The sequence below is a fragment of the Bacillus sp. SRL543 genome, from assembly GCF_984799205.1.
In genome coordinates this window covers 3346635-3403292 of the sequence record NZ_OZ481794.1, presented here as the reverse complement: position 1 = coordinate 3403292, position 56658 = coordinate 3346635, and the positions used below count along the sequence as shown (strand labels likewise).

General features: G+C 47.6%; 60 protein-coding genes, 1 other RNA gene and 2 riboswitches (2 of these 63 running past the window's edge). Of the genes, 50 read left to right on the top strand and 11 right to left on the bottom strand.

Features of this window, described 5'->3' with window-relative positions; translation table 11 throughout:
• The 8 genes in view from comGB to AC4E8B_RS17430 are tightly spaced (at most 38 nt apart) and all read left to right on the top strand, a layout consistent with a single transcriptional unit that may run on beyond the window.
• Positions 1-219, top strand: the 3' portion of a protein-coding gene (gene comGB / locus AC4E8B_RS17465; RefSeq protein ID WP_490214594.1) for a competence type IV pilus assembly protein ComGB. It extends 813 nt beyond the left edge of the window; only the last 219 of its 1032 coding nucleotides appear in the window; the start codon falls outside the window, past its left edge; its stop codon occupies positions 217-219.
• A gap of 13 nt (positions 220-232) precedes the next feature.
• On the top strand, positions 233-544 hold the full coding sequence (gene comGC / locus AC4E8B_RS17460) for a competence type IV pilus major pilin ComGC (protein WP_490214593.1): 312 nt from the start codon (positions 233-235) through the stop codon (positions 542-544).
• Positions 537-974: a competence type IV pilus minor pilin ComGD gene (gene comGD, locus AC4E8B_RS17455; RefSeq protein ID WP_490214592.1), complete on the top strand. Its 438-nt coding sequence runs from the start codon at positions 537-539 to the stop codon at positions 972-974. The genes comGC and comGD overlap by 8 nt, the downstream gene beginning before the upstream one ends.
• The gene (locus AC4E8B_RS17450; RefSeq protein ID WP_490214591.1) at positions 961-1281 is read left to right on the top strand and encodes a phosphatase; all 321 of its coding nucleotides are present in this window, start codon (positions 961-963) and stop codon (positions 1279-1281) included. The genes comGD and AC4E8B_RS17450 overlap by 14 nt, the downstream gene beginning before the upstream one ends.
• A complete protein-coding gene (comGF, locus tag AC4E8B_RS17445; protein WP_490214590.1) occupies positions 1226-1708 on the top strand; it encodes a competence type IV pilus minor pilin ComGF in 483 nt (160 codons plus the stop codon). Before AC4E8B_RS17450 ends, comGF begins: the two co-directional genes overlap by 56 nt.
• Complete coding sequence (comGG, locus tag AC4E8B_RS17440) at positions 1695-2084, top strand: competence type IV pilus minor pilin ComGG (RefSeq protein WP_490219764.1); 390 nt, start codon at positions 1695-1697, stop codon at positions 2082-2084. Before comGF ends, comGG begins: the two co-directional genes overlap by 14 nt.
• 15 nt (positions 2085-2099) lie before the next feature.
• Positions 2100-2600, top strand: coding sequence for a shikimate kinase (locus AC4E8B_RS17435; protein ID WP_490214589.1), 501 nt, complete (start codon positions 2100-2102; stop codon positions 2598-2600).
• Between the two features lie 38 nt (positions 2601-2638).
• Positions 2639-2833 (top strand): YqzE family protein, encoded by a 195-nt coding sequence (locus AC4E8B_RS17430; protein WP_490214588.1) that lies wholly within the window; start codon positions 2639-2641, stop codon positions 2831-2833.
• Between the two features lie 286 nt (positions 2834-3119).
• On the opposite strand, the gene AC4E8B_RS17425 is transcribed toward AC4E8B_RS17430, so the two are convergent.
• Together AC4E8B_RS17425 and AC4E8B_RS17420 are read right to left on the bottom strand one after the other, a co-directional pair.
• Entirely contained in the window at positions 3120-3914 is a 795-nt protein-coding gene (locus AC4E8B_RS17425; protein WP_490214587.1) for a YqhG family protein, read from the bottom strand.
• A complete protein-coding gene (locus AC4E8B_RS17420) occupies positions 3892-5580 on the bottom strand; it encodes a DEAD/DEAH box helicase (RefSeq protein ID WP_490214586.1) in 1689 nt (562 codons plus the stop codon). Before AC4E8B_RS17420 ends, AC4E8B_RS17425 begins: the two co-directional genes overlap by 23 nt.
• 249 nt (positions 5581-5829) lie before the next feature.
• Positions 5830-5917: riboswitch (glycine riboswitch) on the top strand.
• 3 nt (positions 5918-5920) lie between these two features.
• A riboswitch (glycine riboswitch) is annotated at positions 5921-5998 on the top strand.
• 117 nt (positions 5999-6115) lie between these two features.
• Here AC4E8B_RS17420 and gcvT point away from each other — a divergent pair.
• From gcvT to gcvPB, 3 genes are read left to right on the top strand one after another with little or no spacing between them, the layout of a single operon-like run.
• Positions 6116-7222 (top strand): glycine cleavage system aminomethyltransferase GcvT, encoded by a 1107-nt coding sequence (gene gcvT / locus AC4E8B_RS17415; protein ID WP_490214585.1) that lies wholly within the window; start codon positions 6116-6118, stop codon positions 7220-7222.
• A 14-nt stretch (positions 7223-7236) separates the two neighbouring features.
• The gene (gcvPA, locus tag AC4E8B_RS17410; RefSeq protein WP_490214584.1) at positions 7237-8583 is read left to right on the top strand and encodes an aminomethyl-transferring glycine dehydrogenase subunit GcvPA; all 1347 of its coding nucleotides are present in this window, start codon (positions 7237-7239) and stop codon (positions 8581-8583) included.
• Entirely contained in the window at positions 8576-10039 is a 1464-nt protein-coding gene (gene gcvPB / locus AC4E8B_RS17405) for an aminomethyl-transferring glycine dehydrogenase subunit GcvPB (RefSeq protein ID WP_490214583.1), read from the top strand. Before gcvPA ends, gcvPB begins: the two co-directional genes overlap by 8 nt.
• Before the next feature lie 224 nt (positions 10040-10263).
• Here gcvPB and AC4E8B_RS17400 read toward each other — a convergent pair whose 3' ends face one another.
• A complete protein-coding gene (locus tag AC4E8B_RS17400) occupies positions 10264-10647 on the bottom strand; it encodes a rhodanese-like domain-containing protein (protein WP_022544180.1) in 384 nt (127 codons plus the stop codon).
• Positions 10648-10887: 240 nt separating this feature from the next.
• On the opposite strand from AC4E8B_RS17400, the gene AC4E8B_RS17395 reads away from it, so the two are divergent.
• The 4 genes from AC4E8B_RS17395 to AC4E8B_RS17380 all read left to right on the top strand — a co-directional run bounded on the left by AC4E8B_RS17395 (position 10888) and on the right by AC4E8B_RS17380 (position 16783).
• Complete coding sequence (locus AC4E8B_RS17395; RefSeq protein ID WP_490214582.1) at positions 10888-11724, top strand: lipoate--protein ligase family protein; 837 nt, start codon at positions 10888-10890, stop codon at positions 11722-11724.
• 356 nt (positions 11725-12080) lie between these two features.
• Positions 12081-14630, top strand: coding sequence for a vitamin B12-dependent ribonucleotide reductase (locus AC4E8B_RS17390; RefSeq protein WP_490214581.1), 2550 nt, complete (start codon positions 12081-12083; stop codon positions 14628-14630).
• A gap of 139 nt (positions 14631-14769) precedes the next feature.
• A complete protein-coding gene (splB, locus tag AC4E8B_RS17385) occupies positions 14770-15795 on the top strand; it encodes a spore photoproduct lyase (protein ID WP_490214580.1) in 1026 nt (341 codons plus the stop codon).
• 100 nt (positions 15796-15895) lie between these two features.
• On the top strand, positions 15896-16783 hold the full coding sequence (locus tag AC4E8B_RS17380; RefSeq protein ID WP_490214579.1) for a patatin-like phospholipase family protein: 888 nt from the start codon (positions 15896-15898) through the stop codon (positions 16781-16783).
• Positions 16784-16874: 91 nt separating this feature from the next.
• Here the strand turns inward: AC4E8B_RS17380 and AC4E8B_RS17375 are convergent, their stop codons facing one another.
• Together AC4E8B_RS17375 and AC4E8B_RS17370 are read right to left on the bottom strand one after the other, a co-directional pair.
• Positions 16875-17255, bottom strand: a complete 381-nt coding sequence (locus AC4E8B_RS17375) for an SA1362 family protein (RefSeq protein WP_490214578.1) — start codon at positions 17253-17255, stop codon at positions 16875-16877.
• A 47-nt stretch (positions 17256-17302) separates the two neighbouring features.
• The gene (locus AC4E8B_RS17370) at positions 17303-18247 is read right to left on the bottom strand and encodes a DUF1385 domain-containing protein (RefSeq protein WP_490214577.1); all 945 of its coding nucleotides are present in this window, start codon (positions 18245-18247) and stop codon (positions 17303-17305) included.
• 248 nt (positions 18248-18495) lie between these two features.
• On the opposite strand from AC4E8B_RS17370, the gene AC4E8B_RS17365 reads away from it, so the two are divergent.
• The 4 genes from AC4E8B_RS17365 (at position 18496) to efp (ending at position 21175) form a co-directional block, all read left to right on the top strand.
• Positions 18496-19011, top strand: coding sequence for a YqhR family membrane protein (locus AC4E8B_RS17365; protein ID WP_490214576.1), 516 nt, complete (start codon positions 18496-18498; stop codon positions 19009-19011).
• Positions 19012-19089: 78 nt separating this feature from the next.
• The gene (aroQ, locus tag AC4E8B_RS17360; protein WP_490214575.1) at positions 19090-19530 is read left to right on the top strand and encodes a type II 3-dehydroquinate dehydratase; all 441 of its coding nucleotides are present in this window, start codon (positions 19090-19092) and stop codon (positions 19528-19530) included.
• Between the two features lies 1 nt (position 19531).
• A complete protein-coding gene (locus AC4E8B_RS17355; protein WP_490214574.1) occupies positions 19532-20593 on the top strand; it encodes a M24 family metallopeptidase in 1062 nt (353 codons plus the stop codon).
• A 24-nt stretch (positions 20594-20617) separates the two neighbouring features.
• Positions 20618-21175, top strand: coding sequence for an elongation factor P (efp, locus tag AC4E8B_RS17350; protein ID WP_148974553.1), 558 nt, complete (start codon positions 20618-20620; stop codon positions 21173-21175).
• A gap of 62 nt (positions 21176-21237) precedes the next feature.
• Here the strand turns inward: efp and AC4E8B_RS17345 are convergent, their stop codons facing one another.
• Complete coding sequence (locus AC4E8B_RS17345; protein ID WP_490214573.1) at positions 21238-21399, bottom strand: hypothetical protein; 162 nt, start codon at positions 21397-21399, stop codon at positions 21238-21240.
• Positions 21400-21524: 125 nt separating this feature from the next.
• Between AC4E8B_RS17345 and ssrS the strand changes: the two genes are divergently transcribed.
• A non-coding RNA gene (gene ssrS, locus AC4E8B_RS17340) (6S RNA) lies at positions 21525-21707 on the top strand.
• A 41-nt stretch (positions 21708-21748) separates the two neighbouring features.
• Here the strand turns inward: ssrS and AC4E8B_RS17335 are convergent.
• Positions 21749-22411 (bottom strand): SIMPL domain-containing protein, encoded by a 663-nt coding sequence (locus AC4E8B_RS17335; protein WP_490214572.1) that lies wholly within the window; start codon positions 22409-22411, stop codon positions 21749-21751.
• A gap of 69 nt (positions 22412-22480) precedes the next feature.
• Complete coding sequence (locus tag AC4E8B_RS17330) at positions 22481-23242, bottom strand: hypothetical protein (RefSeq protein WP_490214571.1); 762 nt, start codon at positions 23240-23242, stop codon at positions 22481-22483.
• A 148-nt stretch (positions 23243-23390) separates the two neighbouring features.
• Here AC4E8B_RS17330 and spoIIIAA point away from each other — a divergent pair, with 148 nt between their 5' ends.
• From spoIIIAA to AC4E8B_RS17290, 8 genes are read left to right on the top strand one after another with little or no spacing between them, the layout of a single operon-like run.
• Positions 23391-24320, top strand: a complete 930-nt coding sequence (spoIIIAA, locus tag AC4E8B_RS17325) for a stage III sporulation protein AA (protein ID WP_490214570.1) — start codon at positions 23391-23393, stop codon at positions 24318-24320.
• Complete coding sequence (gene spoIIIAB / locus AC4E8B_RS17320; RefSeq protein WP_490214569.1) at positions 24317-24832, top strand: stage III sporulation protein SpoIIIAB; 516 nt, start codon at positions 24317-24319, stop codon at positions 24830-24832. The genes spoIIIAA and spoIIIAB overlap by 4 nt, the downstream gene beginning before the upstream one ends.
• A 58-nt stretch (positions 24833-24890) precedes the next feature.
• A complete protein-coding gene (spoIIIAC, locus tag AC4E8B_RS17315; protein WP_009794945.1) occupies positions 24891-25097 on the top strand; it encodes a stage III sporulation protein AC in 207 nt (68 codons plus the stop codon).
• A gap of 14 nt (positions 25098-25111) precedes the next feature.
• The gene (gene spoIIIAD / locus AC4E8B_RS17310) at positions 25112-25501 is read left to right on the top strand and encodes a stage III sporulation protein AD (protein ID WP_490219761.1); all 390 of its coding nucleotides are present in this window, start codon (positions 25112-25114) and stop codon (positions 25499-25501) included.
• Between the two features lie 38 nt (positions 25502-25539).
• Positions 25540-26739 carry a stage III sporulation protein AE gene (spoIIIAE, locus tag AC4E8B_RS17305; protein ID WP_490214568.1) on the top strand — a complete coding sequence of 400 codons (1200 nt, stop codon included), beginning with the start codon at positions 25540-25542 and terminating at the stop codon, positions 26737-26739.
• 10 nt (positions 26740-26749) lie between these two features.
• Entirely contained in the window at positions 26750-27370 is a 621-nt protein-coding gene (gene spoIIIAF / locus AC4E8B_RS17300; protein WP_490214567.1) for a stage III sporulation protein AF, read from the top strand.
• Positions 27370-28035: a stage III sporulation protein AG gene (gene spoIIIAG, locus AC4E8B_RS17295; protein WP_490214566.1), complete on the top strand. Its 666-nt coding sequence runs from the start codon at positions 27370-27372 to the stop codon at positions 28033-28035. The genes spoIIIAF and spoIIIAG overlap by 1 nt, the downstream gene beginning before the upstream one ends.
• Position 28036: 1 nt before the next feature.
• Positions 28037-28600, top strand: a complete 564-nt coding sequence (locus AC4E8B_RS17290) for a SpoIIIAH-like family protein (RefSeq protein ID WP_490214565.1) — start codon at positions 28037-28039, stop codon at positions 28598-28600.
• 437 nt (positions 28601-29037) lie between these two features.
• Here the strand turns inward: AC4E8B_RS17290 and AC4E8B_RS17285 are convergent, their stop codons facing one another.
• The gene (locus tag AC4E8B_RS17285) at positions 29038-29637 is read right to left on the bottom strand and encodes a methyl-accepting chemotaxis protein (RefSeq protein WP_490219759.1); all 600 of its coding nucleotides are present in this window, start codon (positions 29635-29637) and stop codon (positions 29038-29040) included.
• Positions 29638-30744: 1107 nt separating this feature from the next.
• Here AC4E8B_RS17285 and accB point away from each other — a divergent pair.
• From accB to AC4E8B_RS17215, 14 genes are all read left to right on the top strand, one after another.
• Positions 30745-31236, top strand: a complete 492-nt coding sequence (gene accB, locus AC4E8B_RS17280; protein ID WP_490214564.1) for an acetyl-CoA carboxylase biotin carboxyl carrier protein — start codon at positions 30745-30747, stop codon at positions 31234-31236.
• 12 nt (positions 31237-31248) lie between these two features.
• Positions 31249-32607: an acetyl-CoA carboxylase biotin carboxylase subunit gene (gene accC, locus AC4E8B_RS17275; protein ID WP_490214563.1), complete on the top strand. Its 1359-nt coding sequence runs from the start codon at positions 31249-31251 to the stop codon at positions 32605-32607.
• 14 nt (positions 32608-32621) lie between these two features.
• Entirely contained in the window at positions 32622-33026 is a 405-nt protein-coding gene (locus AC4E8B_RS17270) for an Asp23/Gls24 family envelope stress response protein (RefSeq protein WP_490214562.1), read from the top strand.
• 218 nt (positions 33027-33244) lie between these two features.
• A complete protein-coding gene (nusB, locus tag AC4E8B_RS17265) occupies positions 33245-33637 on the top strand; it encodes a transcription antitermination factor NusB (protein ID WP_490214561.1) in 393 nt (130 codons plus the stop codon).
• Between the two features lie 201 nt (positions 33638-33838).
• Positions 33839-35179 carry an exodeoxyribonuclease VII large subunit gene (gene xseA, locus AC4E8B_RS17260; RefSeq protein ID WP_490214560.1) on the top strand — a complete coding sequence of 447 codons (1341 nt, stop codon included), beginning with the start codon at positions 33839-33841 and terminating at the stop codon, positions 35177-35179.
• 5 nt (positions 35180-35184) lie between these two features.
• Entirely contained in the window at positions 35185-35418 is a 234-nt protein-coding gene (locus AC4E8B_RS17255; protein WP_490214559.1) for an exodeoxyribonuclease VII small subunit, read from the top strand.
• Positions 35418-36314, top strand: a complete 897-nt coding sequence (locus AC4E8B_RS17250; protein WP_490214558.1) for a polyprenyl synthetase family protein — start codon at positions 35418-35420, stop codon at positions 36312-36314. Before AC4E8B_RS17255 ends, AC4E8B_RS17250 begins: the two co-directional genes overlap by 1 nt.
• A gap of 303 nt (positions 36315-36617) precedes the next feature.
• Complete coding sequence (gene dxs / locus AC4E8B_RS17245; RefSeq protein WP_490214557.1) at positions 36618-38510, top strand: 1-deoxy-D-xylulose-5-phosphate synthase; 1893 nt, start codon at positions 36618-36620, stop codon at positions 38508-38510.
• Positions 38511-38513: 3 nt separating this feature from the next.
• Positions 38514-39359 carry a TlyA family RNA methyltransferase gene (locus tag AC4E8B_RS17240; protein WP_490214556.1) on the top strand — a complete coding sequence of 282 codons (846 nt, stop codon included), beginning with the start codon at positions 38514-38516 and terminating at the stop codon, positions 39357-39359.
• 156 nt (positions 39360-39515) lie between these two features.
• Positions 39516-39965, top strand: coding sequence for a transcriptional regulator AhrC/ArgR (gene ahrC, locus AC4E8B_RS17235; protein WP_009794964.1), 450 nt, complete (start codon positions 39516-39518; stop codon positions 39963-39965).
• 16 nt (positions 39966-39981) lie between these two features.
• Positions 39982-41673 (top strand): DNA repair protein RecN, encoded by a 1692-nt coding sequence (gene recN / locus AC4E8B_RS17230; RefSeq protein WP_490214555.1) that lies wholly within the window; start codon positions 39982-39984, stop codon positions 41671-41673.
• A 112-nt stretch (positions 41674-41785) separates the two neighbouring features.
• A complete protein-coding gene (gene spoIVB / locus AC4E8B_RS17225) occupies positions 41786-43081 on the top strand; it encodes a SpoIVB peptidase (RefSeq protein ID WP_490214554.1) in 1296 nt (431 codons plus the stop codon).
• A gap of 268 nt (positions 43082-43349) precedes the next feature.
• Positions 43350-44141: a sporulation transcription factor Spo0A gene (spo0A, locus tag AC4E8B_RS17220; RefSeq protein WP_490214553.1), complete on the top strand. Its 792-nt coding sequence runs from the start codon at positions 43350-43352 to the stop codon at positions 44139-44141.
• Between the two features lie 234 nt (positions 44142-44375).
• Complete coding sequence (locus AC4E8B_RS17215) at positions 44376-45950, top strand: flagellar assembly protein A (protein WP_490214552.1); 1575 nt, start codon at positions 44376-44378, stop codon at positions 45948-45950.
• A 6-nt stretch (positions 45951-45956) separates the two neighbouring features.
• Here the strand turns inward: AC4E8B_RS17215 and AC4E8B_RS17210 are convergent, their stop codons facing one another.
• The gene (locus AC4E8B_RS17210; protein ID WP_490214551.1) at positions 45957-46091 is read right to left on the bottom strand and encodes a YycC family protein; all 135 of its coding nucleotides are present in this window, start codon (positions 46089-46091) and stop codon (positions 45957-45959) included.
• A gap of 164 nt (positions 46092-46255) precedes the next feature.
• Positions 46256-46516, bottom strand: a complete 261-nt coding sequence (locus tag AC4E8B_RS17205; protein ID WP_490214550.1) for a DUF2627 domain-containing protein — start codon at positions 46514-46516, stop codon at positions 46256-46258.
• A gap of 146 nt (positions 46517-46662) precedes the next feature.
• Here AC4E8B_RS17205 and AC4E8B_RS17200 point away from each other — a divergent pair, with 146 nt between their 5' ends.
• The 8 genes from AC4E8B_RS17200 to AC4E8B_RS17165 form a co-directional block, all read left to right on the top strand.
• Positions 46663-48741, top strand: coding sequence for a sigma 54-interacting transcriptional regulator (locus tag AC4E8B_RS17200; RefSeq protein WP_490219757.1), 2079 nt, complete (start codon positions 46663-46665; stop codon positions 48739-48741).
• 135 nt (positions 48742-48876) lie between these two features.
• Entirely contained in the window at positions 48877-49779 is a 903-nt protein-coding gene (yqiS, locus tag AC4E8B_RS17195; RefSeq protein ID WP_490214549.1) for a phosphate butyryltransferase, read from the top strand.
• Between the two features lie 28 nt (positions 49780-49807).
• Positions 49808-50902, top strand: coding sequence for a branched-chain amino acid dehydrogenase (gene bcd / locus AC4E8B_RS17190; protein ID WP_490214548.1), 1095 nt, complete (start codon positions 49808-49810; stop codon positions 50900-50902).
• Positions 50903-51034: 132 nt separating this feature from the next.
• On the top strand, positions 51035-52141 hold the full coding sequence (gene buk / locus AC4E8B_RS17185; RefSeq protein ID WP_490214547.1) for a butyrate kinase: 1107 nt from the start codon (positions 51035-51037) through the stop codon (positions 52139-52141).
• Positions 52142-52152: 11 nt separating this feature from the next.
• Positions 52153-53574, top strand: a complete 1422-nt coding sequence (lpdA, locus tag AC4E8B_RS17180) for a dihydrolipoyl dehydrogenase (RefSeq protein ID WP_490214546.1) — start codon at positions 52153-52155, stop codon at positions 53572-53574.
• A 232-nt stretch (positions 53575-53806) separates the two neighbouring features.
• Complete coding sequence (locus AC4E8B_RS17175) at positions 53807-54802, top strand: thiamine pyrophosphate-dependent dehydrogenase E1 component subunit alpha (protein ID WP_490214545.1); 996 nt, start codon at positions 53807-53809, stop codon at positions 54800-54802.
• Positions 54803-54814: 12 nt separating this feature from the next.
• On the top strand, positions 54815-55798 hold the full coding sequence (locus tag AC4E8B_RS17170; protein WP_009794978.1) for an alpha-ketoacid dehydrogenase subunit beta: 984 nt from the start codon (positions 54815-54817) through the stop codon (positions 55796-55798).
• A gap of 383 nt (positions 55799-56181) precedes the next feature.
• Positions 56182-56658 carry the 5' portion of a dihydrolipoamide acetyltransferase family protein gene (locus tag AC4E8B_RS17165; protein ID WP_490214544.1) on the top strand. 828 nt of this gene lie beyond the right edge of the window, so only the first 477 of its 1305 coding nucleotides appear in the window; its start codon is at positions 56182-56184; its stop codon lies beyond the right edge, outside the window.

Genomic DNA, 56658 nt, shown 5'->3' with positions numbered 1-56658 from the left:
GAAGATCTTTCACGGATCATCCGCCATGGCGAGAGAAACGGCAAGCTTGGGCAGGAACTGAGGTTTTACAGCATCCACTGCATGGAGGCTTTCGAGCGGAAGATCCATGCCGGCCTCAAAATCATCCAGCCAGTATTATTCTCCATCATCGGCGCACTTGTGATCTCCATGTACCTGGCCGTGATGCTGCCAATGTTTCATCTATTAAATGGATTATAAAGGAGAGGAACCAATGAAAAACGAAAAAGGGTTTACCCTTATAGAAATGATGATTGTCCTGCTTGTCATCTCTGTGCTGCTCATCATTACCGTGCCGAATATCACCAAGCATAATTCGAAAATCAACAGCAAAGGCTGCGAAGCATTCATCAAGATGGTCCAGGCCCAGGTCCAGTCTTATGAGATAGAGCATAAGAAATATCCGTCCGGAATAGAGGAGCTTGTAAGCGATGGGTATTTAAAAGAGGGCGAAACATCCTGTCCGAATGGCAGCAGTATTTCTATCAGTACAGATGGGGAGGTCACCCGGCTGAATAATGGCTAAAGGGGAACGGGGATTCACACTAGTTGAAACGCTGCTTGTTTTCTCCATATTTCTTCTGATCTCTTCTTTGGCTGCTGTATATATCAGCCCTCAGGCAAGCCGGCTTGAAAGCAGGCTGTTCTTGTCGGAGCTTCAATCAGATCTCTTTTTCGCACAGCAATATGCCATTTCCCGCCAGGAGGCGGTCTCCTTTTATTTTTTTCCGGATGAAAACCGATATATGGCAATCCCGCCGAATTCTGCTGCCATTATTGACAGGCGCTACGCGGAGGATATCACCATTTACGAAGACACCATGAAATTGTCCTTCCGCTTTCTCCCCAGCGGAAATTTGAGCAGTTTTGGGTCGATGTATGCCGATGCAGGAGGGAGCACATACAGGATCACGTTTTTAATAGGGAAAGGAAGGTTTTATATTGTTAAAGAATGAAGGCTTCTTTCTTGCGGAGCTTATCCTCAGCCTGTCTGCCTGGCTTGTTTCAGCCTGTGTGCTTTTTCCGCTGTTCTTGCATGCGTCTGGCCAGGCAGAGGAACAAAGAAAAAGCTCTGAAGCAGTTCAGGTCTTATATGAATACCTGCAGATGAAATCTGCAGGACATGCTCCTGCTATGCTGTACCATGATAGCTATCCCGTGGAGGAGATGAAACTGGATGGCCTGGCCGTGGAGGTTTGTGTTCACTATGAAAAAAACGACAAGCAAAAAGAAAAAATCTGTGACCTGTTTTTTACGGAATGAAGGCTTTACGCTCGCCGAGATGCTGTTCAGCTTTAGCATCTTCATCATTATCGCTTCACTGCTCCCCCTTTCGCTCAGATACCTGGATGATGGGGAAGCAGCAGAAAAGAGGCTGCAGAGATTGGAATGGGAAATCTTTTCTGCACAGCTGAAAAAAGAAGTTCATATGAGCGGGAATATTAGTGTAAATGAAGGGCGTTTGACGCTCGCGGGCAGCGGCGAGTCTGTCAGCTTTGAAAAATACGGCAGCAATCTCAGGAGGAGGGTGGACGGAAAAGGGCATGAAGTGGTTTTGCAGAACATACAGGCGGCCTCTTTTTCCTTTCAGGGCAAGAGCCTGCTTGTAGAAGCCAAAAGCCGGCAAGGACAGGATTTCCATGCTGTGATTGTGCCATTTATCGAGGGTGATCAAAATGCTCCGGAATGAAAGGGGCTTTGCTTTTCCTGTGTCGCTCAGTGTCCTGCTGGCTTCGTCCCTGTTCCTTCTTATCCTGCTTGGCCAGAATGTAACGGAAGCCGGGATGCTGAAAGAAAAAGAACTGATCCTCAAACAGGATTATTATCTGCTCTCCTCTGTTAAAAGGCTGGAGAGGAAGCTTCAGGATAGCGGGGAGGAAGAAATCCTTAAGCCAGGCAGCTTTATATTTAAAGAAGGAACGGCAACTTATACGATTACAGAGCTTGCTGGATCGCTCTTCCAGATTTCCTTTACACTGGCCATAGAAAAGCAAAGGCCGATTGTTTCGTATGCGTTTTATGACAGAGACCGCGGAAAAATGATAAAATGGACAGAAAAAAAGTGAACGGAGATTCGCCTGATGAACACAATCTACTTAATCGGCTTTATGGGAGCGGGAAAGACCACTGTCGGCAGAGCGCTGTCCTCTGCCCTTGGGAAGCCTGTTTTTGATATGGATGAAGAAATAGAAAAGGAAGCAGGTATAAGCATCAAGGAGATGTTTGCCCAGAAAGGCGAGGATTATTTCCGGAAGCTGGAGACGCAAATGCTGGAGCGTTTGTCGGCGAGTGATAGTATCGTCACTACAGGAGGCGGTGTCGTTTTAAGGGAGGAAAACCGCGAGCTTCTAAAAAACACCGGAACTGTCCTGTTCCTGCATGCTTCTCCTGTGGAAACGATTAAAAGGCTTGCCGCCGATACGGCACGTCCGCTGCTAGAAGGCAGCTTAGAACAGAAAGTAAAAGTTCTCTATCAATCGAGGCTTCCATTGTATAAGCAAGCCGCCGACCATATCATTGAAACTGATGGCAGGTCAATCGGTTCCATCGCTGCAGAAGCGGAGCTCTGTTTGAAAAGCTGATGTCCGGGACATACTTTGACTAAAGAGAGGTGTGTCCGATGAAGACCAATGATTATGTGAAATATGTAACCCAGACTTTCGTGAAGTATATGGACCAGCCGAAGGATGAGCGGAAAAAACAGAAGGAAAGCCGCAGGGATGAAAAAGAGCCGTTCCTATTTAAGTGGTTCGGGATCATTCCATATGCACTGCTGGCTGGAATGAAAAAAGGAAAATCGGCAAAACGGCAATAGAAAAAGCGCTGTGAAGGCTTGCCTGAAATAGCAGGAAAGCATGCTCAGGCCGCCGGTGGGTGAGCAATGAATTGCCGGAACTAAAAGAAGAGAAGTGCGGGCCAGGCCTGCGCTTCTCTTTTTTTCGGGAGATAAAGAAATACTGGAAACTATCCAGGGGTGATGATAAGGAAGTAAAGCCTTAAGATACTCCCTTATCTTGTACCAGCATATGAAATAGCAAGAGAAGGGGAGCGGCGAATACCGGACAAGCAGTGAAAATGTGTGAAAGCCATGCCGGTTCTGCCTAAACGGCCGCATCCGTCAGATAGAAAAGCCCGCCGTTTACAATAGAAACATTGACTTTTGGCTCATATTGATCCTGCAGGGCAGCTTTTTCATTTTCATATGTCTCGTTCGGCTCTTCGATATCTTCATAAAAATGTTCAAGCAGATCAAGATCCTTTTTCCACCGCTCCCTTGCTTCGTCAGCCCATCCGTGTTCCTCTGAATCAATCTGGGCCTTCAGGAAGCCTTCAATCCTGCTGATGCCGCTCTTGGGCATGATCAGGGGAGACAATGTGAACGAATAGTCCGGGATCTTCGGCGTAAGCTGCAGCTGGAGCAGGCGGTCATGGAAATCTTCGACCATTTGGCCGTTGAGCAGCTGCAGTCCGATTGATTTGAATACATCTCTTTTTCTGTCGCATTGATAAGAAATTTTCACATTCATGCAAAGCCATGGCCTTAAAGGCGTCTGCCTGCCCGGAGGGGAAGCATGCTGTTCGTACAGCCGGATGTAGCCTGCCAGGCTTCGTGCCGACTGAAAAATCTGATGCAGCCGTGGTGAGCCGAAATGGATCGTTTCACCCTTTAAATCAGGAGGGGCAAGCTGCCGGTTAGTAATGAACGTCAGCTTCATCGGGTTCGGGATGCCGCCGGTCTTCTCAAGATAATGCCAGTAGAAGGGGCGGTTCATCAGCTCTTTATCAAGCTCAATTGTCAGCTGGACCGTCATATAGCCAGGCCCTTCCTCAGTGATATCACAGCCGTTTGCGGTAAAATAGCGTGCCAGGAATTTACGGATTTCCTGCTGCTGCATGTGCGCCGCCCTCCTTCATTTCTTCAGCAAGCTGTATCATGCCATTCAAGTTCTCCATCTTAATTCTCATCTCTCCCTCTGAAGCCGATCTTCCGAAAATATCTGTCAGATGGTCCTCGATGCTTCCGAAGTCAAGCTTTGCGAGGATATCATCAAGCTCCCCGATGACTTTTTCAAACAGATGAATCTTCTCATACAGCAATTTGAGGATATGTTCTTCAACAGTATCTTTGACTGCGAAATTATAAATCATCACATCTTTTTCCTGGCCCAAACGGTGGATCCTTCCGATTCTCTGTTCAAGGCGCATCGGATTCCATGGCAGGTCATAATTGATAATATGGCTGCAGAATTGAAGGTTGATCCCTTCACCGCCGGCCTCTGTGGCAATCAGGACCTGGACATTGTTCTTGAAAAGCTCTCTCATCCAATCCTTCTTCCCCCTCTTGAAGCCGCCCCTGAAAGGGACCGAACTGATGCCGTGCTGCTTCAGGAACCACTGGAGGTAAAGCTGGGTCGCCCTGTATTCTGTGAAAATGATGACTTTGTCATCGATGCGTTTGATAATCTCGAGTGCTTTTTCCGCTTTGGAATTTCTCTGTACCTTCTCCACCTTGCTGACCAGGAACTGAATCTGTTCCTGAAACATATCAGAAGGGGCTTCCTGGCGGGCCACCATATTGCGGAGCGTATAAAAGACTGCCTCCCGGCTGCTGCAGGCCTCGCGCTGCAGGGTCATGACGGAGAACTGGCTTGAATTGACCCAATCTCCTTCCCCCCTCAATTCTGTGACAGACTCGTACAGATCTCTTTCTTCCTTGGAAAATTCAATCGGCATGGTCTCTACATGGCGTTTGGTCCATTCAATTCCGGTATCTGCCCGCCTGTTCCGGATCATCACTTTATTGACTAGTTCTTTCAGGTGGGCATTGTCATCAAGCGAGCGTGAATCTTTCTTATATTTTTCATAAAAAGCTGTTTCATTTCCCAGATGGCCCGGCTTCAATAAAGAAACGAGATTGAAAATCTCGCTTATCCTGTTCTGGATGGGAGTAGCCGTAAGGAGCAGGCAGAATTTCTTTTTCAGGCTTTGGACAAATTCATAGTTTTTCGTTTTGCTGTTTTTAAGCTTATGTGCTTCATCAATGATGATCAAATCATAATCAAGGGAGAAAATGATATCTCGGTGCGGATTCCTTTTGGCTGTATCTATGGAAGAGACTACCACATCGCACTGCTCCCACACATAAGCCTTGCGCTGGGCAACTGCAGGTATGTAGAATTTTGTGTTCAGCTCGATTTCCCACTGGGTGACAAGGGAGGCCGGAACCAGGATAAGGACTTTTTTCACGAGACCCCTAATCATATATTCTTTTAAAATCAGCCCCGCTTCAATCGTTTTTCCGAGCCCGACCTCATCCGCCAGGATTGCCTTTCCGTTCATATTTTCAACCACCTGCCTGGCTACTTCCAGCTGGTGGGGCAGCGGCGTCAGGTCCGGCAGGTGCCCTGGAGCCTGGAGGCCATGGAATTCGGGGATGATGGTATGCTGCTCGACCTCTGCTGCAAGTCTGTAAAGCTCCCAATTCCCCCACGGGCCGTCATTGGATATCCTTGAGAGAAACTCGGTTTGCCATGTAGAATCAAAATCGATCTGGACCGGCATGGAAAAACAGCTCCTTTGCTTGTAGTTAAGCCCCTCCGGGCGATGCCCCTGGGGAGTTTTGCTGGTAAAAAGAAGCGTCTCAAATTATATATTGCCCAATCTGAAATAGGATGGTAGGATGATAATAGCTTTGAATGTTTCGAAATTTGTCATTAAACAAATTTTGGCTCCAAACGGCCTTTTGCAGCATGAAAGCTGCAGATTCTTCATTGAATAGTATGGCCATTTTGGAAAAAATTATAAATGCGGATGAGAATAAGGGGAGAGACTGTGTATACAGCGCCGAAGGAGCAAGCATTCATGTGAATCTCTCAGGCAAAAGAACCCTTGTTGGACGCGGCTCTGGAGAGTGCTTCGTTTAGGAAGCCACCAAAGGGGAAAACCGGTAAAAGGTAAACTTTCAGGTGCCAGGACAGAGACCCTCGTTAGGAACGGGGGATTGCTCTGTCCTTTTTTCGTGCCCAAAACCTTCAGGCTCTCAGGCCTTATGGTTAGCAATCTTGTATTTATTATTTGGATCAAGGGGGACAAGTGAATGTCGCAGCTAAAACGTACACCATTATATGAGGAATACCGGAAGCTTGGAGCAAAAACCATCGATTTTGGCGGCTGGGATCTGCCAGTGCAGTTCACAGGCATCAAAGATGAGCATGAAGCGGTCAGAACAAAAGCAGGTCTGTTCGATGTATCCCATATGGGCGAGATAGAAGTGAAGGGGCAAGCCAGCCTGGATTTCCTGCAAAAAATGATGACCAATGATATCTCCAAGCTGAAAAGCGGCGGTGCCCAGTATACCGCAATGTGCTATGAAAGCGGCGGGACTGTTGATGATTTGCTTGTGTATAAATTTGAGGACGACCATTACCTCCTGGTTGTCAATGCGGCAAATATAGAAAAAGATTATCAGTGGCTTGAAGATCATCTGATCGAGGGCGCTGACATCAGGAATCTTTCCGAGCAGACTGCCCAGCTTGCCTTGCAGGGACCTGCAGCTGAAGGAGTTCTCCAGAAGCTGGCAGGCGAAAAAGATCTATGCGAAATAGGCTTTTTCAAGTTCAGCAGTGAAGTGGATCTGAAAGGAAAGAAAGCGCTCGTTTCCCGCACCGGCTATACAGGCGAGGATGGATTTGAGATCTACTGCCATTCGGATGATGCTCCGAGCCTCTGGAATGATATCCTTGAAGCCGGTAAAGAAGAAGGTGTGCTGCCTTGCGGGCTTGGCTGCCGTGACACCCTGAGGTTTGAAGCAAACCTTGCACTGTATGGGCAGGAGCTGTCGCCTGACATTACCCCCCTTGAAGCCGGAATCGGTTTTGCTGTAAAGATTAATAAAGAAGCAGATTTCATCGGCAAGCCTGTCCTTAAGCAGCAAAAGGAAAACGGTGTGCCGAGAAAGCTGGTCGGAATTGAAATGATTGACAGGGGAATCCCGCGCCACGGCTATCCGGTGCTGGCGAATGGAGAGCAGATCGGCGAAGTGACGACAGGCACACAGTCACCGACCCTGAAGAAGAACATCGGCCTTGCCCTGATCAAGACCCAATATGCGGAGCTTGGCAATGAGGTAGAAATTGAAATCCGCGGCAAACGGCTGAAGGCAGCTGTAGCTGCCACACCTTTTTATAAAAGAGATAAGAAGTGACGGAGGGGAAAAACATGACGCATCGCTATCTGCCAATGACCGAAACTGACAAAAAAGAAATGCTTGAGAAAATCGGGGCAAGCTCGATCGATGAACTGTTCAGTGATATACCTGAAGCTGTCAGGTTTAAGGGAGAGTATAATATCAAACCGGCAAAGCCGGAAACGGCATTATTGAAGGAGCTTACTAAGCTTGCAGCGAAGAATGCCGACCTCAGGTCCAATTCTTCGTTCCTTGGAGCCGGCGTCTATGATCATTATATGCCGGTGATTGTAGACCACGTCATTTCCCGCTCTGAATTCTATACGGCCTATACGCCGTATCAGCCGGAGATTTCCCAAGGTGAGCTGCAGGCCATCTTTGAATTCCAGACAATGATCTGCGAGCTGACAGGAATGGATGTGGCCAACTCTTCCATGTATGACGGCGGGACAGCGCTCGCTGAGGCAGCTATGCTGTCGGCCGGCCAGACGCGCCGCAAGAAGATCCTGATCTCTGAGGCTGTGCATCCGGAATCGAAGGATGTTGTCCGGAGCTATGCCAAGGGGCAATATATCGAGGTTGTCGAAATCCCGCATAATGACGGCATCACAGACATGGATGCATTGAAGGAACAGATGGACAGCGATACAGCTGCAGTCATTGTTCAATACCCTAACTTCTTCGGGCGCATAGAGCCGCTTAAAGAGCTGGAGGAAGTCATCCATGCCCATAAGTCCATGTTCGTTGTATCAAGCAATCCGCTTTCACTGGGCGCATTGACGCCTCCAGGCAGGTTTGGCGCTGATATTGTGGCAGGGGATGCTCAGCCGTTTGGAATCCCGACAGCATTCGGGGGACCTCATTGCGGTTATTTTGCGGTCACCACCAAACTGATGAGAAAAGTGCCGGGCCGCCTTGTCGGGCAGACGGTTGATGAAGAAGGGCGCCGCGGCTTCGTTCTTACCCTTCAGGCAAGGGAACAGCATATCCGCCGTGATAAAGCGACTTCCAATATCTGCTCTAACCAGGCACTGAACGCTCTTGCTGCATCTGTCGCCATGACAGCCCTCGGCAAGAAGGGCGTCAGGGAAATCGCTGTCCAGAATATGCAGAAAGCACGCTATGCCATGGATCAGTTCAAGAAGGCCGGATTTGCGCTCGCTTTTGAGGGCCCGATCTTTAATGAATTTGTCGTAAAGCTGAATGCACCAGTCAAGGAGGTCAATAAGAGCCTGCTGGATAAAGAAATCATCGGCGGCTATGATCTTGGCAGAAGCTATCCTTCACTGGAAAACCATATGCTGGTTGCCGTGACAGAGCTTCGCACGAAAGAAGAAATCGATACTTTTGTTAAAGAATTGGGGGATTACCATGCATAATCAAGACCAGCCGCTGATTTTTGAAATAAGCAAGCAGGGCCGCACAGGCTACAGCCTTCCGGATCTGGATGTACCTGAAGTGGATTTGTCTGAATTGCTGCCTGAAGGATATCTTCGTGAAGAAGAGCCTGAGCTTCCTGAAGTATCGGAACTGGACATCATGAGGCATTATACCGCCCTGTCCAAAAGAAACCATGGTGTGGATTCAGGCTTTTATCCGCTGGGATCCTGCACGATGAAATACAATCCGAAGATCAATGAAAATGTGGCACGCTTCAACGGCTTTGCCCATATCCATCCGCTGCAGGAAGAAAGCTCTGTCCAGGGTGCATTGGAGCTGATGTATGATCTGCAGGAGCACTTGATTGAAATTACCGGAATGGACGAAGTAACGCTGCAGCCTGCAGCAGGTGCGCATGGGGAATGGACTGGCTTAATGATGATCAGGGCCTTCCACGAAGCGAACGGGGATGCCGGCAGGACCAAGGTTATCGTCCCTGATTCAGCGCATGGAACCAATCCTGCCTCTGCAACAGTAGCCGGCTTTGAAACCGTGACGGTAAAATCAAACGAATATGGCCTTGTGGATCTTGAAGATCTGCGCCGTGTAGTCGGATCGGATACGGCTGCCCTGATGCTGACGAACCCGAATACACTTGGCCTGTTTGAAGAAAACATCCTTGAGATGGCCGAGATTGTCCATGGGGCGGGCGGAAAGCTTTATTATGACGGCGCCAACCTGAATGCTGTCCTTTCCAAAGCGCGCCCTGGAGATATGGGATTCGATGTTGTCCATCTGAATCTCCATAAAACATTCACAGGGCCTCACGGAGGGGGAGGGCCCGGCTCAGGTCCGGTTGGTGTCAAGAAAGACCTGATACCATATCTCCCTAAACCGATCGTTGCTAAGCGCGGCGGGGAATTTGTACTTGATTATGACCGCCCGCAATCAATTGGAAGGGTCAAACCGTATTATGGAAACTTCGGCATCAATGTGCGCGCCTATACTTATATCCGCACAATGGGGCCGGACGGCTTGAAGAATGTAACAGAATTCGCTGTCCTGAATGCGAATTATATGATGAGGCGCCTTGCGGAATATTATGATCTTCCATTCGACAGGCACTGCAAGCATGAGTTTGTCCTCAGCGGCAAGCGCCAGAAAAAGCTTGGCGTCAGGACACTTGATATTGCGAAGCGCCTGCTCGACTTCGGCTATCATCCGCCAACCATCTACTTCCCGCTGAATGTAGAAGAGTGCATCATGATCGAGCCGACTGAAACCGAGTCAAAAGAAACGCTGGACAGCTTCATTGAAGCCATGATCCAGATTGCCAAGGAAGCGGAGGAAAATCCGGAAATCGTGCAGGAAGCGCCGCATACAACGGTCATTGGCCGCCTGGATGAGACACTGGCTGCAAGAAAACCGGTCCTCAGGTACAAGAAAGAAGCATAGTTCTGTTTTGTATTTAGGGGCGAAACACAGCATTGGCGCTGTGCTTCGCCTTTTTTCTTTGGGCTTAGTCTGTTACGTGCTGATTTTGGGTTCGTTTGTTTCACGCACCCTCTTTTGAGGATTGGAATGCACCGTTTCAAAATGCTGAATGCGATTACAAGAAAAAAGGGTCCTGCCTTAGGCTGGACCCTTTTTTGCTCATGTATAGAAGGGAAGTGCTTCCCTTATTTCTTCGCTTTGATTTTGCCTGACCATTTTTTGAAGCCGCCCTGCAGCTGGTGGAGGTCTTTATAGCCCCTTCGGTATAAGAACTGGGCAGCACGCCCGCTCCGCATCCCGCTTTGACAGTACAGGTAAACAGGCTTGTCCGGGCGGATTTCCTTCATGCGCATTTTCATCTGGGATAACGGGATATTCCTGGACCCCAGGATGTGGCCGGCATCGAATTCATTCGGCTCGCGGACATCAATGAGCTGAGCTTTCCGGTATCCTGCGCGGAATTCATCCTCTGTCAGCGTCTTAACGACTTTGCGCTGATATAGCCATGTAACAACAGAGTAGGTAACAAAGCCCCCGATAATGATTAACAGAATATAAAGTGTTTCCAATGTGACTTCTCCTTTCACGTATAGCTACGCCAGTTTTTATTATATAAGCCGGCAGGCATGTGAGTAAAGGAATTCCTGTAAAATTCATGTATTTCTCACGTTTTCGGACTTGCTGGAGAGAAAGCCGGCGAGAAGGGAAATTAAAATATTAGGCAAGGGCTGTTTGCTTTGTTTTTTCCGTCCATTTTGATAGACTAGAAAACATGTGCAAGACTCATAACATGAAAAAGAGGGTTACATATGGCAAAAGAAACTTGGAGATTTATTGATTCGGGATTTGGTTCCCCATCTTTCAATATGGCTTTGGATGAGGCACTCCTCGAGTGGAACAGCGCGGGGAAGATCCCGCCTGTCATCCGCTTCTACGGATGGGATCCGGCAACACTGTCAATCGGCTATTTTCAAAAAGCGGAAAAGGAAATCGACATGGACGCCGTCAAACAGCACGGCCTCGGGTTTGTCCGCCGTCCGACTGGCGGAAGGGGCGTCCTGCATGAACATGAGCTTACCTACAGCGTCATCGTTTCTGAAGACCATCCTGAAATGCCGAAAACCGTTACTGAGGCTTACCGGGTGATTTCTGAGGGAATTCTTAAGGGGTTCCATAACCTGGGGATGGATGCATACTTTGCTGTCCCCAGGACGGCTGAGGAGAGGGAGTCGCTGAAGAACCCGCGTTCTTCAGTATGCTTCGATGCACCAAGCTGGTATGAGCTTGTTGTTGAGGGGAGAAAGGTTGCCGGAAGCGCCCAGACAAGGCAGAAGGGTGTCATCCTCCAGCACGGATCCATCCTGCTCGACCTTGATGAAGATAAGCTTTTCAGCTTGTTCAAGTATCCGAATGACCGTGTGAAGGAAAGGATGCAGAGAGCATTCAAAAGCAAAGCAGTCGCCATCAACGAGCTGAGCAAGGACAAAGTCACGATCGGGCAGGCAAAGGAAGCCTTCAGAAAGGGATTTGAGGAAGGACTTGGCATCCATCTCGAACACTATGAGCTTTCGGCTGAAGAAATGGATTATGTGAACAAAATTGCAAAAGACCGATACGAAAACGATGAATGGAATTTTAAAAGATAAAAAGCGGCCCTGTCGCTTTTTTTCTGTTTGATGCTGAATTCTGTATACCCAAATTAAGAATATTTTTCCAAGGGGGCTGCATCTAAAACGCAAGCCCCGAAATTTGCCGAAAATAATCGTTTACTGTCATTAATCGGACAATATCTCTTCTTATCTCTGAAATCTAGTTTTTCTCGAGTTTGACAAAATCAAATTGATTTGACCTTAAATACAATATATAGTGGTGTCGAAAATATTTTATATACTATATATTGATTTTGGGGTTTTATATATGATAACTTTAGGGTATTCAAAAAAACAAATAGAAGCTTGGCTTTCTATTAAAAATAGGAAGATACATTGAAGGAGCTGTGTGTATGTCTGTCGTTCTAGGACAAAAAGCAAAAGTGAACATCGAACAATTAAACAAGGATATCCGCCTATTCCCCCAGGTGCATCCGATCACCCCTGATATGAAAATCACCCATAAAGGGGTTTCGCGGCTGGTCATGCTGGACCGCTATACGTTCAAGGATACAGAAAAGATCACTCTGGCAAACGGGGACTTCGTCGTCCTGACTGTCAAAGAAGATCCAAAATTTCCTGCCCGCGGCCTTGGCTTCATCCAGGAGATTGACTGGCAGAACAAGACAGCCAGAGTTTTGGTGGAGGAAGAATTCCGCGGCGTCCTTGATAATCCGGAAGAACCGGTGATTACGAAATCGCTGGATGTGATCGAGAAGCCGCTTGAAATCTATTATGAGCAGATTGCAAAGCGAAATGCGACAGGCCTGGCAGCTGCAGAGGCAACAGAAGAGAAGCGCAAAGAATGGTTCGGGAAATTTTACCGAGAACTTGTCAGCCTGAATTTCATCCCTGCCGGAAGGGTGCTTTACGGCGCTGGCGCGGATACGGATGTTACTTACTTTAACTGCTATGTCATGCCGTTTGTGCAGGATTCCCGCGAAGGGATTTCAGAGCATCGCAAACAGGTAATGGAAATCATGAGCAGGGGCGGCGGCGTCGGAACAAACGGATCGACCTTAAGGCCGCGCAACACGCTTGCACGCGGAGTGAACGGCAAATCCTCCGGTTCGGTTTCATGGCTTGATGACATTGCGAAATTGACTCATCTGGTTGAACAGGGCGGTTCAAGGAGAGGTGCGCAAATGATTATGCTCACCGACTGGCATCCTGATATCATCGAATTCATCATCTCGAAAATGCAGAACCCGCGCATCCTCCGTTTCCTGCTGGAAAACACACAGGATGAAACAATCAAGCGGTATGCCAGCGAAAAGCTGAAGTTCACCCCTCTGACTGAGCAGGAAACCAATATGTATCAGGGAATCATCAACTATAAGCAGATCCCCGGACTTGGCGGGTTCAACGAGAAAATCATCAGGGATGCGGAAAACAAGCTTGCTGCCGGAGGCAATTACACGGTCCATAATCCGGAGTTCCTGACAGGCGCCAATATTTCCGTGTGCCTGACAAAAGACTTCATGGATGCTGTTGAAAAAGATGCAGAGTACGAGCTGCGCTTCCCTGATGTGGAGTCATATGATGCCGATACTATGAAGATCTACAATGAAGAATGGCATAAAATCGGCGATGTGCGCGAATGGGAGAAGCTTGGCCATAAAGTGCGCACCTACCGCAAAATCAAGGCAAAAGAGCTCTGGAATCTGATCAATATCTGTGCAACCTATTCAGCAGAGCCGGGCATTTTCTTCATCGACAATGCGAATGATATGACAAATGCACAGGCATACGGACAGAAGGTAGTAGCGACGAACCCTTGCGGAGAGCAGCCTCTGGCGCCATACTCAGTCTGCAATCTGGCCGCAGTCAATCTTGCTGAAATGGCAGACAAGGAAAACAAAACAGTCGATTTTGAAAAGCTGGCCCGCACTGTTGAAGTTGGTGTCCGCATGCAGGATAATGTCATTGACGCCACGCCATATTTCCTTGAAGAAAACAAAAAGCAGGCATTAGGAGAGCGCCGTGTCGGACTTGGCGTCATGGGACTGCATGATCTGCTGATCTACTGTGAAACAGAATACGGTTCAGAAAAAGGCAATGAACTGATCGACAAAGTATTTGAAACGATTGCTGTGACCGCATATAAAGCTTCTGTTGAGCTCGCAGGCGAAAAAGGCAGCTTCCCGTTCCTTACAGGGGCAACGGATGAAGAAACAAGCAGACTCCGCCAGAACTTCACAGAGACTGGATTTATGCAGAAAATGCCAGAAGATGTGAGACAGTCCATCCTTGAAAAAGGAATCCGCAATTCCCATCTGCTGACTGTAGCACCGACAGGATCCACAGGTACAATGGTCGGGGTGTCTACAGGGCTTGAGCCATACTTCTCCTTCTCTTATTTCAGGAGCGGCCGGTTAGGGAAGTTTATTGAGGTTAAGGCAGATATCGTACAAGAGTATCTGGACCAGAACCCTGACGCAGATCCTGAGAACCTGCCGGAATGGTTTATTTCCGCTATGGAGCTTTCCCCTGAAGCGCATGCTGATGTTCAATGTGTCATCCAGCGCTGGATTGACAGTTCTATAAGCAAGACGGTCAATGCACCAAAGGGCTATAGTGTTGAACAGGTGGAAGGTGTGTATGAACGCCTGTACCGCGGCGGAGCGAAAGGCGGAACAGTCTATGTCGACGGTTCCCGCGACTCGCAGGTCCTTACGCTAAAAGCGGAAGAAAACACCTTCGATGAGGAAGAAACGAAAGAAGAAAAGCCGAAGCAGCGTGTTGTGCTGGTTGACACAATCAGTGACCTCAGATCGACAGATGTAACCATAGGCTCTGAAGTAGGCAACACCTGCCCGGTCTGCCGCCAGGGCAAGGTAAAAGAAATCGGCGGCTGCAATACCTGCACAAACTGCAATGCCCAGTTGAAATGCGGCTTGTAAAATTTTCATAAACTGTAAAAAGAGGATGGAAAAATTTTTCCGTCCTCTTTTTTTCGGTTTCATCCCAAAAAAGCTCATACTACAAAAAAGTGCCGGAGACATGCCGGCAGCCAAGAATAACAGAAACGGGGTTATAAAGATGAAACCATTCATGCCGCAGCTTGTGTATATAGAACCGAAAGCGCTTGAATATCCTTTGGGGAAGGAACTGAAGGAAAAATTTGAGGAGCTTGGCATTGAAATCCGCGAAACCACTTCCCACAACCAGGTGCGCGGCATCCCGGGGAATAATGAGCTTCAGCAGTACCGGAATGCAAAATCGACACTCGTAGTAGGAATCAGGAGGACGCTTAAATTCGATACGTCCAAGCCGTCAGCCGAGTATGCCATCCCGCTTGCAACAGGATGCATGGGGCATTGCCATTACTGCTATCTGCAGACAACCCTTGGGAGCAAGCCGTATATCCGCACCTATGTAAACCTTGAGGATATCTTTGCCCAGGCTGAAAAATATATGGAAGAGCGGGCCCCTGAAGTCACCCGATTTGAAGCCGCCTGTACCTCGGATATTGTAGGGCTTGACCATTTGACGCACTCATTGAAAAGGACGATTGAATTCATCGGCGGGACAGAGTATGGAAGGCTCCGCTTTGTGACTAAGTACCACCATGTCGACCATCTGCTTGATGCCAAGCATAACGGCAAGACAAGGTTCCGCTTCAGCGTTAATTCACGATATGTAATCAAGAATTTCGAACCCGGCACATCCACTTTCGATGAACGGCTCGAAGCGGCCAGGAAGGTTGCGGGTGCAGGATATCCCCTTGGCTTTATTGTGGCGCCGATTTATCTTCATGAAAACTGGAAAGAAGGCTATTATGAGCTTTTTGAAAGGCTGAAGCAGTCGCTCGATGGCATAGAACTGAAAGACCTCACTTTTGAGCTCATCCAGCACCGTTTCACAAAACCTGCCAAGAAGGTCATAGAAAAGCGCTATCCGAAAACGAAGCTGGAAATGGATGAAGAGAAGAGGAAGTATAAGTGGGGCCGCTATGGGATAGGAAAATATGTATACCAGAATGATGAAGCCAAGGAAATGGAAGAAACGATCCGGAGCTATGTCCATTCCTTTTTTCCGGAAGCGGAAGTCCAGTATTTTACTTAACTTGATGTTAACTTAAAGAATTAATTTGTCCGCCGTACTATTTTTGCCCGTACCGTATTAAAGATGTATCAAGCAGTTATCATCGACGGGAGTGGCTTGCATGTATATAGACGGCGTTTTTTCAGGCGGGGGGATCAAAGGCTTTGCGCTGATCGGCGCTCTGGAGATCATTGAGCAGAAAGGATTCCGCTTCGAACGGGTGGCCGGCACAAGCGCAGGTTCCATAGTGGCCGGCTTCTCTGCTGCAGGTTACACAAGCAGTGAAATGTTCGATCTGATGAATGAACTTGACTTGAAGAAATTGCTGGATGCCAGGAGGACGCTGCTGCCATTTTCTGCAGCTAAATGGCTGCTTTTGTATTGGCGCCTTGGGTTATATAAAGGCCATGAGCTGGAAAAGTGGATTGCAGAGAAACTTGCTGCAAGGGGGATCCGGACATTTGGCGACCTTGCGCCACAGAAACTTCGGGTCATTGCATCAGATCTGACGAACGGGCGGCTTGTCGTCCTTCCGGATGATCTAATGAGCTACGGTATCGACCCGGGCCGATTCTCAGTAGCGAAGGCCATCCGGATGAGCTGCAGCCTTCCTTACTTTTTTGAACCGGTCAAGCTGAAGTCATATGAAGGGGAAACCAGTGTCGTAGTCGATGGAGGAGTGCTGAGCAACTTTCCGATGTGGCTCTTTGATAAGGAAAATGTCAAAAAGCTCCGGCCAGTACTTGGAATCAAGCTGAGCCATGATGTCCTGAATAGGGAGAAAAATAAAATCAATAATGCGATCCAGCTGTATGAGGCCCTTTTTGAAACGATGAAGGATGCACATGATGCACGCTATATTTCACGGAAGCATGCAAAAAATATCATTTTTGTTCCGACAGAGGGCATCGTCTCTACAGAATTTGGCCTTACCGCTGAAAGGAAAGAAGAGCTGCTGGAGCTCGGGAGGCAGTCAGCCAGGAAGTTTTTTTCCCAATGGACCTATTGAGGGAATTAAAAAGCACTGCCCTATATTGGCAGTGCTTCTGTTGGCCGGCCGCATACAGCCTGCAGGAGTGAATACTAATCAGCCCCGGGCATCAAAGAGTGGCCCGGTTCTTTTTTTTGCCTTTTTTTCCGTCAATGACGGTTAAATGAGATGGAGACTTGCGGGCTTTTGTTTTCCTCAAGGATGTGAGCGACCCGACACTTGCCTTCTTGGTGCCGCCAGGTTCTTTCTGATATTTCCTTTTTGATTTCTTAGCTGCTTTAACAAATGCGTGCTGCTCTTTTTTCATAGGGCCAGCTTTGTAGAAACGGCGAAACAGAAAGTATACGGCAGCACCAATGAGGGCAATTACGGCAATGCTCTGCAAAAAACCGGCAGGATCGTTCACCAATCTGCCTATTATTCCGATTATTGCGAGGCCGATGAGGCCGGCAACAATATACAATGAAGTCCGGTTATTCAAAAAAGCCACCTCCCTATGAGCATGATGAGCATTTTCCCTTGCTTTTAAACTATATATTATACAATTTCTTCTGTTTTATTAGCGTCCTCGGTTTCCTTTTCCTTTTTTAGCAGTTCGTTAAACGAAAGAATGGCAACTTCTGTCTGTTTATCATCCGGTTCTTTGGTCGTCAGAAGCTGAAGCCAGAGCCCGGGAAGGCCGAGCCATTTCAGGACAGGCACATGCCTCACCTTATTCGTCAGCTGAAGGACCTCAAATGATATCCCGAGAACGACTGGTATCAGGGCAAGGCGGTTTAAAATCCTGACCCAAAGCGGGTCGGTCGGCACAAACATATAGATGAAGACGCCGACAATGACGGTGAAGAGGATAAAGCTGCTTCCGCACCGGTAATGAAGCCTGGACTGGGCCTGAACATTTTCGACTGTCAGCTCCTTGCCGTTCTCAAAAGCATTTATTACTTTATGCTCTGCACCGTGGTACTGAAACACCCGCCTGATGATCGGGGTCAATGAAACGAAATAAATATAGCCAAGGAGAAGAATGAGCTTGAAAAATCCTTCTATCAATACCTGTGAAAAATCGCTTGAAAAAATCGGCTTTGTCAGGGCCGCCAGGAATACCGGAACAAGGGTGAAGATGAATTTTCCAAACAGGAAGGAAATGACGCCGATGGCTGCCACGCCGAGCCACATGGTCAGCTTGGACGGCTCCTGTTCTTTTAAGGTATGATCCTCGCTTGGATCAAGATCGAATCTCTCTGTTGAGAAATTCAAGTGCTTCGAACCGTTCGCACTTGCTTCAATGATGGCTGCTATCCCTCTTAAAAAGGGAATTTTCTTGATTGTCCGGAGGGATGAGTTCGATTTTCTCGGCAGATGGAAGTATTCGATAGACTCATCCTTCCTTCTGACAGCTGTAACATAATGATGCTTGCCGCCGAACATGACGCCTTCAACAACCGCCTGGCCGCCATAAACGGGCTTTTGATCTTTAGACATATATGTAACACCAACCTATTGTGTACTGGGCCGAAACAGCATATTGAAAAAAAGTGGATCGTGCCTGCAAGGCACTTTTTGCATAAGCTGAATGTACCTATATTTATTCTACTAAAAAACGGATAAAACCTCTAGAGCGGAGCGAAAGTAAGATTTTTTCAGGATCGCGGCCGGTGAATCTTCATTTTTTTGAATAGATGTGATTGAAAAAACAGCCATGGACATACTAAGGCAATGGAGGTGGAATAATGAAGGAAGAACATGAAAAGCTTGAGCAGAATCAAAGGGAAAAGCCTATGTCCTTCATGGCTATGGTCATCATCACTGGATTTGTCGGAGGAGTGCTTTGGAGCGGGCTGGCTTATCTGGCTTATGTCTTTAACCTGACCGAAATCCATCCAAGGGTCATCCTTGAGCCCTGGGCTATAGGCGGATGGAAGAAGACGTGGCTCGGGACGGTCATTTCGCTTGTATTCATCGGGATTGTCTCCATCGGGGCAGCAATCATCTACTATGCCGCACTTAGAAAGATCAAAAGCATCTTTGCAGGGGCAGGCTACGGAATTGCTCTATTCCTGCTTGTCTTTCTTGTGCTGAATCCCATATTTCCAGGCATCAGCCCGCTGAGGGACCTGGACAAAAATACAATCATTGCCTCTGTCTGTTTTTATATTCTTTATGGGGTCTTCGTCGGCTTCTCCATTTCTTATGAAGAAAATGAAATCAGGTTCAGGGAAGATAAGGAAAAAGAAGCGGCAACATAATATGCTTTCGGTGTGCTGCCGATTTCAATTGTGATAGAATGTTCTTATGGACATTCTTTTTTTCACGGGAGCCTGATTATGAAAAAAATACTACTATTAAACGGGCCGAACCTGAATATGCTGGGCAAAAGGGAGCCCGGGATTTACGGCGGGACCACACTGAAGCAGCTGGAAGGGCGGATTGCCGATCTGGCCCGCGAAAACGGGGCAGAACTGGAAGCCTTTCAGTCCAATCATGAAGGAGCGCTTATCGACAAGCTTTACGAAGCGAACGAAGCGGGGTTTGATGGCGTGATCTTTAATCCTGGGGCATTTACGCATTACAGCTACAGCCTCCGGGATTGCATAGCAGGCATCAATGTGCCTGTCATTGAAGTACATATATCGAATATCCATGCCCGTGAGCCGTTCCGCCATGTGTCTGTCACCGCACCGGTTACGGCGGGGCAGATCGTCGGACTGGGGCACATGGGATATGAGCTGGCATTTGCCGCACTAATGGAAAAGGGGAGAAATTAGGATGGAGAAATTAAAGAAGCTGCGTTCTGCATTTGGACAGCATTCAATCGATGGCATGCTGATTACAAGCAATTATAACAGAAGATATTTAACCGGTTTCACAGGATCTGCAGGTCTGGTGCTGATCAGCGGGGAAAAGGCACAGTTCATTACCGATTTCCGCTATGTAGAGCAGGCGGGGAAGCAATGTGAAGGCTTTGAGATCGTCCAGCATTCAGGCAATATTGTGGAAGAGGCGGCCAAACAGGCCAAGAAATTGGGGATCCAGAAGCTGGGTTTTGAGCAGGATCATGTTTCGTTCGCTTCCTTCAAAGCCTATGAAGCAGCAGTGGAAGCAGAGCTTGTTCCGGTAAGCGGGGCAATTGAAAAGTTACGCTTGATTAAGACTGATTCAGAGATTAAGATATTAAAGGAAGCTGCGAGCATTGCCGACAGGGCATATACTCATATTCTGGACTATATCCGCCCCGGCAGGACAGAGCTGGAGGTTTCGAATGAACTGGAATTCTTTATGAGAAAAGCAGGTGCAGCATCTTCTTCTTTTGACATCATTGTTGCTTCCGGATACAGATCTGCCCTTCCGCACGGAGTGGCAAGCGATAAGGTGATTGAAAAAGGGGATATGGTTACACTTGATTTCGGCGCCTATTATAATGGCTATGTATCCGACATTACCCGTACCCTTGCTGTGGGTGAGCCTGACAGCAAGCTGAAAGACATCTACCATATTGTCCTTGAAGCACAGCTGAAGGGGCTCGAGGGCATCAAGCCGGGCATTTCCGGGAAAGAAGCCGACGCCCTGACCCGTGACCACATCAGCAGCAAAGGCTATGGAGAGTATTTCGGGCATTCGACAGGGCATGGAATCGGTCTTGAGGTCCACGAGGGGCCCGGGCTTGCATCCAGATCTGATGTCATCCTTGAAGAAGGGATGGTCGTCACAGTCGAACCTGGCATCTACATCCCTGGTCTTGGCGGTGTGCGCATTGAAGATGATACAATCATTACAAAGGACCATAACGAAAAGCTCACTCATTCAACTAAAGAACTAATCATTCTGTAATTGCATATTAGGAGGACATAACACATGATTTCTGTAAATGATTTTCGTACAGGATTGACGATCGAAGTAGATAACGGCATTTGGAGAGTAATGGATTTCCAGCATGTTAAGCCAGGGAAAGGCGCAGCGTTTGTTCGTTCAAAGCTCCGCAATCTCCGTACCGGCGCTATCCAGGAAAAAACTTTCCGTGCCGGCGAGAAAGTAGGAAAGGCCCAGATCGACAACCGCAGGATGCAATATTTGTATGCAAGCGGCGATCAGCACGTATTCATGGACAACGAGTCTTACGAGCAAATTGAACTGCCGGAAAACTCAATTGAATATGAGCTGAAGTTCCTTAAAGAAAATATGGAAGTCCAGATCATGATGTATCAGGAAGAAACGCTTGGTGTTGAACTTCCAAACACTGTCGAGCTTGAAGTGACAGAAACTGAGCCGGGAATCAAAGGTGATACTGCTTCTGGCGGAACCAAGCCTGCCACACTGGAAACCGGCCTGATTGTACAAGTTCCTTTCTTCATTAACCAGGGAGATGTCCTGATTATCAACACAACTGAAAGCTCTTATGTATCAAGGGCGTAATCAGTGAAAAAAAGGAATACCCGCGTGGCATTATGCCAGCGGGTATTTTTTGATTTAAACTGTTAAAGCTTCCTTCCGGTCGTTCCTGGAGACTGATCGGTATTTCCGGGATTATTATATTCCGGGTCAGAGGATGCCGGCTTGCTGTTGCTTTTTGTTCCGCCAAGATATTGGTCCGGATCCCGCTGCTCTTTTAAAAATTTATCATGATTTTCATTTACCATTCAGTAGCCACCCTTTCGGTCCTCGTTTTGCCGAACTCTCTTTAGTATGCGTTTTTAGAGCCCAGCTTATGAAAAAATGGCTTAAAGCTATTGCCTTTTTAGTAATGTTATTGTAATATAATTAATACAGGCTGCGTTGTTCGTTTGTATATGAAGTTTCAACCTTTATGTAGTAATAGGGAGCCCTATATCGGAATCAGGACGGCATGCCTCTATACAGAGGACACCCGGAAAGAATTCCTGCGGACACCCACCTGTTGGAGCAGGTTTGAAACTCCATATAAATCGGCGGCAACTGCGGCACTTATCATGTTATCCCAAAGCAATGGCCAATCGGCTGTTGCTTTTTTTAATATACAAAGTCTGCTGTAACATAGGCAGTAACTTCCATGGTGCCAGGTTCTATTGAAGTACCAGCAGCGCTTTTAACAAACATGCCGGCTTCCAATGGGACAGGCTGTGCAGGAGCTGTAATGCCTTCCGTGACAGATACCGGCGTTTTCACCAGCTGTACATTCAGGGTTTTTGCAATGACGGAAGCTTTTTCATAGGCATCAATGACTGCAAGTGACAGCGCCTGCTTTTGCCATTTTGCATCATCGGCTAAGAGTCTGACAGAAGAAATGATATTTGCTCCGTTTTCAGCCGCAGCATCCAATACCCGGCCCGCAGCCTCAACAGGTGTTACGGTTACTCTCAATAAATGCTCTGCCTTATATCCTCTGAAAATCTGCTTGCCATCCTGGAAATCATATTGGGGAAAAACGGAATAGTCTCTGGTCTGGATGCTTTCTGCCGGAATGCCGATCCTGATCAATGCGTCTTTAATGCGGGCTATTGTTTGGGCAACTTCCGATTGTGCCTCAGCCAAAGAGCTGCTTTCGGCAGAAGCGCCAAAGATGGTTTCCGCTCTATTAGGCTTTGCTTCGACGGTGCCCTTTCCTGTGACTCTGATGGTATTCCGCCCCTGTTTCTGTGCAGGCTGTCCTGATATACCGTGATTTTTGTACATATAATTTCCTCCCCCAACGCTTTTCTTTCTTTAAGGTATTGGCTGAAACCTTCCGGCAGAACAAAATCATCAACGGAAATACTGCCTGACTTTACCTGACAGCTCTTCTTTCTTTGCCTCAAGCTGCCTGAAACGATGTCCGTTTGCCCCGGATGGATGGGGAAACCCGGACAGGCAATTTTCAGCGTTAATCAGCCCTTCTTTGATCCATCCTTCCACTATGCTGCCAGCTGCCATGCCGAGAGGGATAACCAAGGGGGACACTAGCGGCAAGATGTCTGTTCTGAGCGTTTCCTCTGCATAGCCCATCAGAAAAGGGCTCCTGCTTAATTCCGGGCTATGGCCTGTATAGTTTTTGCCCTTATGGAAAGCAGGATATTTCACCAGCGAGCATGTATGAAGGAGTGCTTCCGCTTCGTGGAAGAGCATCATCGAATCATCCAGTCCTGTCCACTCGGCCAGACCGATGCTGTCCAGCATCCCTGCCAGGTTCCTTCTCATCGGCCCTGAAAATCTCCCTTCTGCTTTTACTTTTTTCAGCAGCTCCTGCTCAGGCACTTTTCCGATTAAATGCCTTGCAAGCGTGACGGCTGTTTTCATTTGCTCCCATCCCGGCGTAATGCCAAGAATCAAAATTTTAGCTTTGTAGTTCACATATTCGTTATGAGGAGAATAATAGATCTGGATTGCGCCTGACTTTGCTACAAGCAAGCCTGGGTGCAGCAGGTCTTCTTTTGTGTATGTTTCTTTTAACGGAAGCTTCCGGATTTCTTCTTTGTACCTATTAAACAGCATACCTCTCTCCTCCCCGCCATTATTCATGATACCCATATTTGCTGCATGCTAGAGAATTTCTTCTATTTTTTGTCCCAAATCCCTTTTAAGGAAAAAGGACAAATATTGTCATATTGATTCTGGACCGACATACATTTCTTAGTAGCGAAGATAAAAGACAGTAGAGCCAATAAGGAGGATTTTTGTGGAAACAGTTGCAGCCTTTTTGCCTAAAAATTTATCAGACAAGCTGAAAAATGTCCCTCCTGAAGTCATGGAGCATCTTGAAGAAATCAGGATCAGGATTGGAAGGCCGCTTGAAATAACGGCCAAAGGCAGTCCCTGCTTCCTGCCCTATATAGTCGGAGCAGAAGATGCCGTTCACTTAATGAATAAAATCAGTCATTTTTCAATCTACACATTGGAAGAGGAGCTTAAGAGGGGCTATATCACAATCGAAGGCGGGCACCGGGTCGGACTTGCGGGAAAAGTCATTCTGGATGGGGGGAAAGTGAAGGCCATCCGGGATATCTCTTCCTTCAATATCAGGGTGGCAAGAGAGAAGATCGGAACAGCAGACAGGCTGATTCCCTATTTATACAGCAGCGGCTGGCTCCACACCATGGTGGTCGGCCCGCCCCAGACAGGCAAGACGACGCTGCTGAGGGATATTGCCCGGATCGTCTCCACTGGTGCAGCTAAACCTGCTATACCGGCACAGAAGGCCGGCATTGTGGACGAGCGGTCTGAAATTGCCGGAAGTGTCAGCGGCATTCCCCAGATGACCTTTGGGCCGAGGGTGGATGTCCTTGATGCCTGCCCGAAGGCGGAAGGGATGATGATGATGATCCGTTCCATGAGCCCTGATGTACTGCTCGTCGATGAAATCGGCAGGCAGGAGGATGGTGAAGCCATCATGGAGGCTGTCCACGCAGGCATCAAGCTGATGATGACAACCCATGGGCGTTCATGGGAAGAAATAAAAAACAGGCCGACATTAAAGCAGATCCTTGAGAGCGGGATTTTTGAAAGGTATGTGATACTGGACCGCACAGGGGGGCCAGGGAATATTGCTTCGATCCTGGACAAGTCAGGCAGGGAAATCCACAGGGAAGCAGCGGTGAACCTGGCATGATGAAGATCATTGGCGCGTGTTTTATCATTTTTTCCACTACATGGGCAGGATTTGAGGCATCCAAGCATTTGAATGAAAGGCCGCGCCAGCTTCGGCAGCTCAAATCTGCACTGCAGTCGCTGGAAGCGGAAATCATGTATGGCCATACACCGCTGCATGAAGCTGCAAGAAGGCTGGCAGCCCAGCTCTCAAAGCCTCTATCCTGGTTTTTTGAATCATTCTCAAAAAAGCTCACAGATTCGGAGACGACAGTCAGGGCAGCCTGGGAAGAAAGCCTGAAAGAGGTATGGAAGCTGACAGCCTTTAAACAGGGGGAATTTGAGATCATGAAGCAATTCGGTGAGACGCTCGGCCGCCATGACCGCTTATCTCAGCAGAAACAAATCATGCTGGCACTCTCCCATCTGGAAAGGGAGGTAGCCGATGCTTACGAAAAGCAGGCAAAATACGAACGAATGGTGAAAAGCCTTGGATTCCTGTCAGGTCTCCTGTTGATCATTCTATTGATTTAAACCAGAGCATTTTCCCGATGCAAGGAGATATCTAAAGCAGCATATAGGAGGAGAAATGATGGGATTAGAGGTTGATATTATCTTTAAAATTGCCGGCGTCGGCATCGTGGTCGCTTTTCTGCACACCATTCTGGATCAGGTAGGAAAGAAAGAATACGCACAGTGGGTTACATTATTCGGCTTTATTTACATTTTGTTTATGGTCGCTTCCATCGTGGATGATCTTTTCCAGAAAATCAAGTCTGTATTTTTATTTCAGGGTTAAGGGAGGAGTCAGCGATTGAGATCTTTCAAATAGTCGGAATCTCGCTGGTTGCAACCTTCCTTGCCCTGGTCGTAAAAGAGCAGAAACCCAACTTTGCCTTTCTGCTGGTTGTTTTTACAGGATGCGCCATTTTCCTGTTTCTCGTTGACCAGATTTATGCAATCATCCATATGCTGGAAAAGATTGCGGTTGATGCCAAAGTCAATATTGTCTATGTGGAAACGATTCTCAAAATCATCGGGATAGCGTATATAGCCGAATTTGCCGCCCAGATAACGAAGGATGCAGGTCAGGGGGCAATCGCTTCAAAGATTGAACTTGGCGGCAAAATAATGATTCTCGCGATGGCCATCCCGATTCTGACTGTCCTGATTGAAACGATCATCAGGCTCATTCCCAGTTGAAGCCACAGCAATCATGTTTCTTTAAATGAGGTGAAAAGATGAAGCAGCGGCTGCCGTTTATTTTTCTACTAATATTTCTTGCCATCTTCTGTGTGATGCCAGGTGTACAAGCCTCTGATGAAAATGAAGAAGAGAGCGGGCCAAGGGGGGCTGAAGCACTTGTTGAGGTTCAGCTTGAAACCCTTGAACTTGATGAGCTGAAGGGCTTTTGGGAAAAGGTTTCAACCGAATATGGCGGCTTTTTGCCGGAAAGCCAGAAAGGCAGTTTATATGAATTTATAAAAGGAGATAAAGAGTTCTCCCTGAAAGAGTGGATGCTCGGGGGGATGAAATTTCTCTTTCATGAGTTCCTTGTAAATGGAAAGCTTCTCGGGTCTCTCATCATCCTTACAGTTTTCAGCATGTTTCTGCAGTCACTGCAGAATTCCTTTGAAAAAAGCTCTGTGAGCAAGGCGGCTTATTCCATCATATTCATGGTTCTGGTGATCATCGCGCTGAACAGCTTTCGCGTTGCGGTAGATTACAGCATTGAAGCCATCAGCACGATGACTTCCTTCATTCTGGCACTGGTCCCGCTCCTATTGGCTCTGATCGCCTCATCGGGGGGGCTGGTATCAGCTGCATTTTTCCATCCTGTCATCCTGTTTTTAATGAATATAAGCGGGCTGTTCATTCAATATGCAGTGCTGCCTCTTCTCTTTCTTTCGGCAATTCTCAGCATCGTAAGTGTTCTATCAGAAAATTACAAGGTGACACAGCTTGCCAATCTTCTGCGGAACTGGAGCATAGGCCTCTTGGGTCTCTTTGTGACCATATTCCTCGGGGTTATCTCGGTACAGGGAGCTTCAGCAGCGATTACAGATGGAGTGACCTTAAGGACCGCAAAATTCATCACTGGGAATTTCATCCCGGTGATCGGCAGGATGTTCACAGATGCCACTGATACGGTTATCAGTGCCTCCGTTCTTCTGAAAAATACAGTCGGGATAGCAGGAGTCGCAATCCTGCTGATCATCGCAGCGTTTCCGGCAATCAAGATCCTTATGATTGCGTTTATATATAAATTTGCAGCAGCTGTTCTCCAGCCGCTCGGCGGGGGCCCGGTCATCGCCTGCCTTGACATCATCAGCAAGAGCGTCATTTATGTATTTGCGGCACTCGCCCTTGTGTCTCTTATGTTTTTCTTAAGCATAACCGTCATAATCGCTGCAGGAAATCTGACCATGATGATGAGATAGGGAGGCCGAAATGGATTTTATAAAAGAATGGGTCACAAACATCATTTTATTTGTGCTGCTGGCAACCGTCGTGGATATGCTCCTCCCGAATTCAAGTTTGCAGAAGTATACCAAAATGGTGACAGGGCTTTTGCTGATCACCATCATCCTCTCACCGGTCCTCAAGCTGTTTACGCAGGATTTTGAAGAAGCCATTGGGAAAATCAATGTCTTTGAAACAGCGGAAGATCATAATATGGAAAATTTAATAGAAATGAAGAAAAAAGAAATACAAGCTTCATCCAGTGCATATATTTTAGAAGAAATGGCTGTCCTATTGAAAACGGACGCAGAAAAGGAGTTGATGGACCAGTACGGATTGGAAATTGCAGATGTACATTTAATTGTGGACAAAAATGATCAGAGCGCCTTCCCTGAAAATCTGCAGAAGGTCACGATCCAGCTAAGGCAGCAGAATCCTGAAGAAGAAGCAGCCGAAGTGGTCTCTATGGTAGAAATCAATACGAATCAACCTCTTCCATCAAGCACAGTAACAGATGAATCAACGGATATCGCTTCACTTCTTGCTCAAAAATGGAATATCAAGGAAGAATCTATCGAAGTCATGATAGAAGGGGGGAACAAAAGATAATGGACAATGAAAAGGGGCCGCTGGCTTGGATAAAGAAACACCTTATGGGAAGCGGTGAAAATAAGAAGCAGGGAAAATATCAATATTTGCTGATCGCCTTATTATTTGGAGCGGCGATCATGCTCATCAGCAGTTCCTTCTTCAAGGATGAAGCAGCGGGCGGTGTGCTTCCGGCCTTCAGCAGCGAGGAAGGGAAGGAAGCTGAAGAAGTCCCGGCCTTTGGCCAGAAAAAAACGGACGGGAACGGGGCCATCACTGATTATGAGAAAGCCTATGAAGCACAGCTGAAGGAAGCGCTTGATTCAATTATCGGGGTTGATGATGTCACAGTTGTGGTGAATGTGGATGCTACCGAGAAGAAGGTTCTGGAAAAAAACTCCACAACCCAGTCCCAAACCACTGATGAAACCGATCGGGAGGGCGGGAAAAGGAAAGTGGAGGATTTGTCCAAGGAAGAACAGCTGGTGATCATCAGAGATGGAGAAAAAGAGGTTCCGATAGTGGTAGAAACGAAGAAGCCTGCCATACGGGGGGTACTCGTCGTTGCTAAAGGGGCCGATAATATACAAGTAAAAAAATGGATCATCGAAGCAGTAACGCGGTCGCTGGATGTACCAAGTCACCGGGTTGCTGTAATGCCTAAAAAAACTAAGGGGGAATCCTGAAATGCTATTGAAAAAACAAACAGTCTGGCTTTTAACAATGCTGAGTTTAGTCGTCGTGCTCTCTGTCTACTACATTACTACTCCTGAACAGAAGAGCAATGATCTGGCAGCAGTCGAGGAAAAGGCAAATGAAGAAACCGCAGGTGCAAAAGAGTCTTCTGCTGAAGAAACAGCTTCCGAGGACGGAGAAACAGTCATCTCTGGGGTTGCCAGCGATGAAATGTTCGAAACGCTCAGGATGCAGATGGAAGATGAACGCAGCCGGATGGAAGAGGAACTGACCAATGTCATGGCATCCACAGATCTTTCCGCTGAAGAACGAAACGAAGCGAAGGAAAAAATCGATCAGCTTAGAGATGTCGCACAGAAAGAAATCCTCCTGGAAACAGTCATCAAAGCCATGGACTATGAAGACGTCCTTGTAAGGGCAGACGGCGAAAAAGTCCGCATCACCATCAAATCAAAAGACCACTCGCCAACAGCCGCCAACGAAATCATCCAAATGGTAAAAGGCGAAATCCCGCAGCTCCAGGTAGCATCAGTAGAATTTGAACCTGGGAAATAAGAAAAGCGGAAAAGCCTTGCTCACTAAGGTACGCGGACTAAGAACGCCACGTCCTGTGGCAACGTCCGCATGACCCACATCCTGTGGCAACGTCCGCATGACCCACATCCTGTGGGCCTCAAGCTTAAGACGAGCAGAGCGGAAGGTTGTTCTTTAACCTTCTGATCTGATTGGCTTAAGACTCGAGGCTCTAGCCGCCCAAATCGGTTATTGAACAATACGGTGCTTATCTTCAACAACGTGCTATTTTTATAAAAAGCTCAGAGCATAACAGCTCAGAGCTTTTTTGTGTGCTGATTTCACTGCTGACGAGTCTGCGAAAAGCACTGCCAATTCGCACTTTATACTTAAAAACCGATCCTGTTAATCTAAGGGTGCGCTGCCTTCTTTTCCTCTTTAACATATTGGGATAAATAGGGAATTCAAACTGGAGATTCCTACTTTTTCTGAAACTCCACCAGATCCTCCAGTGAATGATGCGCCTTTTTTATAGATGAGAAAATATTTTCGTTTTGTTTTGCCTGCTCGCTGACAGTGGCGGAAAGCTCCTCGAGAGCGGCGCTGGCCTGTTCGATCACTGAGCTGAATTCTGTGACAGCAGTTCCTATCGAATGGGAGGATTCCTTGATTTGCCTTGTCATGGAACTGGATCTGGCAATATCCTCTTTTAGCCTGCTGAAAGCTGTAAAAATCTCTCCAAACGCCTTTTGTGTGTCGGAGGTGAGGGTCAGGTTGCCGGTAATGGTTTCTCCTGCAATCCCGAGATCTGCTTTGGCGGCTTCTGTCTCTGATATAACCTGGTGCAGATTTTCAGCAATCATGATGGCCGTTTTCCTTGTCAGTTCTGCAAGCTTTCTGACTTCATCTGCCACTACGGCAAATCCCTTTCCGCTCTCTCCGGCCCGTGCAGCCTCGATGGACGCATTCAATGCCAGCATATTGGTTTGAGATGCTATCTCCTGGATTGAATCGGTAAATGCAGATGTGTCTTTTATCCGAAGTGACAGACTGCTCATCTTCTCGATCGCATGCTGCATTTCCTTATAGGATACACTCATTTCTTCTGCCAGCAGGCTGACCAGCGAATCGCCTGTTTGGGTGATAAGCTCTGCAGCTGCTGCATCCTGATGAAGCTTTTCTGACAGGATCGTAGTATCTTCTGCCTGCTTGTTGGCATGGGCCAGGGAGTGGTTGATTCCCATGATTGCCTCGGCCTGGGTCTGCATCCCAGCTGAAACTTCGGCGATCGAATGGGACATGGCGAATGCAGCCTCAAAATTTTGGCCGCTCCTTTCTTTCACTTGTTCAATCATTTCATAAATATCAGCTGTGCTCTTGCCGATCGCCTTTCTGATTTCCAGGTCGCTAATCAGCAGCTGTTCGGTCTTTTCCTGAGAAAGGACAATATTCTCGGCCAGCTTGCGGGATATGGAGAACTGAAAAGACAGGAGTACTGTTACCAAAAGATAGAGGAGATAAATGGTCACATAATTTTTCGTTTCCAAAGTAAGGATTTCGTGATGCTGTGCTGTGAAGGCTGTAATGATTCCGGTTCCGAGCGTAAATGCCAGCCACAGCATGAATGTATCCATATAGATAGCTGCAGCGGCAATGATAAAATATACGAGAAAGAAAGCGGTTGGCGAAACACTGTTTTCCATGATGATGAACATGACCGCAGCAATCAGGAAAATGCTTGTATATGGGACAATATGAATGGCGGATGGAATGCGGTGCAGCATCCATACAATGCAGAGGCCGATGCCCCCGGCAATCAGGATGGCCAGGATGACAGCGGGTTCCTTTTTCATTATAGTATCTACAGCTGCAGCTAAGATAACGCTTACAAAAGTAGATTTGACAATTAGTGAATTTTTTCGTGCCAAATCTTCCCTTTTTATGCTCTCGAGCTTTTCCATTATGGTGTCCTCCGTCGAAATAAGTCTAATGGTGTAAGATTTCGCTGCATGCGGGCAAATATCCTTCGCGGAATTTCACAAAAATTGAAAAAAACATTAAAATAAGAGGGAAGAAACCAAAAAGGTCCTTCAGCTTGAAAGAAGCCGGTTGAACTTTGGTGTGGTCTTATCGTATGATATTAGTATCTAGTCATAATTTTTTTAGGACAAGGGGTGCCGAATGGTATGTTAAAAGTACAAGAAATACGCGAGCTGATTAAGCTTGTCGATCAGTCTACTATTGATGAATTTGAATATGAGCATGAAGGATCTAAAATAAAAATGAAAAAAAGCGTGGCAGCAGAGGCTGCTGCTGTTCAGCCTGCGGCAGTTCAAAGAGCCGTTGAGATCCCTGTCCAGCAGCCTGCAGCTCCGATTCAGGAGGCAGCTCCGGCTGCCGTCCAGGAAGCTCCAAAAGAAAGTGTCCAGGATGCTGACTTACATAAAATTACCTCGCCAATGGTGGGAACTTTCTATGCATCTCCGTCTCCTGATGCTGATGTGTACGTCAAGGCGGGTTCAAAAGTATCCAAGGATTCTGTAGTATGCATCGTTGAAGCAATGAAGCTGTTCAACGAAATCGAAGCAGAAGTGAATGGGGAAATTGTGGAAATTCTGGTGAAAGACGGCCAGCTGGTTGAATACGGACAGCCATTATTTTTGGTGAAGCCTGAGTAAGGAGCGCTTTCAATGATAAAAAAATTATTAATTGCAAACAGAGGGGAAATTGCTGTACGGATCATCCGTGCCTGCAAGGAAATGGAAATAGAATCTGTTGCTGTCTATTCGGAAGCTGATAAAGAAGCATTGCATGTACAATTGGCGGACGAAGCATACTGCATCGGCCCGACAGCCTCCAAAGACAGCTATCTTAACTTTACGAATATCATTAGTGTTGCTAAACTGACAGGGTGTGATGCCATCCATCCCGGATATGGGTTCCTGGCTGAGAATGCTGCCTTTGCAGAATTGTGCCGTGAATGCAACATCATTTTTGTAGGCCCGACTCCTGAAGCCATCAATAAGATGGGAACGAAGGACGTTGCCCGTGAAACAATGAGGGAAGCGGGAGTGCCGATTGTGCCCGGTTCACAGGGTGTCATTAAAGATGTGGAGGACGCCAAGGCGCTGGCCGGAAAGATTCATTATCCCGTCATCATCAAGGCAACAGCCGGCGGAGGGGGAAAAGGCATCCGTGTCGCCCGCACCGAGGAAGAACTGGTTAAGGGGATCAATATCACCCAGCAGGAGGCGCTTACTGCTTTTGGCAATCCTGGCGTTTACATTGAAAAATATATTGAAGATTTCCGCCATGTGGAAATTCAGGTGCTTGCTGATAATTATGGCAATACGCTTCATTTGGGCGAGAGGGATTGTTCTATTCAAAGAAGGCTTCAAAAGCTTCTTGAAGAGACGCCATCTCCTGCACTTGACGGAGAAATCCGTGAAGAAATGGGGGCGGCCGCCGTTAAAGCTGCAAAAGCGGTTGATTATACAGGCGCTGGCACTGTAGAATTTATATATGACTATCAGAACCGCAAGTTCTATTTCATGGAAATGAACACAAGGATACAGGTAGAGCATCCTGTTACAGAAATGGTGACGGGGGTCGATCTGATCAAAGAACAGATCAAGGTGGCATCCGGTGAAAAGCTTGCCCTTCGCCAGGATGAAGTTACTTTTAACGGCTGGGCGATCGAATGCAGGATCAATGCGGAAAACCCGGAGAAGAACTTCATGCCTTCAGCCGGAAGGATCAGCATGTACCTCCCTCCAGGAGGCCTTGGCGTCCGGGTCGATTCTGCAGCTTATCCGGGCTATATGATCCCGCCTTATTATGACAGCATGATTGCAAAGGTCATTACGTATGGCAGCAGCCGGGAAGAAGCCATCTCCCGCATGAAGAGGGCTTTAGGCGAATTTGTGGTCGAAGGTGTGCACACGACCATTCCATTCCATCTTAAGCTGCTCAGCCACGAGAAATTTGTGGAAGGACAGTTCAATACCAAGTTCCTTGAGATGTACGAAGTAATGAAGTCTGAAGATTAACCGGAGGTGCTGTAATGAGCGAGAACATTTTGGAAATGAGCCAGGGAAATACTGGGCATGGAAAAGTAGAAATAGCTCCTGAAGTCATTGAAGTGATTGCAGGAATCGCTGCCTCTGAGGTAGAAGGGGTTGCACAGATGCGCGGCAATTTCGCCTCGGGAGTCGTCGAGCGTTTAGGCAAGAAAAATCATGGTAAAGGCGTCAAGGTTGAATTGGCTGAGGATGGAATCAAGGTAGAGGTGTATTGCCTGATGAAATTCGGCATTTCCATCCCTGCCGTCGCCCAGGAAATCCAGGATAATATCCGCCAGGCCCTATTGAACATGACTGCGCTTGAAGCACAGGAAATCAATATTCATGTGGTTGGCATATTATTTGAAAACCAGAAGATTGAGCCTGAAATCGAACAGGAAATTTAATCAGAAGAGCCAAAGACAGCTTATGTCTTTGGCTCTTTCTATATACCTGACCTGAAGCAGGATATAGATTTTTCTTGCTGATGCATAAAAAAAACACCTATGAATATCAGGCATAATGGCAAAAATATTGGTGAAGGCTGTGCGAACCTGCTTTACTTATGCTATTATCTTCTTATGTTTATTTGGACAAAGATGCCTAAAAGGAGTTAAAGAATATAATGAAAAGAAGAACAGCGAGAGAAAAAGCATTACAGGCCCTGTTTCAGATTGATGTGAGCCAGGCAGACCCTACTGAAGCAATCGACCATGTGCTTGAGGGAGAAGAAGGCGACGACTATCTGACATTTCTGGTAACCGGTGTACTGGAAAATAAAGACGAAATCGACAGTATGATCAAACAGTATCTTGAGAAATGGAAGCTGGAACGCCTTGCGACAGTTGATCGCAACCTCCTCCGCCAAGGGGTATATGAGCTGAAATACAGCAAAGATGTCCCGGCGAATGTGGTCATTGACGAGGCGATTGAAATTGCGAAGATTTTTGGCGATGACAAGTCCAGCCGTTTCATCAATGGCGTCCTCTCTAAAGTGAAGGATAGCCTGGAGTCTTAAAATCCTGCCTGTCCGGCCGGACCGAATTATTGAGTGCCCTGTCTCTATCCAGTTTAAATGTGCGATATGCCAATTTTCAGCCGTTATGGCGTGACGGATGGCCTTATTTAAACTTATAATAGGGAAGGGCTTTTTACGCTGTTTAGACAGAACAAACAGCGAATTGCATGTGGATACCCAGCCCTTTAAAAGGAGTATGCTATGAAGGAACAGCGTTATCTGACTGTAGGCGCTCTTACTATATACATAAAACGAAAATTCGACCATGACCCGCATTTGCAGGAGATATTTGTCAAAGGCGAAATCTCTAATTTTAAGAGGCATTCAAGCGGACATATGTATTTCACACTGAAGGATGAAAAATCCCGGATCCTGGCAGTCATGTTTTCCCGTTCGGCGCGTTCAGTGAAGTTTGAGCCTGAGAACGGGATGAAGGTTCTGATCAGCGGTGAAATCTCCGTATACGAGCCGAGCGGACAGTATCAGATTTATGTAAAGCAGATGCAGCCGGATGGTGTAGGGGATCTTTTCCTTGCCTATGAGCAGCTGAAGGAAAGGCTCCAGAAAGAGGGGCTGTTTGCTTCGGAGCGCAAAAGGCCAATCCCGAGATTTCCGAAAACGGTTGGGGTTATAACGTCTCCGACAGGCGCTGCAGTAAGAGATATCATCACGACAATAAAGCGGCGCTTTCCAATTGCCAATATATTGATTTATCCAGCACTTGTGCAGGGCACTCAGGCGGCTCCTTCCGTCGCCCGTGCCATCGGACTTGCAAACAGCCAGGGCGATGCAGATGTTCTGATTGTCGGGCGCGGCGGAGGTTCAATCGAAGAGCTGTGGGCCTTTAATGAGGAGCAGGTGGCAAGGGCGATAGTCGGATCGGCCATCCCGATCATATCGGCTGTCGGGCATGAAACTGACTTCACGATTGCTGATTTTGCCGCAGACCGCCGGGCGCCGACCCCGACCGGGGCAGCCGAGATAGCGGTTCCCCATATCGATGAATTGGCTGAACGGATTTTAAACCGCAAGTCCAGGGTTATCAGGGCGATGAAGGAAAGGGCAGTCCTGCAGCGGGAACGCCTGGGCAGGCTGCAGAAATCTTATGCCTTCCGCTACCCTCAGCGGTTATATGAACAAAAGCTTGAACAGGCTGACAGGATGACGGAACAGCTTAAAAGGAGCGCAGGCCGGCTGGCCGAGCTGAAGGGCGAGGAGCATGACAGGCTGCTGCAGAGGCTGCTGAGGAATCATCCGGAAGACTTGTACAACGAAGCAAAGGAAACCCACTTACGGGGCAACAGGGCACTTGGCAGGGCTATGAAAGAGGTTCTGATCAAAAAGCAGAAGGAATTCGGCGGAATGATTTCAACACTTGAAGCGCTTAGCCCGCTGAAGATTATGGACAGGGGCTACAGCCTGGCCTACAGCGGGGAGGGCAAGCTCTTGAAGAGCGTCTCCCAGGTCGAAGAGGGCGATGATGTCCAGGTGAAATTGGCAGATGGAACTTTTAATTGCAGAGTGACAGGCAAAGAGGAGTGATGGAAATGGCTGCAGAAGAAAAACTCACGTTTGAAGAAGCGATGAAAAAGCTTGAAGGAATTGTAGAAAAGCTGGAAGAAGGCGATGTGCCGCTCGAAGAGGCCATAGCCATTTATAAACAGGGCATGGAACTGTCGAAGATGTGCCATGACAAGCTGCAAAGAGTGGAAGAACAGCTGACGGAGGTTCTGACAGAAGAAGGCAAGAAAGAACCGTTTGTCATCGAGGAGGAGGAGTAATGGTGCCGAATGTACAGCTTGATTCTTTTTCAGAGGTCCATATAAAGATGCTTGAGCGTGAGCTTGACGAAAGCATTGGAAGGCTGGCTGCCCCTGAGGTGCTGAAGAAGGCCATGCAATATTCACTGCAGGCCGGGGGCAAGAGGATCCGCCCGCTTCTGGTTTTTGCTACGCTGAAGGCTTTCGGGGAAGATACAAAAAAAGGCCTGCTGGCTGCGGCAGCTGTGGAGATGATACATACATACTCCCTTATACATGATGATCTGCCAAGCATGGACGATGACGATCTCAGGCGGGGGAAGCCGACCAGCCACAAGGTGTTTGGCGAGGCAAATGCCATTCTTGCGGGAGACGCCTTGCTGACTTACAGCTTCCAGCTTCTTGCACAGATAGCTCCAGAGCATGCAGGCGCAGAAGCGAAGCTGGCCCTCATAAATGAGCTGGCCAAGGCTTCGGGTGCTGAAGGCATGGTCGGCGGCCAGACCGCAGATATAGAAGGCGAGGACAAACAGCTGGACCTTGGAGAGCTTGAATACATACATGTGCACAAAACTGGAAAGCTGCTTGCGTTCAGCGTTGCTGCAGGAGCCATTCTTTCACGTGCCGATGAAAGCCAATTGAGGAGCCTGAATGAATTTGCCCACCATCTTGGCCTCGCTTTTCAAATCAGGGATGATATCCTTGACCTGGAGGGGAATGAAGAGGTCCTTGGTAAGCCTATTGGCAGTGATGAGACCAATAATAAGAGCACCTACCCATCCATCCTTACAATGGAAGGGGCGAATCGTGCCCTTGAGGATCATATAGAGCTGGCAAAAGCCCGGCTCCAGGAAACCGGCCTTGATATCCAGCTGTTAGAAGAAATAACCAATCTGGTAGCGAACAGAGATCATTAAAGTCTTCTTTGGCAGTTCCCGACGATACTGTCACAACTGCCGGATATGATAAAGAAGCCGTTTGCCGCATCGGGCCGACGGTTTTTTCTTTGCTCCGGGAACAGCGATTGCAGCCCGTCATCAGGCAGGATGGAACATCCCAAAAGGGAAATCAGTTGGAAAATCGGGTGCAATACGGTACTCTTATGGTACAATGCAGGGAATATGCTATATTTTGTTGAGGAAAATTGTCATATCGTTATAATAAAAGAGAACTAATAATAGCAGAGTATTAAAAAGAAACGAAAGTGAGTGGTCCAAGCAATGGATCTATTATCAATTAAAGACCCTTCGTTTTTAAAAGGGCTCACAAATAAAGAACTGGAAGATCTAAGCCAGGATATCAGGAATTTTCTTATAGAAAAACTTTCAGTGACAGGCGGGCATATCGGACCCAACCTTGGGGTCGTTGAACTGACGATCGCCCTCCATAAATGCTTTGAAAGCCCGAAGGATAAATTTCTCTGGGATGTGGGGCATCAGTCTTATGTCCACAAAATCCTTACAGGGAGAGCCTGTGAATTCGACACGCTCAGGCAATATAAGGGTCTTTGCGGCTTTCCAAAGAGGATTGAAAGCGAGCATGATGTGTGGGAGACAGGTCACAGCTCGACTTCTTTATCAGCAGCCATGGGCATGGTCATTGCGAGGGATTTGAAGAAAGAGGACTCCCATATCGTCCCGATCATCGGTGATGGCGCATTGACAGGCGGAATGGCGCTCGAAGCGCTCAATCATATCGGCCATGAACAAAAGAATATGATTGTCATCCTCAATGATAATGAAATGTCAATCGCACCAAATGTCGGAGCACTCCACAATGTGCTTGGCAAACTGAGGACAGCAGGCAAGTACCAGTGGGTGAAGGATGAGCTTGAGCTGCTTCTTAAAAAGATTCCTGCGGTCGGCGGAAAGCTTGCAACAACTGCGGAGAGAGTTAAGGACAGCTTGAAATATCTCCTGGTTTCCGGCATGTTTTTTGAGGAAATGGGCTTTACGTACCTTGGCCCGATCGACGGCCATAATTATGAGGAGCTGTTTGAAACGCTCAGCTATGCAAAGAAAACCGAAGGACCGGTCCTATTGCATGTAATAACCAAGAAGGGGAAAGGCTATTCCCCAGCTGAAAGCGATAAAATCGGGACATGGCACGGGACAGGCCCATACAAAATCGACACAGGTGATTTCGTCAAGCCGATCAACCCGCCTCCTGCCTGGAGCAAGCTTGTCAGCGAAACGGTCAGGAAACTGGCGAGAAAGGACAGCAGGATCGTAGCCATCACCCCTGCCATGCCGGTCGGGTCCAAGCTTGAAGGCTTTGCCGGCGAGTTCCCGGACCGCATGTTTGATGTGGGGATAGCAGAGCAGCATGCTGCAACTGTCGCAGCAGGGCTTGCCACACAAAATATGAAGCCTTTCCTGGCTATCTATTCAACCTTCCTGCAGCGCGCCTATGACCAGGTGGTGCATGACATCTGCCGCCAAAACCTGAATGTCTTCATCGGAATCGACCGTGCGGGCCTTGTCGGTGCTGACGGCGAAACCCATCAGGGCGTCTTTGATATCGCCTTCCTAAGGCATGTGCCGAACCTGGTGCTGATGATGCCGAAAGATGAAAATGAAGGACAGCACATGGTCAACACCGCTCTTGCATATGATGACGGCCCGATTGCGATGCGCTTCCCGAGAGGCAACGGAATCGGCGTGCCAATGGATGAGAACCTGATTAAGATTCCTATCGGCACATGGGAGGTACTGAAGGAAGGGGACGATGCTGCAATCCTTACCTTTGGGACAACCATCCCGATGGCGATGGAAGCAGCAGCACTGCTTGAAAGGCAGGGCTACTCTATAAAAGTGGTCAACGCCAGGTTCATCAAGCCGCTTGACAAGAAAATGATGTCGGAAATATTAAGCTTGAATATGCCGATACTAACAATAGAAGAAGCCATCCTGCAGGGCGGATTCGGAAGCGCCGTCCTTGAGTTTGCCCATGAAAACGGGTTCCATCAGGCTGCAATCGAACGGATGGGCATCCCTGATGAGTACATTGAACATGGAAGCGTCAAAGAACTGCTGGAAGAAATCGGCCTGACTACTGAGATGGCTGTACAAAAGCTCGCAAAGCTGGCGAGAAAAAAACAAAAAAGGGCTTAACAGATGAAAAGTAAGAAAGAACGTTTAGATGTATTGCTGGTAGAAAGAGGGCTTATCGAGACAAGGGAAAAGGCGAAGCGCGCTATTATGGCCGGACTGGTGTATACCAATGAAAGCCGCCTCGATAAGCCTGGAGAAAAGGTCGGAGCCGATATTCCGCTGACTGTGAAGGGCAAGCTGATCCCTTATGTCAGCCGCGGCGGACTGAAGCTGGAAAAGGCGATCAAAGAGTTTGATGTGGACATTTCCGGCAAGGTGCTTCTGGATATAGGGGCATCGACCGGCGGCTTTACTGACTGCGCGCTGCAGAATGGGGCGAAAATGTCATATGCACTGGATGTAGGCTATAATCAGCTTGCCTGGAAACTGAGGCAGGACGAACGCGTGGAGGTAATGGAAAGGACGAACTTCCGCTATGTGACGCCTGCCGACCTGGCCGGGGAGATGCCTGATTTTGCATCGATTGATGTATCGTTTATAAGCTTGAAGCTTATTTTGCCTGTTCTAAGAACTCTGCTGGTTTCCGGGAGTGATATCATCGCGCTCGTAAAGCCGCAGTTCGAAGCAGGACGCGAGCAGGTCGGCAAAAAAGGGATTGTCCGCGATCACAAGGTCCATGCAGACGTCATTGACCGCATGATCCGCTTTTCCCTGGAACAGGGCTATGATGTCAGAAATCTTTCCTATTCCCCTATTACTGGCGGAGACGGCAATATCGAATTCCTTCTCCACCTCAGGTGGGAAGGGGAAAAGGAAAAAGGTGAAAATGAACTTTCTTTCTCCGTCGATGACGTTGTCAGGGAAGCTCATTTGGAATTAAAATCTAAGCAGCAGAAAGAAGAGGAATAAGCATCAGCTTATTCTTTTTTTTCGGCCCGTCCATCCCGGATCATGGCGCTTATTGGCGATTCCTGCTGCCTCTTGCAGAAAAAATTGTACATTCAGCGGAAAATCGGCTAACATATGGATAGAAATCAGGTTTCGACTGCCTATAGAGGTGATAAAGTGAATAAAGGACAACGCCATATTAAAATAAGAGATATTATTGCCAATAATGATATTGAAACACAGGACGATCTTGTAGACGAGCTGAAAAATGCCGGTTTTAATGTGACACAGGCTACTGTGTCAAGGGATATAAAAGAACTGCATCTTGTGAAGGTTCCTTTGATGGATGGAAGATACAAATACAGCCTGCCGGCGGATCAAAGGTTCAATCCCCTGCAGAAGCTCAAACGCAATTTAATGGATGCTTTCGTCCGGATCGATACCGCCGGCCATTTGCTTGTTATGAAAACGCTGCCCGGTAATGCGATGGCAATCGGCGCACTGATAGATAATCTTGACTGGGAAGAAATTCTGGGAACGATATGCGGCGACGATACTTGCCTGATCATCTGCAAAACACCTGAAGATACTGAAGTGATATCCAACCGCTTCATCGATATGCTTTAAATTGGGGTGAAAATCTTTGCTAAGTGAATTATCCATTAAAAATTTCGCTATTATAGAAGCCCTTTCTGTTTCTTTTGAAAAGGGCTTAACTGTATTGACGGGGGAAACAGGGGCAGGCAAATCGATCATCATCGATGCCATCCACCTTTTAGTGGGAGGCCGGGGCTCTTCGGAGTTTGTACGGCACGGCGAACAAAAAGCTGAAATCGAAGGGCTTTTCCAAATTGAGGGCCCTGATCATCCTTGCAGCAAAAAAACAAGGGAATTCGGGATTGAGATTGAGGACGGGATGGTTGTCCTTCGCCGGGATATATCACGGACAGGCAAGAGTGTGTGCCGGGTGAACGGAAAGCTTGTGACGATTGCGGCACTCCGCGAGATCGGCTCGACCATCATCGACATCCATGGCCAGCATGAGCACCAGGAATTAATGGATGATACCCTGCATTTATCCTTGCTTGATCAGTTCGGATCTGAGGAAATCATGCCGGCCCTGCACGAATACCGGGAAGTATTCCAATCTTATGAACAAACAGCCAGGAAGCTCAAGAGCCTGAGCGAAAATGAACAGCAGATGGCCCACCGGCTTGATCTGATTCAATTTCAGCAGGAGGAAATTGAGGCAGCCGGACTGAAAATCAACGAAGACGAAGAGCTTTATGAAGAAAAAACGAAGCTCGGGAATTTTGAACGGATTTATGACAGCATGCAGGCTGGCTATACAGCCCTGCAAGGGGAGCAGAAGGGGCTGGACTGGATCGGCCTTGTCATGGGCCATCTGCAGGAGGCAGCTGAACTGGACCCTGAATACAAGGAAATGGCCGATGCTGTATCCAACAGTTTCTATATGCTAGAGGATGTCTCAAGCAGCCTGAGGAGCAAGCTCGATTTTCTTGAATATGATCCTGCCAGGCTGAATGAAATTGAAGACAGACTGACGGAAATCAATCAGCTGAAAAGAAAATACGGCAAAACAATCGAGGAAATCCTTGAATATGCTTCAGGGATAGAAGAAGAAATCGAGACGCTGCAGAATAAGGAAACACATATTGACCAGCTTCAAAAGGAACTTTCTTCCCTCCAGAAGGACTTGAACCTTGAAGCTGAGCAATTAAGCAGACTGCGCAGAAAGAGTGCAAAGAAACTTACCTCTCTCATCCATAAGGAATTGAAAGAGCTGTATATGTCGAAGACGGTCTTTGAAGTGAATTTCGAGGAATTATCCAGCCGGGGCTTCCACCGCAACGGTGCTGACAAGATAGAATTTTATATCTCAACCAATCCGGGCGAGCCGCTCAAGCCCCTTTCCAAAGTCGCCTCAGGCGGTGAGCTCTCCAGGATCATGCTGGCTCTGAAAAGCATTTTCTCGAAGCATCAGGGCGTCACATCGATTATTTTCGATGAGGTTGATACAGGAGTCAGCGGACGGGTCGCACAGGCCATTGCGGAGAAAATCCACCATGTTTCCAGGGATTCACAGGTGCTCTGCATTTCCCACCTTCCCCAGGTTGCTGCAATGGCAGATACACATCTTTTCATCGCAAAGTCTACGCGTGACGGCAGAACCAAAACTACAGTGAAGCCGCTCAATTCTGATGATAAAATCAAGGAAATCGGCCGGATGATATCCGGGGTCGAAATCACTGATTTGACGAAAGAGCATGCAAAAGAATTGCTTCAGCTTGCACAGCAAATAAAAATAACTTGAAAAGCTATCCAAAGAGGGTAGCTTTTTTTATATTGGCAAAGGTTATAAATGCTCACTAAGGAGGCAAAATTAAAGATGTAGCCATTTGACGTGTGGACTAGAAGCGAGGAGAGTGAAGGTTTTGAATTTAGAGCTACTAAGAAGAATAATTGGTGGAATTCTCCTTGTTTCATTAATTGCAGCAGGGTTTTCCAAACCCTTTCAAGAATATATCAGCATCCCCAAAGAGATTACCCTATTTGAAGGTGAAACATACAATTTCAGCAAGGCGGCTCCAGTTTCAGCATCATTGAGTACAGAAGCAGCAGTAGCCCTTACGCAAGAGGGGCGCCATGTTGCCTTGGAAGGAAAAAAGAATGGAAAAGATGAAATGCTGCTTGAGCTGGCAGGATTTCCGGTAAAAAAAGTTGATGTAAATGTATTGAGGGATTTTAAAGTCATTCCCGGCGGCCAGTCGATCGGGGTCAAGCTGAACACGGTCGGGGTGCTGGTTGTCGGCCATCATCTCGTGGATGCAAAAGACGGCAAAGCGTCACCGGGCGAAACAGCAGGAATTAAAGTAGGAGATACCATCACCCAGATAAACGGCCAAAATATTGAGAAGATGTCTGACGTAGCGCCTTTTGTACAGGAAGCCGGGCAGACGGGTAACCCAATGAAGATAACACTTACTAGAGAAAATGGGAAAATCAGCACCGAATTGACGCCACTCAAAGATAAGGTGGAAAATAACTTTAAGCTGGGCCTGTATATAAGGGATTCTGCAGCAGGGATCGGCACTATGACCTTTTACCATCCAGGGTCTATGAAGTACGGGGCCCTCGGCCATGTCATCAGTGATATGGATACTAAAAAACCTATCGTCGTCGATGATGGACAAATTGTCCGTTCGACTGTTACATCCATTGAAAAAGGAAGCAACGGAAATCCGGGTGAAAAGCTCGCGAGATTTTCTTCAGATAAACAGGTGATTGGAAATATTAAAAGAAACAGCCCATTTGGCATTTTTGGGGAACTGAACAGCGGCATGAAAAACGGCGTTCTTGATAAGCCGATGCCTATAGCGCTTTCACATCAGGTAAAAGAGGGGCCGGCTCAAATTCTTACGGTGGTGGATGATGATGAGGTCGACCTGTTTGATATTGAAATTGTCAGCACGATACCTCAGAAGTTCCCGGCCACGAAAGGGATGGTCATAAAAGTGACAGATCCCGAACTTCTTGATAAGACCGGCGGGATTGTCCAGGGGATGAGCGGAAGCCCGATCATCCAAAATGAAAAGGTTGTCGGGGCAGTCACGCATGTGTTCGTTAATGATCCTACCAGCGGGTACGGCGTCCATATCGAGTGGATGCTCAATGAAGCAGGAATAGACATTTATGAAAAAAGCGAAGAAAAAGCAAGCTGAAATATACAGATGAAGAAGGCATGCAGCAAGCAAGCCTTCTTTTTCTTTGTCCAATCTAAAGAATAATCGACAAAAACAAGCTAAATTATTGCCGGGTTTGCGAATAAAGTCGAATGAGGAAGAAAACAGAAGAAAAATAAAGGTTTTATCAGGTTTTTAAGAAAAATTCAAAAAACAAAAGGAATTTCGGTTGCATTGTCGAATTTGTCATTTAGAATAGAATTAGATAGAAAAGAGACCACAAATGGATTTGAGGAGGAAACAATACGTGAAAAAAATAAAAGTATGTATCGTGGATGACAATCGCGAGCTTGTCGGGCTTCTGGAAGAATATATCGCATCCCAGGAGGATATGGAAGTGACCGGGGTGGCCCATAATGGCCAGGATTGCCTGGAGGTGCTGGAAGAAACTGAACCGGACGTTCTTGTCCTTGATATAATCATGCCTCATCTGGATGGGCTTGGAGTGCTCGAAAAGCTGCGTGAATCGCGCAGGTCAACAATGCCGAACGTCATCATGCTTACAGCTTTCGGCCAGGAGGATGTAACGACAAAAGCAGTGGATCTGGGGGCTTCGTATTTCATCCTCAAACCATTTGATATGGAGAATCTCGCCGGTCATATCCGCCAGGTAAGCGGCAAATCCAACCAGGTTATCCGCAAATCACAGTCATCCGCCTACAGGAGCCACACGGAATCCAAGCCTAAGAACCTTGATGCAAGCATTACGAGCATTATTCATGAAATTGGCGTGCCTGCACATATCAAAGGCTATTTATATTTACGGGAAGCGATCTCCATGGTGTATAACGATATTGAACTGCTCGGATCCATTACAAAGGTGCTTTACCCGGATATCGCCAAAAAATATAACACAACTGCCAGCAGGGTGGAAAGGGCGATCCGCCATGCGATCGAGGTGGCATGGAGCAGGGGGAATATCGATTCAATTTCTTCTCTTTTCGGCTACACTGTAAGCATGACAAAAGCGAAGCCTACCAACTCTGAATTCATCGCCATGGTCGCTGATAAGCTGCGCCTGGAGCATAAAGCTTCTTGAAAGGGCTAGGCATTATTTAAGGTTTTTTTATTTTCTGCCGCGATTGCCTGAAAGAAGACCTTAAAAATGAAATCATATACTTATAAAGGGAAGCATTCCGTTCCGGGGTGCTTTTTATTATGGGCAAAAAAGGTTGGATAATGGCGAAAATTCTGTGTATTAAAGCATAATCCTGCCAAAATGCCTATATTTCGGCTATACTTAATATAAAATGCCTATGGAAGGAATAGTCCTATGGAGATATTTTCTAATGAATCGATAAAAATCGAAAGTGAAGAGGATGAAGTTTATATAACCGTTATGAAAACGGGCTATTCTTTAAAAACCATGGAAAAAGAACTATTCGATTATCCCAGGATCTCAATAACGAAGTTTTTGGTGCTGAAAGAAGCGCTTGAACTGGCTGAATCTGAAAGAAAGCTGGTTGGTGAGCTGAAGCCCCTGGCAGCTGTAAGCCTGTCTAAGGACAGGATGGAAGCAACGGTGCGGCTAAACTGCACAGAAGCTTTTCTTAGAGAAGAATTTGCGGCTGTAACCGGTCAAATATCGTCGCAGCTCCAAGGATTTGGGGTGAAACATGCTATTCATGAGGATGTGCTGAGAAATATCCCTGTGCAGAAGGATGCCGTCATTGCAAGGGGGCTTCCCCCGCAGCATGGAAGCGATGCCCTCGTCTGCTATTTTGAGCAGAGTGAAAGGAAGCCGGCAATAAGAGAGGATGGTACAGCGAATTTTTATGATATGAATTTCATTGACGAAGTCCAAGAAGGGGACTGGCTCGGAGAAAAGATTCCTGCGGGTAATGGGGTTTTTGGAGAGACGCTGACAGGGGACCCGGTTCCTCCGTTAAAAGGAAAAGATAAAAAACTGCTTTATGACAAAAAAACAGTAAAAGCCTGTGAAGAGGAGGGTAAAATGGTGCTGAGGGCATTATGCGACGGTGTTGTCACATTCCGGGGCGGCAAAGTTTCAGTCGGGCGCCATCTGGTCATACAAGGCGATGCGGGCCCGGAAACAGGCAATATCGAATTTGACGGAAGCATCACAGTCAAGGGCATTGTCAAGCCGGGCTACAGCGTCAAGGCTTCACTTGATATCTCGATATTAGGGGAGCTCGGCGTCAGCGGATTTGAGGAAATAGCCTCGGAAAAAGGGGACATTTTTATTAAAGGGGGCGCGTTCGGACAGGGGGCAGGCAGGATAAATGCTGGAAAAAACATTTATATTAAGCATTCTAACGAATGCAGCCTGACAGCTGGCGGTGATATTCATATCGGCTACTATTCAATCGGCGGAATCCTGAAAGGAAGAAACATCTTTGCTGATGAAAGGAAGGGGAAGCTGATTGGAGGCCTGATCGAGGCAAAAGGCAGGGTCCAGGCAGGAATCATCGGCAACAGGCTGGAAAGGAAAACGATCATACAGATTGAAGGGTTTGACAGAAGTACAGTCAATGAAGAACTGGAGACACTCCTTCTTGCTTATAGAAAAAGGGCCGCTGAAGTGGAAAAAGGCAAAAAGCAGCTTGAAATTTTCGAACAATACATAAATCAGCTGAGCGATGCGCAGCAAAAGCAATATGAACAGACATTAAGCCTGTTCGAGAGGCAGATGGAGGAAATCGCCGTGCTTGACCACCAAAGGAAGATATTGATGGGTCTGCTTGAGACGAAAGGAGAAGGTGAAGTATCCATCCTGCAGGTAGCTTATCCGGAAACGCAGCTCCAGATCAAAAGCCTTTCAAGAAAGCTGGATACTTCAGTCAGGGGCACCTTCTATGCTGTCAGGAACAGCATGCATTTCGAATAATCTCCATCAATCCTTTTTTTCGAGTTCCATCATCTTCTGGATTAAAATATGCTGCGGCATATGCATGATCTGCTCTAAAGGAAGCTTGAGCTTCTCGGCAAGCTTGATTGCCGTTTCGGGAGAAATTTCCAATGGCTTCATCTCCGTCCCTCCCTTCTGAAAAATTTGCTGCACAAATAAAAATCTCAGTAAAAATGTTTAACTGCAAAGAACAGCACCCCGGCAGCAGAGCGGGGTGCTGATTCTTTTTATGATGAGGCTCTGATCCAAATATCCAGCGCTGCTGTGATGCCTCTTGTATATAATCAATCAGCTCTTTTCGCCTGAACCCTCTCTCTTCTAAAGCGGTCCTGCACCTTATTCCTTTTTCGGTCGCGGTACAGTATGAAGCCGGCAACAAATCCAAGCCCCAGCAAAAAGAAGAGCAGTCCAGCCAGGAATTGAAGCCATAAATAGGGGAAAGGACTCTGGAGAATGCCGAATACCATATCCCTCATCAATTTAACGCCAATGGCAGCAATAAAGCCGGGTATCAATAAAATGACTAATGCAGCAATTCTTATCATATTCTGCCCCTTATAAAAAAGTCTCTTCATCGGTAATGATAAATTATAGAAGAAATTTGTCAAGCATAGAGAAAAAAACTACAATAGTATTGAAAGATCTTGCAGACTATCAGTGAAAAAAACTTCGTATGAAGGTAGGGACAGCCATGCAAACAGTTATGATAGTCGGTGCCGGTAAAGGCGGAACGGCCATTTTGCGGCTCCTGAGAGAAACGGCGGTCCTTGATGTGTCAGCGGTTGTCGATATCAATGCCAACGCGCCGGGAATCCAGCTTGCCCGCCTGGAAGGGATTCGGACAGGTCCGGATTGGAAAGAATACATAAAAGAAGATCCAGATATCATCATTGAAGTGACAGGTGAAGAAAAGGTTTTTATTGACCTCAGGGAAGCACGGTCGAAAAATACTGTGCTTATACCCGGCAGTGTAGCCTTTCTCATCAGCAAGCTGCTAGAGGAGAAAGAAGAGCTTATCGGGGAATTTAAAAATGAAACATATAAGCATGACCTGATTTTTAATTCCACTGACGACGGGATGGTCGTTGTCAACAGGGAAGGCGGTATTATCCTTTTTAATCGAAGCGCCGAAAGGATGACAGGCATTCCGGGGGAGGAAGCGATCGGGAGGCATGTCCTTGATGTCATACCAGGGAGCGGCCTTCCTGGAATATTGGAATCGAAAAGAACAGAGCTGAATCAGGAGCTGGTACTTGCCAACGGGCTGGAAATCATAACAACAAGAATTCCGATGATTGGTGAAAAAGGTGAGCTGATCGGTGCGTTTTCTGTATTTAAGGATATTTCCGAAGTAGTCAGTCTTGCCGAGGAAATCACAGACCTGAAAGAAATCCAGACCATGCTCCAGGCTATAATCCAGTCGAGCGATGAAGCAATCTCGGTTGTGGACGAAAATGGCAAGGGGCTGCTGATCAATCCTGCTTATACAAGGATTACCGGGCTGACAGAGGAGCAGGTGATCGGACAGCCGGCGACGGCGGACATCTCTGAAGGGGAAAGTGTACATATGAAGGTCCTTCAATCCAGAAGGGCGGTGCGGGGAGCGGCAATGAGGGTCGGACCCAACAAGAAGGAAGTGGTTGTCAATGTTGCTCCGGTAATAGTGGATGGGAAGCTGAAGGGAAGCGTCGGGGTCATCCATGATGTGTCTGAAATCAAAAGCCTGAACAGGGAGCTCACACGTGCAAGGCAAATTATCCGTACGCTTGAGGCCAAGTATGCCTTTGAGGATATCATCGGCACATCAGAAGAAATGACACTGGCGATTGAACAGGCCAAGCTGGGGGCGAAAACGCCCGCAACCATTCTTCTCAGGGGAGAGTCCGGGACGGGGAAGGAATTGTTTGCCCATGCCATCCACAATGCAAGCGGAAGAAAATACAATAAATTTATAAGGGTCAACTGCGCGGCCCTATCGGAATCCCTGCTGGAAAGCGAGCTTTTTGGCTATGAGGAGGGTGCATTTTCCGGTGCCAAGCGGGGCGGGAAGCGCGGACTTTTTGAAGAGGCCAACAACGGCAGCATTTTCCTGGATGAAATCGGCGAGATGACAGCCAATACGCAGGCCAAGCTGCTTAGGGTGCTGCAGGAGAATGAAATCACACGTGTTGGCGGCACAAAGCCGATTCCGATAAATGTAAGGGTCATTGCAGCCACCAATGTCAATCTGGAAAAAGGAATTGCTGCCGGGACTTTTCGCGAGGATTTATATTACCGGATTAACCGGATGCCGATCCAAATTCCCCCATTGAGAAATCGGAAACAGGATATTCCCCAGCTCTGCAGCAGGCTTATCCAAAAGATCAACCAGGAATATGGGCGCAATGTTGATAGGGCTTCGGAACAAACCATTTCTGCCCTTATGTCCTATGACTGGCCGGGCAATGTAAGGGAACTGGATAATATTCTTGGCCGGGCCATCATTTTCATGGGCTATCATGAAACCGAAATCGAAATCAGGCATCTTCCTGAGATGATCCTGGGGCGGCATGGGGGAGAGGCGGATGCCAGCTCACTGCTGGAAGATCACGGCGGCACCAGCGCCTCGCTCGCCGAGCTTGTTGAGAGCTTTGAAGCGTCCATGATCAAAAGGACGCTTGAAAAGCATAAGGGCAATAAAACAGCAGCAGCCAAAAGCCTGGGGTTGTCTGTAAGAAATTTGTATTATAAGCTTGAAAAATATAACCTTGCAAATAATAGCATGCAATAATTTTCATACCATGAAAAATTTTTCATGTTCTTTAGTGTGATGAATAAAGCGTTTTCAGTAAATGCAGGCTGGCACGGTTCTTGCATAATAGAATATTGGTGTCGCAGCATTTGAATTAAAGGGGTTGGAAACAAATTGAGGCTGAGCTCGCTAATAGATAAAGCAGCAGGAATAAGAAAACAGACCGTCGCAGTTGCCGCAGCAGAAGACCATGAAGTAATGGATGCAGTAGCGGAAGCGGCCAAGCGCAATTTGGCTCATTTTAAATTATTCGGCGACGGAGAAGCAATTGAAAAGCTGATCAGGGAAAGAGATCTCAAGGCTGCTGCCGGCAGGATGGAAGTCGTCCATGCAGGAACAGCAGAAGCAGCCGCCGAAATGGCTGTCAGGGCAGTCAGCCTGAAAGAAGCCAGTGTGCTGATGAAAGGCAACCTATCAACTTCGATCATATTAAAAGCGGTTTTGAATAAAGAATATGGGCTTCGGACGGGCAGTGTTCTTTCCCATGCAGCTGTCTTCGAAGTGCCTGGTTACGACAGGCTCATCATCATTACAGATGCAGCCATGAATATTGCACCGGATTTGAAGCAAAAAGAGCAAATCATTAATAATACGGTCAAGATTGCGAGAAGCATAGGCATTGACCATCCAAAGGTGGCTCCACTAGCTGCCATTGAAACGGTCAACCCTGCTATGCAGGCAACCTTGGATGCTGCCGCTCTGGCTATGATGAATAAAAGGGGCCAGATCAAGAACTGCATCGTGGACGGCCCGCTTGCATTGGATAATGCTATTTCATTAACGGCAGCCGAGCATAAAGGAATCACCAGCGAAGTAGCGGGAAATGCAGACATCCTGCTTGTCCCCTCGATTGAGACAGGCAATGCGTTATATAAATCGCTGATGTATTTCGCAGGTGCAAAAGTCGGGGCTGTCATTGCAGGCGCCAAAGCGCCGATTGTCCTGACTTCAAGGGCCGATTCGGCAGAGAGCAAGCTGAATTCACTAGCTTTGGCCTTATGCTCTGCATCATATTAATTTTTGACAAACAGGGGAGGAACTTAAAATGGAATTGTTTAAATATATGGAGACTTACGATTATGAGCAGCTTGTATTCTGTCAGGACAAACAATCAGGACTGAAGGCGATCATCGCGATTCATGACACAACCCTTGGGCCGGCCCTTGGAGGGACGCGCATGTGGACTTATGAGTCCGAAGAGGCGGCAATTGAGGACGCCCTGCGCCTGGCAAGAGGGATGACTTACAAGAATGCAGCAGCAGGCCTGAATCTTGGCGGGGGCAAGACGGTCATCATAGGAGATCCCCGCAAGGATAAAAATGAAGAGCTGTTCCGTGCATTCGGCCGCTATATACAGGGACTGAACGGCCGTTACATCACTGCGGAAGATGTGGGTACAACGGTAGCCGATATGGATTTGATACATGAGGAAACAGATTATGTCACTGGCATTTCGCCGGCTTTTGGATCGTCAGGGAATCCTTCCCCAGTAACGGCGTACGGTGTGTACCGCGGAATGAAAGCAGCAGCAAAAGAAGCCTTTGGCAGCGATTCCCTTGAGGGCAAAGTCATTGCCGTGCAGGGAATCGGTAATGTGGCATTCAATCTTTGCCGCCATCTGCATGAAGAAGGTGCAAAGCTGATTGTGACTGATATCAACAAAGAGGCGGTTCAGCGTGCAGTGGATGAGTTCGGTGCAAAGGCAGTAGATCCGGATGAAATTTATGGAGTAGAGTGCGATATCTATGCACCATGCGCCCTTGGAGCTGTCATCAATGATTCAACGATACCTCAGCTGAAGGCCAAGGTCATCGCGGGTGCAGCAAACAACCAGCTGAAAGACACTGCCCACGGCGATCTGATCCACGAGATGGGCATCGTCTATGCTCCGGATTATGTCATCAATGCAGGAGGAGTCATCAATGTAGCTGACGAGCTGTACGGCTATAACCGCGACAGAGCCATGAAGAAGGTTGAAACGATTTATAACAATATTGAAAAAGTCATCGAAATCGCAAAGAGGGACGGCATTCCAACATATAAGGCTGCTGACCGGATGGCCGAGGAGCGAATTGAAAGAATGCGCAATTCCCGCAGCCAATTCCTTCAGAACGGACATCACATCCTTAGCAGGCGATAATGCGCTTGGCTGCTTAAACAAGACAACAAGAGTGCTGAATAATTTATTCAGCCTCTTTGAATTTCATGATATAGCAGCGGATCTTGCGGCTATAATGAAAAGAAAGAGACGATCTGAAATGGAGGTTTAATTTTGCAGGAACACAACCATCGAATTCTCGTAATCAATCCAGGTTCAACTTCCACGAAAATCGGAGTATTCGATAATGATATATCCATTTTTGAAAAGACGATCCGCCATGATTCCGGGGAAATCAATTCGTTTGAAAAAATCATCGATCAATATTCTTTCAGGAAAAGGACAATCCTCGAAGCCTTGGACAATGAAGGCATGAATATCTCCAAGCTTGATGCTGTCTGCGGACGCGGCGGCCTCCTGCGGCCGATTGAGGGGGGCACATACCGAGTCAATGATATGATGCTCCGTGACCTGAGGGAAGGCTATTCCGGCCAGCACGCTTCCAATCTCGGCGGAATCATTGCCTTCGAAATAGCCTCAGGCCTTAATATTCCTTCTTATATTGTAGATCCGGTCGTAGTGGACGAGCTTGAAGATATCGCAAGGATTTCAGGATTTGCCCCGATTGAGAGAAAGAGCATTTTCCATGCCCTTAACCAAAAAGCTGTAGCCAGACGGGCTGCTAAAAAATTGGGCAGGAAATATGAAGACCTGAACCTGATCGTTGCCCATATGGGCGGCGGAATCACTGTGGGTGTCCATAAAATGGGAAGAGTCGCTGATGTGAACAACGGGCTTCATGGAGATGGCCCATTCAGTCCGGAAAGGGCAGGCACCGTCCCGGCAGGGGATTTGGTGGACCTTTGTTTTTCAGGAAACTTCTATCGCGATGAAATCATGAAAAAGCTTGTTGGCCAGGGCGGCCTTGTCGGGTATTTGGGGACAAACGATGCCGTCGAGGTCGAAAAGATGATTGAAAAAGGCAGTGCAGAAGCAAAGCTTGTGTATTCAGCCATGGCCTATCAGGTTGCCAAGGAAATTGGATCGGCCAGCGCTGTCCTTTCCGGCAGGGTGGATGCCATCATTTTGACAGGCGGACTTGCTTATGGGAAGGAATTCATCAGTGAGATAAGCAGCCGGATCAGCTGGATAGCAGATGTCATCGTACAGCCGGGTGAAAACGAGCTTCAGGCACTTGCTGAAGGTGCTCTCAGGGTGCTGCGCGGCGAGGAATCAGAAAAGAATTATCCTGACACGCAAAAAAATAAAGCAACGGTTTAGGAGGAATAGATTTGGCACAAGAATACGACTTAGTCATACTCGGCGGAGGCACAGGCGGCTATGTAGCCGCCATCCGCGCTTCACAGCTTGGTCTGAAGACCGCAGTTGTCGAAAAAGGGAAGCTGGGAGGCACATGCCTTCATAACGGATGCATTCCAAGCAAGGCGCTCCTCAGGAGTGCAGAGGTCTATGCCACCGCGCGAAATTCTGAAGAGTTCGGCGTTTTGACTGGAGAGGTCTCGGTCAACTTCGGGAAGGTGCAGGAAAGGAAGAATAAGATTATCGGCCAGCTCCATAAAGGTGTCCAGCACCTGATGAAGCAAGGAAAGATCGATATTTACGAAGGTCTTGGCAGAATCCTGGGCCCTTCCATCTTTTCTCCTATGCCAGGCACCATTTCCGTTGAAATGAACAATGGCAGCGAGAATGAAATGCTGATCCCGAAGAATGTCATCGTATCCACGGGTTCCCGCCCGAGGACGCTCCCTGGGCTCGAAATTGACGGGGTACAGGTGATGACATCTGACGAAGCACTCGAGATGACCAGCATTCCAAAGTCTATTATCATTGTAGGCGGCGGGGTTATCGGCATCGAGTGGGCTTCCATGCTTTCTGATTTCGGATCAGAAGTTACAGTCATCGAGTATGCAGACCGCATCATTCCGACTGAAGATCGGGAAATCTCCAAGGAAATGCAGCGGCTGATGAAGAAAAAAGGCGTCAAATTCGCCGTAAATGCAAAAGTACTTCCTGAAACGCTTCAAAAAGGTGAGGAAGTGAAAATCTCAGCTGAAATCAATGGAGAGCAGAAGGAATTCTCTGCTGAAAAGCTCCTCGTTTCTGTCGGTCGCCAGGCAAATACCGAGGGAATCGGACTGGAAAACACTGAAATTCAGCTTGAAAAAGGCTTTATTTCCGTCAATGAGTATTTCCAGACAAAAGAATCCCATATTTACGCGATCGGCGATGTCATCGGCGGGCTCCAGCTGGCGCATGTTGCCTCTCATGAAGGAATCACTGCAGTGGAGCATATCGCGAATGAAAATCCTTCACCGCTGGACTACAGCCTGATATCGAAATGCATATACAGCTCACCTGAAGCGGCGAGTGTGGGTCTTACAGAGGATGAAGCAAAGGAAAAGGGCCATGAAGTAAAGACAGGGAAATTCTCCTTCCGTGCTATCGGCAAAGCCCTTGTGTTCGGGGAGTCGGACGGCTTCGTTAAAATCGTCGCTGATAAAGAAACAGATGACATACTGGGAGTCCATATGATCGGTCCTCATGTCACAGATATGATATCCGAGGCAGGACTGGCAAAAGTACTGGATGCCACTCCATGGGAAGTGGCCCACACCATCCACCCGCACCCGACACTTTCCGAAGCCATCGGAGAAGCAGCTTTAGCAGTAGACGGAAAAGCTATACACGGCTAGAAAAGCGGAGGCGGCTTGCCCAGAGCCGATAAGCATAAGACGCGCAAGAATAAAAGGCGTTCTTTGCCTTTAATTCTTGGGTGGCTTATGACTCGAGGGGCTAGCGCCCGGAGCTGGACAATAGAAAAGCGGAGGCGGCTTGCCCGCTGTAACTTGGATTTTTTTAGATTACTTACTTCAAAAAAAAGAGCCCAGCGCTCTTGCTACATATTGAATTTGAGGAGGCAAACAAATGGCTGAAAATCGTCATAAAGATTTAGGGTTAAGCGATGAGAGGATATTGGAAATGTATGAAACCATGCTGCTTGCCCGCCGGATTGATGAGCGGATGTGGCTTTTAAACCGTGCAGGCAAAATTCCCTTCGTTATTTCCTGCCAGGGGCAGGAGGCGGCACAGGTAGGCGCTGCTTTTGCCCTTGACACGGATAAGGATTATGTACTGCCATACTATCGCGATATGGGCGTTGTGCTTACATTCGGGATGACGGCAACAGAGCTGATGCTGTCTGGATTTGCAAAAGCTGAAGACCCGAACTCCGGCGGCCGCCAGATGCCAGGGCACTTTGGCCAGAAGAAAAACAGGATCGTAACAGGCTCATCTCCAGTTACAACCCAGGTCCCTCACGCTGTTGGGATTGCCCTTGCAGGAAAGATGGAAGGTAAGGACCTTGTAACCTTCACTACTTTTGGAGAAGGATCCTCCAATCAGGGTGACTTCCATGAAGGCGCAAACTTTGCGGGAGTCCATAAGCTCCCTGTCATCTTCATGTGCGAAAACAATAAGTATGCCATTTCCGTGCCGATTGAAAAGCAGCTGGCATGCGAAAATGTTTCCGACCGTGCTGTCGGCTATGGAATGCCTGGTGTGACTGTTGACGGAAATGATCCGCTTGAGGTCTACAAGGCAGTGAAGGAAGCTGCAGACCGCGGCCGCAGGGGCGAGGGACCTACACTGGTTGAAACTGTTTCGTACAGGCTGACTCCTCATTCATCAGATGATGATGACCGCAGCTACCGCGCACCGGATGAAGTGGCTGAAGCAAAGACAAAAGATCCGATCATCACTTTTGGCGCTTATTTGAAGGAAAATGGCCTCATGAATGATGAGCTGGAAAAAGAAATCAATGACCGTGTCATGAAATTGGTTAATGAAGCAACTGAATATGCAGAAAATGCACCGTATGCCGATCCGGAACATGCGATGAAATATGTCTATGCTGAGAAGTAAGGGGGAAAGAAAATGGCTGTAATTTCTTATATTGATGCCGTAACTATGGCAATACGAGAAGAAATGGAAAGAGACTCAAAAGTATTTGTTCTAGGGGAAGACGTTGGGAAAAAAGGCGGTGTATTCAAAGCCACTCAGGGATTGTACGAAAAATTTGGAGAAGAGCGCGTAATCGATACCCCTCTTGCCGAATCTGCCATTGCAGGTGTCGGAATTGGTGCAGCCATGTACGGAATGCGCCCGATTGCAGAAATGCAATTTGCCGATTTCATCATGCCTGCCGTTAACCAGATTATTTCAGAAGCTGCCAAGATCCGATATCGTTCAAACAATGACTGGAACTGCCCTATGGTCATCCGTGCCCCATATGGCGGGGGAGTCCATGGCGCCCTTTACCACTCACAGTCCGTTGAAGCGGTATTTGCCAACCAGCCAGGTTTGAAGATTGTTATGCCTTCTACACCGTATGATGTAAAAGGTCTTCTGAAGGCGGCGATCCGCGATGAAGATCCTGTCTTGTTTTTCGAACATAAGCGTGCGTACCGCCTGATCAAGGGAGAAGTTCCTGATGATGATTATGTACTGCCAATCGGCAAAGCTGATGTGAAAAGAGAAGGTGAAGACATCACAGTCATCACATACGGCCTATGTGTCCACTTTGCCCTCCAGGCTGCCGAGCGGCTTGCGAAGGACGGCATTTCTGCACATATCCTGGATTTGAGGACTGTCTATCCGCTTGATAAGGAAGCAATCATTGAAGCAGCCTCAAAAACAGGGAAAGTGCTGCTTCTTACAGAAGATAATTTAGAAGGAAGCATCATGAGCGAGGTTTCCGCCATCATCGCAGAAAATTGCCTGTTCGAACTGGATGCGCCAATCAAGCGCCTTGCAGGGCCTGATATCCCGGCAATGCCTTATGCACCAACAATGGAAAAATACTTCATGGTCAACCCTGACAAAGTAGAAAAAGCCATGAGAGAACTCGCTGAGTACTAAGAAAAGCGGAGGCGACTGTTCAGAATTAAGGAACGCAGGCTAAAAACGCCACGTCCTGTGGCAACGCCTGCATGACCCGCGTCCTGCGGGCCCAGCATAAGACGAGCAGGACGGAAGGTTGTTCTTTAACCTTCTGGCCTGATTGGCTTATGACTCGAGCACCTAGGAGCCGGAGCTGGACAGAAGAAAAGCGGAAAAGCCTTGCTCAGCCACGACAAGCTTAAGACGAGCAGAGCGAAAGGTTTGATCTTTAACCTTTTGATCTGCTTGGCTTAAGACCTCGAGGGGCTAGGCTTTGGAGCTGGACAAAAGAAAAACGGAGGGCGCCTGCCCGGGCAGCGCTCCTCCCAAAAAAATATCTATAGCAATGGAGGTTATGCCAGTTGGCTATTGAACAAATTAAAATGCCGCAGCTTGGTGAAAGTGTGACAGAGGGCACCATCTCCAAGTGGCTTGTTTCTGTCGGCGATACAGTAAATAAATATGACCCTTTAGCTGAGGTCATGACAGATAAAGTAAATGCAGAAGTACCATCTTCTTTTTCCGGTGTGATAAAAGAGCTGATTGCCGGAGAGGGAGACACACTCGCAGTCGGTGAAGTGATGCTGACGATTGAAGTCGAAGGCGGGAATACAGACGAGGCAGCGGGAAAAGAGAATTTTAAAACTGAAGAAAAGGCAGCTCCTTCAGAAGCCCAACCTGAGGAAAGCAGCCCGGCAAAGGCAAGATACTCGCCGGCAGTGCTAAAGCTTTCCCAAGAGCACGGCATCGATCTGAACCTGGTGAACGGGACAGGCGCTGGAGGCCGCATCACAAGAAAGGATCTTCAGAAGCTGATTGATTCAGGGAATATCCCTCAG

Bases quoted from the DNA above. Each gene is read 5' to 3' on its own strand.
- gcvPB (WP_490214583.1), top strand. From the start codon at position 8,576: ATGCATAATCAAGACCAGCCGCTGATTTTTGAAATAAGCAAGCAGGGC.
- AC4E8B_RS17210 (WP_490214551.1), bottom strand. From the start codon at position 46,091: ATGAAGCCATTGGAAATTTCTCCCGAAACGGCAATCAAGCTTGCCGAG.
- AC4E8B_RS17380 (WP_490214579.1), top strand. From the start codon at position 15,896: ATGTATATAGACGGCGTTTTTTCAGGCGGGGGGATCAAAGGCTTTGCG.
- AC4E8B_RS17240 (WP_490214556.1), top strand. From the start codon at position 38,514: ATGAAAAGTAAGAAAGAACGTTTAGATGTATTGCTGGTAGAAAGAGGG.
- xseA (WP_490214560.1), top strand. From the start codon at position 33,839: ATGAAGGAACAGCGTTATCTGACTGTAGGCGCTCTTACTATATACATA.
- AC4E8B_RS17430 (WP_490214588.1), top strand. From the start codon at position 2,639: ATGAAGACCAATGATTATGTGAAATATGTAACCCAGACTTTCGTGAAG.
- dxs (WP_490214557.1), top strand. From the start codon at position 36,618: ATGGATCTATTATCAATTAAAGACCCTTCGTTTTTAAAAGGGCTCACA.
- AC4E8B_RS17345 (WP_490214573.1), bottom strand. From the start codon at position 21,399: ATGGTAAATGAAAATCATGATAAATTTTTAAAAGAGCAGCGGGATCCG.
- comGG (WP_490219764.1), top strand. From the start codon at position 1,695: ATGCTCCGGAATGAAAGGGGCTTTGCTTTTCCTGTGTCGCTCAGTGTC.
- AC4E8B_RS17270 (WP_490214562.1), top strand. From the start codon at position 32,622: ATGAGCGAGAACATTTTGGAAATGAGCCAGGGAAATACTGGGCATGGA.
- AC4E8B_RS17175 (WP_490214545.1), top strand. From the start codon at position 53,807: ATGGCTGAAAATCGTCATAAAGATTTAGGGTTAAGCGATGAGAGGATA.
- AC4E8B_RS17255 (WP_490214559.1), top strand. From the start codon at position 35,185: ATGGCTGCAGAAGAAAAACTCACGTTTGAAGAAGCGATGAAAAAGCTT.
- spoIIIAG (WP_490214566.1), top strand. From the start codon at position 27,370: ATGGACAATGAAAAGGGGCCGCTGGCTTGGATAAAGAAACACCTTATG.
- AC4E8B_RS17390 (WP_490214581.1), top strand. From the start codon at position 12,081: ATGTCTGTCGTTCTAGGACAAAAAGCAAAAGTGAACATCGAACAATTA.
- AC4E8B_RS17285 (WP_490219759.1), bottom strand. From the start codon at position 29,637: ATGCAGCATGCGATCGAGAAGATGAGCAGTCTGTCACTTCGGATAAAA.
- spoIIIAB (WP_490214569.1), top strand. From the start codon at position 24,317: ATGATGAAGATCATTGGCGCGTGTTTTATCATTTTTTCCACTACATGG.
- comGD (WP_490214592.1), top strand. From the start codon at position 537: ATGGCTAAAGGGGAACGGGGATTCACACTAGTTGAAACGCTGCTTGTT.
- AC4E8B_RS17250 (WP_490214558.1), top strand. From the start codon at position 35,418: ATGGTGCCGAATGTACAGCTTGATTCTTTTTCAGAGGTCCATATAAAG.
- accC (WP_490214563.1), top strand. From the start codon at position 31,249: ATGATAAAAAAATTATTAATTGCAAACAGAGGGGAAATTGCTGTACGG.
- nusB (WP_490214561.1), top strand. From the start codon at position 33,245: ATGAAAAGAAGAACAGCGAGAGAAAAAGCATTACAGGCCCTGTTTCAG.
- AC4E8B_RS17395 (WP_490214582.1), top strand. From the start codon at position 10,888: ATGGCAAAAGAAACTTGGAGATTTATTGATTCGGGATTTGGTTCCCCA.
- AC4E8B_RS17330 (WP_490214571.1), bottom strand. From the start codon at position 23,242: ATGGGTATCATGAATAATGGCGGGGAGGAGAGAGGTATGCTGTTTAAT.
- AC4E8B_RS17355 (WP_490214574.1), top strand. From the start codon at position 19,532: ATGGAGAAATTAAAGAAGCTGCGTTCTGCATTTGGACAGCATTCAATC.
- AC4E8B_RS17365 (WP_490214576.1), top strand. From the start codon at position 18,496: ATGAAGGAAGAACATGAAAAGCTTGAGCAGAATCAAAGGGAAAAGCCT.
- comGF (WP_490214590.1), top strand. From the start codon at position 1,226: ATGAAAAAAACGACAAGCAAAAAGAAAAAATCTGTGACCTGTTTTTTA.
- AC4E8B_RS17435 (WP_490214589.1), top strand. From the start codon at position 2,100: ATGAACACAATCTACTTAATCGGCTTTATGGGAGCGGGAAAGACCACT.
- bcd (WP_490214548.1), top strand. From the start codon at position 49,808: ATGGAATTGTTTAAATATATGGAGACTTACGATTATGAGCAGCTTGTA.
- AC4E8B_RS17335 (WP_490214572.1), bottom strand. From the start codon at position 22,411: ATGTACAAAAATCACGGTATATCAGGACAGCCTGCACAGAAACAGGGG.
- spoIIIAF (WP_490214567.1), top strand. From the start codon at position 26,750: ATGGATTTTATAAAAGAATGGGTCACAAACATCATTTTATTTGTGCTG.
- accB (WP_490214564.1), top strand. From the start codon at position 30,745: ATGTTAAAAGTACAAGAAATACGCGAGCTGATTAAGCTTGTCGATCAG.
- AC4E8B_RS17425 (WP_490214587.1), bottom strand. From the start codon at position 3,914: ATGCAGCAGCAGGAAATCCGTAAATTCCTGGCACGCTATTTTACCGCA.
- gcvPA (WP_490214584.1), top strand. From the start codon at position 7,237: ATGACGCATCGCTATCTGCCAATGACCGAAACTGACAAAAAAGAAATG.
- comGC (WP_490214593.1), top strand. From the start codon at position 233: ATGAAAAACGAAAAAGGGTTTACCCTTATAGAAATGATGATTGTCCTG.
- aroQ (WP_490214575.1), top strand. From the start codon at position 19,090: ATGAAAAAAATACTACTATTAAACGGGCCGAACCTGAATATGCTGGGC.
- AC4E8B_RS17200 (WP_490219757.1), top strand. From the start codon at position 46,663: ATGCAAACAGTTATGATAGTCGGTGCCGGTAAAGGCGGAACGGCCATT.
- AC4E8B_RS17370 (WP_490214577.1), bottom strand. From the start codon at position 18,247: ATGTCTAAAGATCAAAAGCCCGTTTATGGCGGCCAGGCGGTTGTTGAA.
- AC4E8B_RS17420 (WP_490214586.1), bottom strand. From the start codon at position 5,580: ATGCCGGTCCAGATCGATTTTGATTCTACATGGCAAACCGAGTTTCTC.
- spoIIIAE (WP_490214568.1), top strand. From the start codon at position 25,540: ATGAAGCAGCGGCTGCCGTTTATTTTTCTACTAATATTTCTTGCCATC.
- splB (WP_490214580.1), top strand. From the start codon at position 14,770: ATGAAACCATTCATGCCGCAGCTTGTGTATATAGAACCGAAAGCGCTT.
- AC4E8B_RS17215 (WP_490214552.1), top strand. From the start codon at position 44,376: ATGGAGATATTTTCTAATGAATCGATAAAAATCGAAAGTGAAGAGGAT.
- AC4E8B_RS17290 (WP_490214565.1), top strand. From the start codon at position 28,037: ATGCTATTGAAAAAACAAACAGTCTGGCTTTTAACAATGCTGAGTTTA.
- AC4E8B_RS17170 (WP_009794978.1), top strand. From the start codon at position 54,815: ATGGCTGTAATTTCTTATATTGATGCCGTAACTATGGCAATACGAGAA.
- spoIIIAC (WP_009794945.1), top strand. From the start codon at position 24,891: ATGGGATTAGAGGTTGATATTATCTTTAAAATTGCCGGCGTCGGCATC.
- efp (WP_148974553.1), top strand. From the start codon at position 20,618: ATGATTTCTGTAAATGATTTTCGTACAGGATTGACGATCGAAGTAGAT.
- gcvT (WP_490214585.1), top strand. From the start codon at position 6,116: ATGTCGCAGCTAAAACGTACACCATTATATGAGGAATACCGGAAGCTT.
- AC4E8B_RS17205 (WP_490214550.1), bottom strand. From the start codon at position 46,516: ATGATAAGAATTGCTGCATTAGTCATTTTATTGATACCCGGCTTTATT.